Origin of the sequence: Pantoea dispersa, from assembly GCF_019890955.1 — a bacterium.
In the GTDB taxonomy this organism is placed as follows: Bacteria; Pseudomonadota; Gammaproteobacteria; order Enterobacterales; family Enterobacteriaceae; genus Pantoea; species Pantoea dispersa.
Window position 1 is genome coordinate 799,362 of the sequence record NZ_CP082346.1, and the last position, 57,671, is coordinate 857,032.

General features: G+C 60.0%; 39 protein-coding genes, 1 other RNA gene and 1 pseudogene (2 of these 41 cut by a window edge). 30 read left to right on the top strand and 11 right to left on the bottom strand.

Annotation, left to right across the window (positions count from 1 at the left end; genetic code table 11):
- The 6 genes from K7H94_RS03750 to speB form a co-directional block, all read left to right on the top strand.
- Positions 1-402, top strand: partial view of an EAL domain-containing protein gene (locus K7H94_RS03750; RefSeq protein ID WP_058757107.1) — the 3' portion only. The gene continues 294 nt to the left of window position 1, outside the view; 402 of the gene's 696 nt are visible here — the last part of the coding sequence; its start codon lies beyond the left edge, outside the window; the stop codon is at positions 400-402.
- A gap of 200 nt (positions 403-602) precedes the next feature.
- Entirely contained in the window at positions 603-13,586 is a 12,984-nt protein-coding gene (locus K7H94_RS03755) for an Ig-like domain-containing protein (protein ID WP_222951675.1), read from the top strand.
- Positions 13,587-13,657: 71 nt separating this feature from the next.
- A complete protein-coding gene (locus tag K7H94_RS03760) occupies positions 13,658-15,109 on the top strand; it encodes a TolC family outer membrane protein (protein WP_222951676.1) in 1,452 nt (483 codons plus the stop codon).
- Positions 15,106-17,289, top strand: a complete 2,184-nt coding sequence (locus K7H94_RS03765; protein WP_021506642.1) for a type I secretion system permease/ATPase — start codon at positions 15,106-15,108, stop codon at positions 17,287-17,289. The genes K7H94_RS03760 and K7H94_RS03765 overlap by 4 nt, the downstream gene beginning before the upstream one ends.
- Positions 17,289-18,512 (top strand): HlyD family type I secretion periplasmic adaptor subunit, encoded by a 1,224-nt coding sequence (locus K7H94_RS03770; protein ID WP_369974314.1) that lies wholly within the window; start codon positions 17,289-17,291, stop codon positions 18,510-18,512. Before K7H94_RS03765 ends, K7H94_RS03770 begins: the two co-directional genes overlap by 1 nt.
- Positions 18,513-18,645: 133 nt before the next feature.
- Positions 18,646-19,566 (top strand): agmatinase, encoded by a 921-nt coding sequence (gene speB, locus K7H94_RS03775; RefSeq protein WP_021506644.1) that lies wholly within the window; start codon positions 18,646-18,648, stop codon positions 19,564-19,566.
- A gap of 137 nt (positions 19,567-19,703) precedes the next feature.
- Here speB and loiP read toward each other — a convergent pair whose 3' ends face one another.
- Complete coding sequence (loiP, locus tag K7H94_RS03780) at positions 19,704-20,459, bottom strand: metalloprotease LoiP (RefSeq protein WP_021506645.1); 756 nt, start codon at positions 20,457-20,459, stop codon at positions 19,704-19,706.
- A 273-nt stretch (positions 20,460-20,732) separates the two neighbouring features.
- Between loiP and tkt the strand changes: the two genes are divergently transcribed.
- The 6 genes from tkt (at position 20,733) to argO (ending at position 28,358) form a co-directional block, all read left to right on the top strand.
- Complete coding sequence (gene tkt / locus K7H94_RS03785) at positions 20,733-22,724, top strand: transketolase (RefSeq protein WP_058757105.1); 1,992 nt, start codon at positions 20,733-20,735, stop codon at positions 22,722-22,724.
- 398 nt (positions 22,725-23,122) lie between these two features.
- On the top strand, positions 23,123-24,142 hold the full coding sequence (gene epd, locus K7H94_RS03790; RefSeq protein WP_058757104.1) for an erythrose-4-phosphate dehydrogenase: 1,020 nt from the start codon (positions 23,123-23,125) through the stop codon (positions 24,140-24,142).
- Positions 24,143-24,193: 51 nt separating this feature from the next.
- A complete protein-coding gene (gene pgk / locus K7H94_RS03795; protein ID WP_021506648.1) occupies positions 24,194-25,357 on the top strand; it encodes a phosphoglycerate kinase in 1,164 nt (387 codons plus the stop codon).
- Positions 25,358-25,461: 104 nt separating this feature from the next.
- Positions 25,462-26,541, top strand: coding sequence for a class II fructose-bisphosphate aldolase (gene fbaA / locus K7H94_RS03800; protein WP_058757103.1), 1,080 nt, complete (start codon positions 25,462-25,464; stop codon positions 26,539-26,541).
- 188 nt (positions 26,542-26,729) lie between these two features.
- On the top strand, positions 26,730-27,605 hold the full coding sequence (mscS, locus tag K7H94_RS03805; protein WP_021506650.1) for a small-conductance mechanosensitive channel MscS: 876 nt from the start codon (positions 26,730-26,732) through the stop codon (positions 27,603-27,605).
- 129 nt (positions 27,606-27,734) lie between these two features.
- A complete protein-coding gene (gene argO / locus K7H94_RS03810) occupies positions 27,735-28,358 on the top strand; it encodes an arginine exporter ArgO (RefSeq protein ID WP_021506651.1) in 624 nt (207 codons plus the stop codon).
- Here the strand turns inward: argO and K7H94_RS03815 are convergent.
- Positions 28,337-30,613, bottom strand: coding sequence for an FAD-dependent oxidoreductase (locus K7H94_RS03815; protein WP_420874724.1), 2,277 nt, complete (start codon positions 30,611-30,613; stop codon positions 28,337-28,339). The two genes, argO and K7H94_RS03815, sit on opposite strands and share 22 nt — an antisense overlap.
- A gap of 61 nt (positions 30,614-30,674) precedes the next feature.
- Between K7H94_RS03815 and K7H94_RS03820 the strand changes: the two genes are divergently transcribed.
- Entirely contained in the window at positions 30,675-31,373 is a 699-nt protein-coding gene (locus K7H94_RS03820; RefSeq protein WP_222951678.1) for an IclR family transcriptional regulator, read from the top strand.
- Here the strand turns inward: K7H94_RS03820 and K7H94_RS03825 are convergent.
- Positions 31,360-32,667 (bottom strand): MFS transporter, encoded by a 1,308-nt coding sequence (locus K7H94_RS03825; RefSeq protein WP_222951679.1) that lies wholly within the window; start codon positions 32,665-32,667, stop codon positions 31,360-31,362. The genes K7H94_RS03820 and K7H94_RS03825 overlap by 14 nt on opposite strands.
- Before the next feature lie 219 nt (positions 32,668-32,886).
- On the opposite strand from K7H94_RS03825, the gene K7H94_RS03830 reads away from it, so the two are divergent.
- Complete coding sequence (locus K7H94_RS03830) at positions 32,887-33,618, top strand: oxidative stress defense protein (protein WP_222951680.1); 732 nt, start codon at positions 32,887-32,889, stop codon at positions 33,616-33,618.
- Positions 33,619-33,733: 115 nt separating this feature from the next.
- On the opposite strand, the gene K7H94_RS03835 is transcribed toward K7H94_RS03830, so the two are convergent.
- On the bottom strand, positions 33,734-34,639 hold the full coding sequence (locus K7H94_RS03835) for a LysR family transcriptional regulator ArgP (protein WP_021506656.1): 906 nt from the start codon (positions 34,637-34,639) through the stop codon (positions 33,734-33,736).
- A 182-nt stretch (positions 34,640-34,821) separates the two neighbouring features.
- On the opposite strand from K7H94_RS03835, the gene rpiA reads away from it, so the two are divergent.
- On the top strand, positions 34,822-35,481 hold the full coding sequence (rpiA, locus tag K7H94_RS03840; RefSeq protein WP_058771548.1) for a ribose-5-phosphate isomerase RpiA: 660 nt from the start codon (positions 34,822-34,824) through the stop codon (positions 35,479-35,481).
- Positions 35,482-35,760: 279 nt separating this feature from the next.
- Positions 35,761-36,999 (top strand): phosphoglycerate dehydrogenase, encoded by a 1,239-nt coding sequence (gene serA, locus K7H94_RS03845; protein ID WP_058757100.1) that lies wholly within the window; start codon positions 35,761-35,763, stop codon positions 36,997-36,999.
- A 30-nt stretch (positions 37,000-37,029) separates the two neighbouring features.
- Here serA and K7H94_RS03850 read toward each other — a convergent pair whose 3' ends face one another.
- The 3 genes from K7H94_RS03850 to zapA all read right to left on the bottom strand — a co-directional run bounded on the left by K7H94_RS03850 (position 37,030) and on the right by zapA (position 38,258).
- Entirely contained in the window at positions 37,030-37,635 is a 606-nt protein-coding gene (locus tag K7H94_RS03850) for a 5-formyltetrahydrofolate cyclo-ligase (RefSeq protein ID WP_058757099.1), read from the bottom strand.
- Positions 37,636-37,705: 70 nt separating this feature from the next.
- Positions 37,706-37,889, bottom strand: a non-coding RNA gene (gene ssrS / locus K7H94_RS03855) — 6S RNA.
- Positions 37,890-37,928: 39 nt separating this feature from the next.
- Positions 37,929-38,258, bottom strand: coding sequence for a cell division protein ZapA (gene zapA / locus K7H94_RS03860; RefSeq protein ID WP_021506660.1), 330 nt, complete (start codon positions 38,256-38,258; stop codon positions 37,929-37,931).
- Positions 38,259-38,428: 170 nt separating this feature from the next.
- Between zapA and K7H94_RS03865 the strand changes: the two genes are divergently transcribed.
- The 8 genes from K7H94_RS03865 to K7H94_RS03900 all read left to right on the top strand — a co-directional run bounded on the left by K7H94_RS03865 (position 38,429) and on the right by K7H94_RS03900 (position 48,631).
- Entirely contained in the window at positions 38,429-39,010 is a 582-nt protein-coding gene (locus tag K7H94_RS03865; protein WP_058757098.1) for a YecA/YgfB family protein, read from the top strand.
- 50 nt (positions 39,011-39,060) lie between these two features.
- Positions 39,061-40,383, top strand: coding sequence for a Xaa-Pro aminopeptidase (gene pepP, locus K7H94_RS03870; protein ID WP_222951681.1), 1,323 nt, complete (start codon positions 39,061-39,063; stop codon positions 40,381-40,383).
- Positions 40,380-41,558, top strand: a complete 1,179-nt coding sequence (ubiH, locus tag K7H94_RS03875) for a 2-octaprenyl-6-methoxyphenyl hydroxylase (protein ID WP_150059331.1) — start codon at positions 40,380-40,382, stop codon at positions 41,556-41,558. The genes pepP and ubiH overlap by 4 nt, the downstream gene beginning before the upstream one ends.
- A gap of 20 nt (positions 41,559-41,578) precedes the next feature.
- Positions 41,579-42,781, top strand: coding sequence for an FAD-dependent 2-octaprenylphenol hydroxylase (gene ubiI, locus K7H94_RS03880; RefSeq protein WP_125309826.1), 1,203 nt, complete (start codon positions 41,579-41,581; stop codon positions 42,779-42,781).
- A gap of 555 nt (positions 42,782-43,336) precedes the next feature.
- Entirely contained in the window at positions 43,337-44,434 is a 1,098-nt protein-coding gene (gcvT, locus tag K7H94_RS03885; protein ID WP_150059330.1) for a glycine cleavage system aminomethyltransferase GcvT, read from the top strand.
- A gap of 21 nt (positions 44,435-44,455) precedes the next feature.
- A complete protein-coding gene (gene gcvH / locus K7H94_RS03890) occupies positions 44,456-44,842 on the top strand; it encodes a glycine cleavage system protein GcvH (RefSeq protein WP_058781308.1) in 387 nt (128 codons plus the stop codon).
- A 98-nt stretch (positions 44,843-44,940) separates the two neighbouring features.
- A complete protein-coding gene (gene gcvP, locus K7H94_RS03895; RefSeq protein WP_021506667.1) occupies positions 44,941-47,814 on the top strand; it encodes an aminomethyl-transferring glycine dehydrogenase in 2,874 nt (957 codons plus the stop codon).
- 73 nt (positions 47,815-47,887) lie between these two features.
- Positions 47,888-48,631, top strand: coding sequence for an SDR family oxidoreductase (locus K7H94_RS03900; protein ID WP_150059329.1), 744 nt, complete (start codon positions 47,888-47,890; stop codon positions 48,629-48,631).
- A 60-nt stretch (positions 48,632-48,691) separates the two neighbouring features.
- Here the strand turns inward: K7H94_RS03900 and K7H94_RS03905 are convergent.
- A pseudogene (locus K7H94_RS03905) lies at positions 48,692-50,131 on the bottom strand (6-phospho-beta-glucosidase).
- Between the two features lie 124 nt (positions 50,132-50,255).
- Positions 50,256-50,987, bottom strand: coding sequence for a MurR/RpiR family transcriptional regulator (locus tag K7H94_RS03910; protein ID WP_132464566.1), 732 nt, complete (start codon positions 50,985-50,987; stop codon positions 50,256-50,258).
- Between the two features lie 176 nt (positions 50,988-51,163).
- Here K7H94_RS03910 and trhA point away from each other — a divergent pair, with 176 nt between their 5' ends.
- Positions 51,164-51,817, top strand: a complete 654-nt coding sequence (gene trhA / locus K7H94_RS03915; protein WP_150059328.1) for a PAQR family membrane homeostasis protein TrhA — start codon at positions 51,164-51,166, stop codon at positions 51,815-51,817.
- Positions 51,818-51,869: 52 nt separating this feature from the next.
- On the opposite strand, the gene ygfZ is transcribed toward trhA, so the two are convergent.
- Positions 51,870-52,853: a tRNA-modifying protein YgfZ gene (gene ygfZ / locus K7H94_RS03920; RefSeq protein ID WP_215800695.1), complete on the bottom strand. Its 984-nt coding sequence runs from the start codon at positions 52,851-52,853 to the stop codon at positions 51,870-51,872.
- A gap of 228 nt (positions 52,854-53,081) precedes the next feature.
- Here ygfZ and sdhE point away from each other — a divergent pair, with 228 nt between their 5' ends.
- Positions 53,082-53,348, top strand: coding sequence for an FAD assembly factor SdhE (sdhE, locus tag K7H94_RS03925; protein ID WP_010616925.1), 267 nt, complete (start codon positions 53,082-53,084; stop codon positions 53,346-53,348).
- The gene (locus K7H94_RS03930) at positions 53,323-53,742 is read left to right on the top strand and encodes a protein YgfX (protein ID WP_215800696.1); all 420 of its coding nucleotides are present in this window, start codon (positions 53,323-53,325) and stop codon (positions 53,740-53,742) included. The genes sdhE and K7H94_RS03930 overlap by 26 nt, the downstream gene beginning before the upstream one ends.
- On the opposite strand, the gene fldB is transcribed toward K7H94_RS03930, so the two are convergent.
- Positions 53,739-54,257, bottom strand: a complete 519-nt coding sequence (gene fldB / locus K7H94_RS03935; RefSeq protein ID WP_021506675.1) for a flavodoxin FldB — start codon at positions 54,255-54,257, stop codon at positions 53,739-53,741. The two genes, K7H94_RS03930 and fldB, sit on opposite strands and share 4 nt — an antisense overlap.
- Positions 54,258-54,357: 100 nt before the next feature.
- On the opposite strand from fldB, the gene xerD reads away from it, so the two are divergent.
- The 3 genes in view from xerD to recJ are tightly spaced (at most 22 nt apart) and all read left to right on the top strand, a layout consistent with a single transcriptional unit that may run on beyond the window.
- Positions 54,358-55,251: a site-specific tyrosine recombinase XerD gene (xerD, locus tag K7H94_RS03940; RefSeq protein WP_058757089.1), complete on the top strand. Its 894-nt coding sequence runs from the start codon at positions 54,358-54,360 to the stop codon at positions 55,249-55,251.
- Positions 55,252-55,273: 22 nt separating this feature from the next.
- On the top strand, positions 55,274-55,987 hold the full coding sequence (gene dsbC, locus K7H94_RS03945) for a bifunctional protein-disulfide isomerase/oxidoreductase DsbC (protein ID WP_021506677.1): 714 nt from the start codon (positions 55,274-55,276) through the stop codon (positions 55,985-55,987).
- Positions 55,988-55,996: 9 nt separating this feature from the next.
- Positions 55,997-57,671, top strand: the 5' portion of a protein-coding gene (gene recJ, locus K7H94_RS03950; protein ID WP_211725015.1) for a single-stranded-DNA-specific exonuclease RecJ. It continues 53 nt past the right edge of the window; 1,675 of the gene's 1,728 nt are visible here — the first part of the coding sequence; its start codon is at positions 55,997-55,999; its stop codon lies beyond the right edge, outside the window.

Here is a 57,671-nt window from a genome sequence, read left to right on the forward strand (position 1 = left end):
CAAAGAAAACTGGCCGCGCTGACGCGATTACGGCTGGAAATCTCTGCCTTCTTCACCGCACGTTTTAATAGTGCCGACCTGCTGATCCTGAAAGGCGTAGCCAAAATCACGCCGGCCCCGTTATGGCTCGATGACTTTGGTCCGGGTTATTCCAACCTGACCATGCTCGATAGCGGAATATTCGACATCGTCAAGATTGATAAAAATTTTTTTTGGCAATTTGGCGAAGATCGCACTTTCGACATTCTGCTCGACCACCTCAATCAATTATGTCGCGGCGTGATTATTGAGGGCGTTGAACATCAACGTCAGGTTGATTTGCTGTCGCAAAAATCAATTTACGGCATGCAAGGCTACCACTGGAAGAGCGTCTATCTCACTGATTTGTTGGCGCAAGTCTGAAAAAAGTTCGACAGAGCTGTTTTTCGCACGGGCGGCAAATAACGACTCAGCGCGTTTTCACTGTGCCTCTGGCAGATGAAACCGGCCTGGAGAGGATGTGAGTAATTCATTGAATTATTCGCGAAGAATACCGGTGTCTGGCGATACCGGGCGTTTTTATGGATGCCATTAAGCTTATAACTGCGCGGGATATCGATAAAATGAACAATATCTCTGTAACGCCTAAAGGCGGAACGATTGCTACTGAAGTGAGCGGTAATCAGGTTAATTTGACTGCTCCCAGTGTGGTTAAGCTCAACCTTAATCAGGCTGATATTAAGTCTTTCACACGCAATGGTAGTGATTTAGTGGTCACCACTAAATCCGGTGAAGTCGTTGTTATTCATAAATTCTACGATGCTAACGGCGACAGCGATCTGGTGCTGCAGGACGACAAAGGCGCGCTGTGGTGGGTGGAAGATCCCGGCACAGAAGGCTTCCAGTTTGTCTCTATCGACAGCACGGAAGGGCTGTTAGCGGAAAACGTCACGGGTGACGGAACACTAACCGCCTTTGGTATCGCCGGCGCCGCGCTGGCCGGTATCGGTGCGCTGATCGCCGGTAACAACGGCGGTGGCGGCGGCGGCGGTGGGGATAACGGCGGCGGCGACAATGGCGGCGGCGGTGATACCACGGCACCAGCGGCGGTCAGCGATCTGCTGATCACGGATAACGCGGGCAGCGTGCAGGGCGCTATCACGGGCGGCACCAGCACCGATGACAACACGCCTACGCTGAGCGGCACGGCCGAAGCGGGGACCATTGTCAGTATTTACGACGGCACCACGCTGCTGGGAACGGTCACCGTCGGTGCCGATGGCCGCTGGAGCTTCACGACACCCGCCCTGGGTGAAGGGCAGCACAGCCTGACGGTTACCGTCACCGATGCTGCCGGCAACACCAGTCCGGCCACCAGCCCGGTTGATTTCACTGTCGATACGCAGCCACCGGCAGTGGCCACGGACGTGTCCCTGACCAACAACAGCGGCGGCAGCACCACGCCGGTACCAAACGGATCGAGCAGCGATGATAACACGCCGACCCTGAGCGGCCGTGGTGAAGCGGGCGCTGTCGTCAGCGTTTACGATGGTCAGACGCTGCTCGGCACGGCGCTGGTGGGCGCGAACGGCAACTGGAGTTTTACCACGCCAACGCTGAGCAATGGCAGCCACAGCCTGACCGTGACGCTGACGGACGCTGCCGGCAACGTCAGCGCTGCGTCCTCTCCGTTTGTGGTGACGATTCAGGCGGGCCTGCCGTCAACCAGCAGTTCGCTGCAAATTACCGACGATAGCGATGCCACGCTGCGCACGCTGAGCGATGGCGCCAGTACCAAAGACAGCACGCCGGTGCTGAGCGGCCTGGCGAGCGCTAACGCCGTCATCACGCTGTACAACGGCACCACGCTGCTGGGCAGTACTATTGCCGACGGCAGCGGTCAGTGGCGCTTCACTCCCGCCACGCTGGCAGATGGTACTTACGCGTTCCGCGCGGTTGCCACCGACGCCGCCGGTAACGTCACCACCTCCGTCACCCTGACGGTCACCATTGATACCGTGGCGCCCGGTGCGGCAGGCGATCTGCTGCTGACCGGCGACAGCAATGGCACGGTGACGCCGATTGCCGCCGGCGGCAGCAGCAATGACAACACGCTGGTGCTGAGCGGCACGGCAGAGGCCGGTAGCACCGTTACGGTACGCGATGGCAACGTCGTGCTCGGCACGGCTATCGTCGGCAGTAACGGCAGCTGGAGCTTCACCACGCCAGCGCTCAGCGACGGCAATCACAGCCTGACTACCACGGTAACCGACAGCGCCGGCAACACCGGTCCGGCGTCAACTGCTATTGTGGTCACTGTCGATACCACCGCACCGGCGGCGATCGGCGATCTGCAGGTGATCGACAACGTGGGTGCCAGCCAGGGCCCGCTGACGTCGGGCGCTACCACCGATGACAACACACCTACCCTGAGCGGCAGCGGCGAAGCCGGTGCGCTGATCAGCATTTACGACGGCAGCACGCTCCTGGGCAATACCCTTGTCGGGGCCAACGGCAGCTGGAGCTTTACCACGCCAGCGCTCAGCAACGGCAGCCACAGCCTGACCGTTACGCAAACTGATGCGGCGGGCAACGTCAGCAGCGCGACCGCGGAATTTGTGGTCAATGTGGACGCTGCGCTGCCGCCAGCCAGCGCCAGCATTGAGCTGGTGGGCGACAGCGGCAATACCCTTGTCTCACTGCAAAACGGCGCCGTCACCAATGACGACAGCCCGATCCTCGCCGGGCTGACCCGGGCGGGCAGCCTCGTTCGCATCTTTGACGGCGGCGATCTGCTCGGCAGCACCACCGCCGATGGCAATGGGCAGTGGAGCTTTGCCCTGAGCAACCTGAGTGAGGGCGGCCACGCGTTCAGCGCCACCATTACCGACGTTGACGGCAATGTGATTGACACCGTCACCCTGAACATTACGGTTGATACCACGCCACCGGCGGCAGCCAGCGATCTGGCACTGCTGAACGATGCCGGCAGTACCGCACAGCCGGTAACGGGCGGCAGCGCAATCAACGATGCGACACCGCTGCTGAGCGGCACGGCGGAAGCCGGCAGTATCGTCACGATTCGCGACGGCAACACCGTTCTCGGCAGCGTCAGCGTGGGCAGTAACGGCAGCTGGAGCTTCACCATGCCAGCGCTGGGCGAGGGCAATCACAGCCTGAGCACCACGGTGACCGATGCCGCCGGCAACGTCAGCCCGGCATCAACGCCGATCGCCTTTAGCGTTGACACCATTGCGCCTGCCGCCGTCAGCGGCCTGCAGGTGACGGATAACGCGGGCAGCGCCACCGGCGCGCTGGCTTCCGGCCAGACCACCGACGATCGCACGCCAACTCTGAGCGGTTCGGCAGAAGCGGGCGCGGTGGTGCGTATCTATGACGGTACCACGCTGCTCGGTAGCGTTACCGCCGGCAGCAACGGTAGCTGGAGCTTTACGCCAGATGCGCTCACCAACGGGCAGCACAGCCTGACCACCACGGTGACTGACGCGGCCGGCAATGTCAGCCCGGCATCGCCGGTGTTCACGGTCAACATTGAGGCGGGCGTGCCGGCCACCAGCAGCCTGCTGATTGTCACCGATGATAACGGCAGCACGCTGGTCGAACTGGCCAATAACGACAGCACCACCGACAGCACGCCGATTCTCAGCGGCCAGGCCGGGGCGGGCGATCTCGTCACCCTGTACAACGGCAGCACGGTTTTGGGCAGCGTTGTCGCGGGCAGCAACGGACAGTGGAGCTTCACGCCAGCGGCGCTGGCCGACGGCACCTACGCATTCCGCGCCAGCGCCGATAACGGCAGCGGCACGGTGACGGATTCGCCGGTAATCACCATCACCATCGACACCGTCGCGCCCGCGGCACCGACAGGCATCCAGCTGACCAACGATGACGGCGATCCGCTGGGCACAGGCAGCACTAACGTCTCTGCGCCAACCCTGAGCGGCAGCGGCGAAGCTGGCGGTGTAGTGATTATCTCCGATGGCGGTACGGTGATTGGCAGCACCACGGTGGGCAACGATGGCAACTGGAGCTTCACCACGCCGCCCCTCAGCGATGGCAGCCATAGCCTGACCAGCACCGTCACCGATGCGGCCGGCAACACCGGACCGGCGTCAACACCGGTAACCGTCATCGTCGATACGCAGGCACCGGCGGCGGCGGGCAATCTGCAGCTCAGCAATGGCGACGGCACACCGGTTGCCGCAGGCGGCAGCACCAATGACACCACGCCAACCCTGAGCGGTACCGCTGAACCCGGTAGCACGGTGACCGTCAGCGATGGCGATACGGTGCTGGGCACGGCGACGGCAGGCAGCGACGGCAGCTGGAGTTTCACCCCGACCGATCCGCTGAGCGAAGGGCAACATAACCTGACGTCCACCGTTACCGACACGGCGGGCAATACCGGGCCGGGCAGCACTGCGGTGATTGTCATCGTCGATACCAGCGCCCCTGCCGTGGCCAGCGAGCTGCTGCTCAGCAACGACCAGAGCGGCACACCGGTGCCGGTCAGCAATGGCCTCACCAATGACACCACGCCGGTGCTCAGTGGCCGCGCGGAACCGGGCAGCACCGTGACCATTTCCGATGGCGATACGGTACTGGGCACCGCCACCGTCGGCAACGACGGCAGCTGGAGCTTCACCGCACCGGTGCTGGCAGCGGGCGACCATAGCCTGACGGCGACGGTGACCGATACCGCTGGCAATACCAGTGAACCCTCGGCCGCCCTCAGCTTTACCATCGATACCACCACGCCAGCCGCGCCGGGCAATGTACAGCTCAGTGATGATCAGAGCGGCACGCCGGTGCTGATCACCAGCGGTGCCACTAACGACACCACGCCGGTCCTGAGCGGCAGCGGCACCGCCGGCAGCACCATCACCGTCTCGGATGGCAATACCGTGCTGGGCACCACCACCGTCAACGACGACGGCAGCTGGAGCTTCACGCCAGCCACCGCGCTGAGCGAGGGGCCGCACAGCCTGACGGCGACCGAAACCAGTCCGGCTGGCAATACCAGCGCACCTTCTGCTCCGCTGGAGGTGAACATCGATCTCACCGATCCGGCGCCCGCCGCAGACTTGCAACTGGTTAACGATCAGGGCGCAACGCCGCTGCCGATCGCGGCGGATGGCGTCACTAATGACACCACGCCGTTGTTCAGCGGTAGCGCGGAGCCGGGCAGCCTCGTCGCGATTTACGACAATGGCAGCGTGATTGGCTCGGCGCAGGCCGATGCAAACGGCAACTGGAGCTTTACGCCGGATCCGGCACTGGAGGCGGGCACGCATAGCCTGACCACCATTGTCACCGACACGGCGGGCAACAGCGGGCCGGCGTCTGATGCGTTTGATTTCACAATCGATCTCACCACGCCGTCTGCCGCCGTTGATGTCGTGCTGAACAACGATAACGGCGAGACGCCGCAGCCGATTAACAGTGGCACCGCGACCAACGACACCACGCCGCAGCTGAGCGGCACCGCCGATGCCGGCAGTACCGTCACCATCCTCGATGGCAACACGGTACTGGGCAGCGTGCTGGTGGGTGCCGGTGGCACATGGACCTATGCGGTACCGACGCTGAGCCAGGGCGAACATAGCCTGACCACGACGGTTACCAGCCCGGCGGGCAACGTTAGCGCACCGTCCGCGGCAATTGATTTTACCGTGGATACCACGGCACCGGCCGAGCCGACCGGCCTGCTGCTGGTGAACGATGAGGTTGATCCGGCCGTACCGGTGGCCTCTGGCGGGGCGACCAACGACACCACACCAGTGTTGAGCGGTAGCGCCGAGCCTGACAGCGTAGTGATCGTGCGCGACAACGGCGTGATCATCGGCTCGGCTACCGCCGGCAATGACGGCAGCTGGCGCTTCACGCCAGATACCGCCCTGGAAGCGGGCAGTCACAGCCTGACGGCCAGTGTCACCGATCCGGCAGGCAACGTCGGGCCGGAGTCCGCGCCGTACACCTTTACCGTCGATCTCACGCCACCGGCAGCGCCAGTGGATGTGGTGCTGAGCAATAACGATGGCAGCACGCTGGTGGCGATTGCCGCCAATGGCGCGACTAACGACACCACGCCGCAGCTCTCCGGCAGCGCCACGGCCGGCAGCATCATCACTGTCTACGATGGCGACAGCACGACGCCGATCGGTTCGGTGACCGTGGGCGCCGATGGCAGCTGGCAGTTTGTTACCGGTACGCTGGACGAGGGCGATCACAGCCTGACGGTAACGGTGACTGATGCGGCGGGTAACGTCAGCGATCCTTCCGCGCCAATTAGCTTTACCGTGGATACCACGGCGCCGGACGCGGTCGTCGATCTGCTGCTGGTGAACAACAATGTCGATCCGGCCACGCCAATCACCTCAGGCAGCAACACCAATGACAGCACGCCGCTGCTCAGCGGAACGGCGGAGCCGAACAGCACCATCATCGTCTATGACGGACAGACGCCGATTGGCACGGCGACGGCAGATAACGATGGCGCATGGACCTTCTCACCTGAACTGACCGACGGCTCGCACAGCCTCAGCGTGACGGTCACCGACGTCGCCGGCAATGTCAGCGCACCGAGCGCCAGCGTGGCGATCACCGTCGATACCGTAGCACCGTCGGCGGTTACCCAGTTGAGCGTCGCCAGCGACAATGGCAACGGCGATCCGGTCACCATCCCGAACGGCGGCTTAACCAGTGACAACACGCCGGTGCTGAGCGGCAGCGGCGATCCGGGCAGCCTGATTGTGATTACCTCGCAGGACGGTCCGGTGGGCAGCGTCACTGTGGGCAGCAGCGGCAGCTGGAGCTTCACGCCGGCCAGCGCGCTGAGTGACGGCAGCTACACCTTAACCGTTGTGGCGCGCGACGCGGCGGGCAATGTCAGCGCGCCGGTCACGGCACAGCTGGTGATTGACGCCACCGCACCGGATCAGGTGACGGAAATCAGTCTCTCCAATGACAACGGCAGTGCGCTGGTGGATATTCCGTCGGGATCGACCACCAGCGATACCACGCCGCTGCTGGCGGGCGTTGCTGAACCGGGTAGCACGGTGAATATTCTGGATAATGGCGCGCCGATTGGTACGGCGATTGCGGGCAGTGACGGCGCGTGGAGTTTCAACGTGCCAACCCTCACCAACGCGGCGCACAGCCTGACGGTGACGGTCACCGATGCGGCCGGTAACACCGGACCGGCGTCGGCACCGATTACCTTTACCGTGGATAGCCAGGCTCCGGCCCAGGCCACGCTGGAAGTGAATAACGACAACGGCACCGATCTGGTACTGGTGCCCGATGGCACCTTTACCAATGACAACACGCCACGCCTGAGCGGTACGGCGGAGGCTGGCAGCCTGGTGACCATTTACGATGGCAATGTGGTGCTGGGTTCGACCACCGCCAATGCGGACGGCGAATGGGTGTTCCTGTCGCCCGTGCTCACCGATGGTCAGCACACCCTGACGGCCACGGTGACGGACAGCCTCGGCAACGTCAGTGCGCCGTCTTCCAGCTTTACCGTTCAGGTTGATGCTACGCCGCCGCAGCCGGTCAGCGCCGTGCTGCTGCAGAATGACAACGATCCGGATAACCTTGTCACCATCGCCAACGGTGGCGCCACCAACGACAACACGCCGCTGCTGAGCGGCAGCGGTGAGCCAGGTGGTCTCGTCAACGTGTACAACGGCAACGTGCTGGTGGGGTCGGCGACGGTGGACAGCGAAGGCAACTGGAGCCTGAACACCTTGCCGCTGGATAACGGCAGCTACACGCTGACGGTCGTCGTCAGTGACAACGCGGGTAACGTCAGTGATCCGGTGAGCATTGGCGTGACGGTTAACACCGTCGGGCCGGATCCGGTGCTGTCGTTTGAGGTCAACGCCAATAACGGTCCGACCGCTCTGCCGCTGGTGGATGGCAGCTTTACCAACGATACCACGCCGGTACTGAGCGGAACGGCGCAGGCCGGTGCCATCATCAATCTGCTGCAGGACGATACGGTGATTGGCTCGGTGGTGGCCGATGCCAATGGCGTATGGCGCTTTGAAACCAGCGCGCTGCAGGATGGCAGCTACGCTTTCTCGGTGCAGGTGGTGGATGCCGCTGGCAACGTCAGCGAGCCGGTGGGTCCGGTGAATGTCACCGTCGATACGCTGGCGCCAGCAGCGGTTCCTGACCTGGTGGTCGCCGACAACGTGGGTGGCACGACGGGCCCGCTGGATGACGGCGCGTCGACTGATGACAACACGCCAACCCTGAGCGGCACGGCAGAAGCCGGCAGCACGGTGAGCATCTACGATGGCACCACGCTGCTGGGCACTGCACTGGCCGGCTCGGGCGGGGCCTGGAGCTTTACGACCGCGGCGCTCAACAACGGACCTCACAGCTTCACCGTGACCGTGACCGATGCGGCGGGCAACGTCAGCACGGCGACGCCGGCGTTCAGCCTTAACGTGCAGGCCGATCTGCCGCCAGCCACCTCGACGCTGCAAATCACTGACGACACGGGCACGACGCTGGTGACGCTGGCAGACGGCGCGGTAACCCGCGACACCACGCCAACGCTCAGCGGCTCTGCCGAAGCCGGTCAACTCATCCGTATCTATGATGATGCCACGGATACGGTGATCGGCAGCGTTACGGCGGGTGCTAACGGCCAGTGGAGCTATGAGCTCGACCTGGATGACGGCAGCTACGCTTACTACATCACCGCGCAAAACCCCGGCGGTGATGAGGGGGCGCCATCGGCGACCCTCGGCTTCACCGTGGATACCACCGAGCCGGCGGTGGCCGCTGATGTGGTGATCAGCAACGATCGCAGCGGCACGGCGGTGCCGATTAGCGACGGCAGCGTCATCAATGACAACACGCCGGTACTCAGCGGCAGCGCCGAAGTGGGCAGCCTGGTCACGGTGTACGATGGCAACACCGCCATCGCGTCGGTGGTGGTGGGCGCAGGGGGAAGCTGGACGCTGACCACGCCTGCATTGAGCGAAGGGACGCACGCGCTGAGCGTGGGCGTCAGCGATGCAGCAGGTAACAGCAGCGACCGCACCCCGGCGCTTAGCTTCACTGTGGACAGCATCGCACCGAACGCTTCGACGCTGGTCATCACCAACGATGATACCGCGCAGCCGGTGCTTAACGGCGGCTACAGCAGCGATGCCACGCCAACCCTGAGCGGCGTAGCGGAAGCGGGCAGCACGGTCACCATCCTCAACAATGGTGATGTGCTGACCACGCTGACCGTGCCGTCCGGCGGCAACTGGAGCTACACGCCAGCGACAGCGCTGATTGAAGGTTCGCACACTCTGAGCGTTTCGGTGACCGATGCGGCGGGCAACGTCAGCACCAGCACCAGCGCGACGGTGATCGTTGATACCCTGGCGCCGGACGATCTGACGCTCACGGCCAGCAACAACAACGGCAGCACGCCGGTGACGATTGCTGACGGCGATACCACTAATGACAACACGCCGCTGTTACGCGGTGTAGCTGAGGCAGGCAGCGTGGTAACCATTCGTCTGGATGGCGATGTGGTGGCCTCGCTGACGGTGGGCAGCAGCGGCAACTGGAGTTACACCTCTGCGGCACTGAGCGACGGCAGCCATACTTTCAGCGTCACGGAAACGGACGCGGCGGGTAACACCGGCGAGGCGCTCAGCGTGACGCTGATCGTTGATGCGACGCCACCGCTGGTGGCCACCAACCTGACCATCACTAACGATGTGACCGGCGTCAGCATACCGGCTGGCGGCGCGACTAACGACACCACGCCAACGCTGAGCGGCAGCGCCGAGGCCAACACCACGGTTAGCGTTTATGACGGCAATACGCTGCTGGGCACGGCGCTCGTGAACGGCAGCGGCGCATGGAGCTTTGTCTCACCGACGCTGGGTAACGGCGCGCATGCGCTGAGCGTGGCGGTCACCGATGCGGCGGGCAATACCGGCCCGCGCACCACGCCGGTGACTATCACCGTCGATACCGTTGCGCCGGGCGCGGCCACGCTGGTGGTCACCAACGACGTCAGCGGCAGCGTCATCCCGAATGGCGGCGTCACCAGCGATACCACGCCGGTGCTGAGCGGCCGGGCGGAGGCGGGCAGCATTGTCACCGTGCTGGATGGCACTACGCTGGTCGGCTCCGTGCAGGTGGGCAGTGACGGCAACTGGACGCTGACGCCAGCCACGGCGCTGAGCGAAACGCTTCATACGCTCAACGTCACGGTCACCGATGCGGCCGGTAACGTCAGTGCCACCACCAGCGCCACGCTGGTGATCGACACCACGCCGCCAGTGGCTATCACCGGGCTGGCAGCGGTGAACAACAACGGCAGCACGCCGGTGGCGATTGCGGCGGGTGGCGTCACTAATGACAGCACGCCACGCCTGAGCGGCACGGCGGAAGCCAACAGCATCGTGACCATCCGCGATGGTGATACGGTGCTGGGTTCGGTAACCGCCGCCAGCAACGGCAGCTGGAGCTTCGTCACTGGCACCTTGTCTGACGGTTTACACTCCTTCAGCGTGACGGCCACCGATGCGGCAGGCAATACCGGTCCCGCAGCGTCCCTTGCGCTGACCGTCGACACCGCACCGCCGCTGGCGGCAACCGGGCTGACGCTGACCAACGACGTCACCGGTGTGGCTATCGTCAATAACGGAGTCACCAACGACAGCACGCCGACGCTGCAGGGCACGGCGGAAGCGAACGCGATTGTAACGGTTTACGATGGCAACACGCTGCTCGGAACGGTGCAGGCTAACGCCAGCGGCAGCTGGAGCTTCGTCTCGCCGACGCTGAGCAATGCCGCCCACGCACTGAGCGTGACGGTGACCGACAGCGCGGGCAACGTCAGTCCCCGTTCCGAGGTGATTAACCTCACCGTGGATACGGTGGCGCCAGCGAACACCAGTCTCACCATTATTAATGATGCGACCGGTGCCACCATCGTCAACGGCGGCGCGACCAACGACACCACGCCAACGCTGCGCGGCAGCGTCAGCGCGGCGGAGGCCGGGGCACGCGTCACCATTCTGGACAACGGCCTGGCACTGGGCACGGCGATTGTGCAGGCGGACGGCAGCTGGAGCTTCACGCCTCTGGCGGCGCTGAGCGCCGGTCCGCACCCGATCACGGTGACGGTAACGGATGCCGCAGGTAACGTCAGCGGCACCACCGCGGCCACGGTGATCATCGATACCACGGCACCGGCGGCCATCACCAATCTGCTGGCGCTCAACAACAACGGCAGCACGGCGGTGACCATTCCGAATAATGGCGTCACCAACGACAGCACGCCGCTGCTGAGCGGCAACGGCGAGGCGGGCGCGCGCATCACGGTGTACGACGGCACTACATTGCTGGGCACCACCACGGTGGGCAGCAACGGCAGCTGGAGCTTCGTGGTGGGCAACGCGCTGAGCAACGGCAGCCACACGCTGAACGTGACGCAGACCGACCCGGCGGGCAACGTCAGCCCGCAGGTGTCGACCACGCTGATCGTCGATACCGTGGTGCCGGTCGCCAGTACGCTGACCATCATTGATGACATCAGCGGTACGCCGGTGACGCTGGCGAACGGCGCCTTTACGCGCGATACCACGCCAACGCTGCGCGGCACCACGGAAGCGGGTGCGGTGGTCACCATCTACGACGGTGCCAGCGCCATTGGTTCTGTGACCGCGGGGAGTGATGGCAGCTGGAGCTTCACCACCGCCACGCTGGCGAACGGCGCGCACACGCTGAGCACCACGGTGACCGATGCGGCGGGTAACGTCAGCACCGGCAACATCACGGCGACGGTGAATGTCGATACCCTGCCTCCGGCGGCGGTAAGCGGGCTGGCGATCAACAGCGCCGGTACCCTTGTCACCGGTAGCGGTGAAGTCGGAGCCACGGTGACGGTGCGCGATGCCAGCGGCAACGCGCTCGGCACCACCACGGTCGGCAGCGGCGGCAACTGGTCGGTGACGCTCACCACCGCGCAAATCACCGGTGCGCCGCTCTCGGTGATTCAGACGGATCGCGCCGGTAACGTCTCGCCGGGGGCCTCGCTGACCGGTGCGATTCGCATCGTGGCGACCAACGACAGCAACGAGGTGGATTACACCAGTACGCAGGCAACGGTGAACAACGGTACGGTCAACTCGTCGCACACCGCGCTGCTGACCGTGGGGCTGGGTACGGTGCTCAATGCCAGCGTACTGAACAACGGTAATGCTTACCTGTTCAGCGTGGGTAACGATGACAGCCGTACCGTGACGCTCAACGGTTCGGTGACCAGTCTCGGCGTGGCCGCCAACTATTCGTTAAACCTGTACGAACAGCAGGCGAACGGCTCGTGGCAGTTGATCAGTATTAAGACCAACTACATTAACGCGCTGCTGACGATCGGTACGCTGAAAGGGGCAAACGTCACCTACACCGGACTGGGGACCGGCAACTATGCGGTGGTGGTCGCAGCCACCACCAACATTAGCGTGTTGCCAACCACCACGGTAAGCACGGTGTCGGATTTCACCACGCTGGCGGTCACCACCGCCGCGACGGTCACCGGTAACCTGCTGACCAACGACACCAGCTCCATCGCCGGGACGATTCCGTCCGGCACGGCGGTGGCGTCCGTGGGCAGCAGCGCGGTGGCGTCCAGCGGCAATACGGTGATCAACACCACCTACGGTACGCTGACCATTGATGCGAAGGGTAACTACACCTACACGCTGAAGGCCGGGCTGGATATCGATACCCTGCCATCCGCAGACACCTTCACCTACTCGGTGCGGGATGCCAGCGGTGCAGTGACCTCGGCGACGCTGACGGTGACGTTGCATAACGGTGCGGCCACCGCGCTGTTCGCCACCACCAGTCTGGCGGCGGAAACCACCACCAGCAGCGAGCATGATGCCAGCGGCAGCATCTGGGGAGACAGCAATGTCAGCCACAGCGGCACGCTGAGCATCCTCAATGAGCACGGCGATCTCACCACCGTGAGCAGCGTGGGCAGCACGGCGGTGGCCGGGGACTTTGGTGTACTGACCATCGCCGCCAACGGTAGCTATACCTATACCCTGAACGCGGATGTGAATATCCAGAACATCACGCATAAGGAGGTGTTTACCTACACCCTTGCGTCGTCCGACGGCACCATCACCAGCAACACCTTTACCATTGAGCTTCACCCGACCATCACGGGCAGCGCCGCGGCTGACAGCCTCACCAGCAGCGCCTACGACGACACCATTACCAGCGGTGCCGGCGCAGATACGCTGGTTTACCACCTGCTGAGCAGCGCAGATGCCACCGGCGGCAACGGTCACGACACCTGGACCGACTTCAGCGTCGCGCAGGGTGACAAGATCGACGTCAGCAGTCTGCTGATCGGCTGGAATGATTCCACCAGTAATATCAATGATTTTGTGAAAGTGGATCATACCGCGGACGGCAATACGGTGTTGTCAATTGACCGTGACGGCAGCGGCACGGGGTACAGCAGTACGCAGCTGATTACCCTGGAAGGCGTAAACGTCTCACTGGAGGAGTTGCTGCAGCAACCGCATCAAAACCACACGGCTTAGTGGGTGTAACGCAGGGAAGCATAACGGGCACAGGGAGGTGCCCCTTTCTCTCTTTTACTGGTGAACAATCGATGGATCTGATGCAATCAGGCGCAACAACTCGCCGTACCTGTAAGCTCAGCGCCCTGTGTGCTGGCATTGTGTTTTTTCACAGTTCTCATCTTATGGCTGCCAGTGATGCCGTGACGCAGGCGGGGCGCATAACCTCAGCCGGTCTGGCGCAGCAGCAGGATCTTCCCTCCTTAACCGGTCAGGTGGCCGAACCCGCGCTGGCTAACGTGCCGGACACCTTAACCCTTAACCAGGCCGTACAGCGCGCCATCCAGTGGCATCCGGACATCGCCCAGGCAATTGGCAAAATGCTGGAGCAGGCCAGCCAGGTCGATGTGGCGCAGGCCAAATACTATCCGCAAATCAGCGCCGGCATGAACAACGGCTACAGCAACGCCTACAGCGAGAAAGGCTTCAGCCCGTCATTTGTGCTGTCGGTTTCGCAGATGCTGTATGACTTTGGTAAAGTCAGCAGTTCGGTGCGCTCCGCCGAAGCCGGAGTGGCGCAGGAGCAGGCCAGCGTGCTGGTGAGTATTGATACCGTCGCGCACGACACCGCCGCCGCGCTGGTACAGGTGCAGGGCTATCAGCAGCTGGTGAAGATCGCCCAGGATCAGCTGACGGCGCTGAGTAAGATTGGCGATCTGGCGCGTCAGCGCAATGAAGAGGGGGCGGCATCGCTCTCGGACGCCACCCAGACCGACGCGCGTATCGAAGGCGCGCGCACCACGCTGACCCAGTATCAGGCCAGCCTCAACCGCTGGCGTGCCACGCTGGCCAGCTATCTCGGCTGGCCACTGGTGAAAAAGGTCAGCGATGCGTTTCCGCCCAGCCTGACGCGCGCCTGCGCGGTGGGCAAAGCCGACGACAAATCCAATCCGGCGGTGCTGGCGGCATGGGCGCAGGCGCGGCAGGCGCAGGCTAAACTGGATAACGCCAACGCGCAGAATTTACCCACTATTTCGCTGGAACCGCAGGTCACGCATTACCTCAACAATCACTATTCCGGCAGCGAAACGCTCGACCGCACCCAGTATTCCGCGTTCGTCAAAGTTGAGATGCCGCTGTATCAGGGCGGCGGCATTACCGCGGCGCGCGATGCGGCGGCCAGCGCGCTGCAGGCGGCCAATGCGGCGTTGAACTCGGCGCGCCTCAAAGCGCAGCAGCAGCTCAGCGAATCGCAAACCGAAGCGCTGAGCCTGTCGCAGAGCCTGGCGATCATGTCGCGTCAGCAGACGCTGGGCGAGAAGACGCAGCAGCTGTATCAGGACCAGTATCTGCAGCTCGGCACCCGTCCGCTGCTGGACGTGCTCAACGCCGAACAGGAAGTGTTTCAGACGCGCTTCGCCATGCAGCAAACCATCAGTCAGTTACGTTCACTGCAGCTCGACTGCTTATACAGCACCGGGCAGATGCGGTCAGCGTTTGCGCTGAATAACCAGCGCATCCAGTCCGTGGAGATCCAGCCATGACGCAATTACAGATTCCGGACGCCCCCAATGGCAATCCCGCCAGCGCCGCCGGTGGCGAGGTGCCGCTGCACGGCTGGGCCACCGCCATTATTCTCATCGCGACCCATTATCGCCTGCCGTGCTCGCCGGGCATGATCATGGCTGCCAGCGAATGGCAGGGCAAACAGTCACGTGATAAAGCGCTGCGCCATCTGGCGCGTCAGGCCGGGCTGTCGCTGCAGCTGTATGAAGAGCATCAGTGGGAGATCAGCAGCTGGCGCTTGCCGCTGGCGGTGGAACTGAGCGACGGCCAGGTCGGCGTCATCACCAGCTTTGATGGCGATGACACGGTGCGCGTGCACCTGGCCGGCGATGAACAACCGGCGCCGATCGCGCTGAACACGCTGCTGCCGCAGATCCGCTACGCCGCGGCGCTGCGTCCGGTGACGGCCGCCAAAGATAGCCGTGTCGATCGCTATCTCGCCACGGTCAGGCCCGACTGGCTGCGTCGTCTGGTGCTGCACGACATGCGTCCTTACGGCTACGTGATGCTGGGATCGTTCCTGATCAACCTGCTGGCGCTGGTTGGCATCATCTTCTCGATGCAGGTGTACGATCGGGTGATCCCGGCGCAGTCGTACCCCACGCTGTACGTGCTGTATATCGGGGTGATCCTCTCGGTGGTGTTCACCTATATTCTGCGCGTCGGTCGCGATCACGTCACCGATCTGCTCGGCAAGCGCGCCGATATGCGCGTCTCCGATCGCGTGTTCGGCCACGCGCTGCGGCTGCGTAACAGTGCGGTGCCGCGATCGACCGGTACCTTTATCTCGCAGCTGCGCGAGCTGGAGGCGGTGCGCGAAATGGTGACGTCGACCACGGTGACGGCGATCGTCGATATGCCGTTCTTCCTGCTGTTTATGCTGGTGATGGCGATCATCGCGCCGCAGCTGGCGTGGATCGCGCCGGTGGCGGTGCTGCTGATGATCCTGCCCGGCGTGCTGAGCCAGAAAAAACTGGCGAAGCTGGCGCAGCAAAATCTGAAAGAGTCGACGCTGCGCAACGCGGTGCTGGTGGAGAGCGTGCAGGGGCTGGAAGATATTAAGCTGATGCAGGCGGAGGATCGCTTTCTGCAGCAGTGGAACAGCTATATCCGCATCACCGCGCAGTCGGGCGTCGAGATGCGCAAAGTGATGCATGCGCTGATCAGCTGGGGCGTCACCATTCAGGGACTGGTGTACGCCAGCGTGATCGTGGTCGGGGCGCCGATGGTGATCAACGGCGATATCACCACCGGGGCGATTGTCGCCGCGTCGCTGCTGTCTTCGCGCATGATTGCGCCGATGGCGACGCTGTGTGGCGTGCTGGCGCGCTGGCAGCAGGTAAAAGCGGCGAAGAGCAGCCTTGATGCGCTGATGAATCTGCCGGTGGAGAACAGTAAAGACGAAACGCGCATTCACTGTCCGGTGCTGTTTGGCCACTATCAGTTCACCGATGCCATGTTCCGCTACTACAGCGATTCGCTGACGGTGGCGCTGCGCATCAAGACGCTGACCATCAAGCCGGGTGAGCGCATCGCCGTGCTGGGGCGCAACGGCTCTGGCAAATCCACGCTGCTGCAGGCGATGGCCGGCGGCATGGATCTGGTGGGCGGCGAGCTGCGGCTGGACAACCTCAGCCTGCCGCATATTGATGTCGCGGACGTGCGGCGCAACGTCGGGCTGCTGACGCAAAACGCGCGGCTGTTCCACGGTACGCTGCGGGAAAACCTCACCATGGGCGCGGCGCACGCCACCGACGAAGCGATTTTTGCCGCGCTGACGGTCAGTGGCGGGGCCGATTTTATTCGCCGTCTGCCGCTCGGGCTTGATCATCCGGTAATGGAGGGCGGCGTCGGGCTGTCCGGCGGCCAGCGCCAGTCGCTGCTGCTGGCGCGCATGCTGCTGCGCGATCCTAATATCGTGTTGCTGGATGAGCCGACCGCTTCGCTCGACGATCATACTGAGAAGGATTTTATTGAGCGGCTGGGTGCCTGGCTGAATGGCCGCACGCTGATCGTGGCGACGCACCGCGCGGCGATTCTGTCGCTGGTGGATCGCATACTGGTGCTGAAAGAGGGGCAGCTGGTAATGGACAGCCCGAAAGAGAACGCGCTGCCGGCACCGCGCGCCAGCGGAGCAGCGGGGGAGGGACAGGCATGATGAAACAATTGCCGGCAAAACTGCGGCTGGTGACCGCCGCGGAGGTGGATTCGTCCGACGATCTGCTCGGTGAACTGAAATCGGAAAGCCACTACACCGGCGCAGTGCGGCTGATCGTCATCAGCACCGCGCTGATCGTGGTGGCGCTGGTGTGGGCGTGGTTTGGCATGCTGGATGAGGTCTCAACCGGCACCGGGAAGGTGATCCCCAGTTCGCGCGAGCAGGTGCTGCAGTCGCTGGAGGGCGGCATTCTCACGGAACTGTACGTGCATGAGGGCGATCGCGTGCAGGCCGGGCAGATCGTGGCGAAACTGGATGCCACACGCTCGCAGTCCAGCGTCGGCGAGAGCGCGGCGCGCTACCGGGCCGCGCTGGCAGCGGCCTCGCGCCTGCGTGCGGAAGTGAACGATGATCCGCTCACGTTTCCCGCCGAGCTGAAGGGCTACCCGGATCTTATCGCGGCGGAAACCCGGCTGTATAACACCAAACGCGCCCAGCTCAATGATGCAACCCGGCAGTTTAAGGAGTCGCTGGCGCTGGCTAATCGCGAACTGGCGATCACCCAGCGGCTGGCGAAAACCGGTGCCGCCAGCAGCGTGGAAGTGCTGCGCTTACAGCGCGATAAGTCCGACCTGGAGCTGAAGCTCACCGATATGCGCTCGCAGTATTACGTGCAGGCGCGCGAAGAGCTGGCGAAGGCCAGCGCCGAAGCCGACAGCCTGGCGCAGGTGATTAAAGGACGCGAAGATACCGTAACGCGTCTGACCATCCGCGCGCCGATGCGCGGCATCGTGAAAAACATCAAAGTCTCGACGGTGGGCGGGGTGATTCCGCCCAACGGTGAGTTGATGAACATCGTACCGATGAACGATCGGCTGCTGATTGAAGCGCGCCTGTCGCCGCGCGATATTGCTTTTATCCATCCCGGACAGCGCGCGGTGGTAAAAATCTCCGCTTACGATTACGCCATCTACGGCGGCCTGAACGGCGTGGTGGAAAGCATTTCGCCGGATACCATCCAGGACGAAGTCAAACCGGAGATTTACTACTACCGCGTGTTTATTCGTACTGATAACGACTATGTGCAGAACAAGGCTGGCCGGCGCTTTGCCATCAGCCCGGGCATGGTATCCACCGTGGATATCAAAACCGGCGAGAAGAGCATCATGGATTATCTGGTCAAACCGTTTAACAAGGCCAAAGAGGCGATGCGCGAGCGCTAATTGCGATGCGCGGCAATCTCGGCGATAATCACGCCCATCAATCCCTTCCTCGTCGGGCCTAACGACGCGGAGGGGATTTTTTTCATCTATACCTTAACTGGCTAACCGATTTAAGGATTTAAGAGGACTCGTTATGTACAACACGCTGGGCAATCAGTACGACAACTCCCTGGTTTCTAACGCCTTCGGTTTCATGCGCTTTCCGCTGAACTTCCAGCCTTACGACAGCGACGCCGAGTGGGTGATTACCGGTGTGCCGTTTGATGCCGCAACGTCAGGCCGGCCGGGCAGCCGTTTAGGGCCGGGTGCGATCCGTCAGATCTCCACTAACCTGGCGTGGGAAGGCTGCCGCTGGCCGTGGGATTTCGATCTGCGTCAGCGCCTCAACGTGGTGGACTGTGGCGATCTGGTGTACGCCTTCGGCGATTCACAGGATCTGTCCGATAAGCTGCAGGCGCACGCGGAGAAGCTGCTGGCGAACGGTAAGCGCATGCTGACTTTTGGCGGTGATCACTATGTCACACTGCCGCTGCTGCGCGCGCACGCCAAACACTTCGGCAAGATGGCGCTGGTGCACTTCGATGCGCATACCGATACCTACTCCAACGGCCCGACTTTTGACCACGGCACTATGTTCTACACTGCGCCGCAGGAAGGGCTGATCGATCCGCAGCATTCGGTGCAGATTGGTATCCGTACTGAGTTCGATAAGAGCCTGGGCTTCAACGTACTGGACGCCGCGCAGGTTAATGACCGCAGCGTGGACGACATTCTGGCCGAAGTGAAGCGCACCGTGGGCGATCTGCCGGTGTACCTGACATTTGATATCGACTGCCTCGATCCGGCCCACGCGCCAGGCACCGGTACGCCAGTGATTGGCGGCCTGACCAGCGATAAAGCCACCAAGCTGATTCGCGGCCTGCAGGGTATGAACATTGTGGGGATGGATCTGGTGGAAGTGGCACCGGGCTACGATCACGCCGACCTGACCTCACTGGCCGCTGCCACGCTGGCGCTGGATATGCTGCACGTGCAGGCGGCGAATAAAGGTTAAGCAGCAGTGCGGACGGCTGCCCTCACCCTGACCCTCTCCCCCAGGAGAGGGAACCGATCGAGCGGGCCGTGAGAACAGCACGGAGTGCTCCCTCTCCCGCGTGCGGGAGAGGGCTGGGGTGAGGGGAAGAGCGGCGACTACTTACCATCCGCCGCGATGCGGTCGCGAATATGCTGCGCGCGCGACTCAGAATCCGGATGCGAGTCAAACATTGAGCTCTGACGGCCCTGATCCAGCTTCGCCAGCTTCTCGAAGCTGGTCGCCAGACCAAGCGGATTAATGCCGCGCTTCTTCAGCAGATCGTACGAATAGTCATCCGCCTGCGACTCCTGGGTCTGTGAGAACTGCGCGTTAACCAACTTCTCGCCCATCTCGCCCAGCTGTGACTGCGACAGCGAACCGATCACGCCACCCACCGACGCCGCAGCGTTGCGTGCCGCCGTGGTCGCGAAAGCCACCTGCATCGCTTTGCGCGTATGGCCTAGCGCGACGTGGCCCATTTCATGGCCGAGCACGCCTTCCACTTCGTTGTCGCTCATCATATCCATCAGACCGCTATAAACGCGGATACAGCCATTGGCCATCGCCCAGGCGTTGACGTCTTTGGTCAGATACACCTTGTAGTTGGCCGGTACGCCGTTGATGTTATCGCCCAGCGCGGCGGCGATTTTGTTCAGCCGCTGCTGATAGCTGCTGTTGGCCGGCGCCAGCTGGTTCTCTTTATCCATCTGCGCACATGACTGATCGCTCAGCTCTTTAACCTGGGCATCATTCAGTGAGTAAGCCTGAAACGCCTGCGCGCCAGACTGCAACAGTGCGTTATTATCCATTCCTTCGCAGCCGCTCAGCAGCGAAACCATTCCCAGCGCGACAACCATGGCGCGAATTTTCATATCAGCATCCTTTGAGTAACAAGTAGAGAAAACAAACACCTGAAAAACCACGCAGGTGTTTAAACGCATTGGTTATAGCGTGCCAGGGGCGGATTGGCTAGCAGACAGGCCCCGAAATGCAACCCTGAACCGCAGATTTAGCATCCTGATACATGTACTTTTGCCCCGATTTTCATGTACATTGATGTGCGACTTTTTTCTCGCTTCGCCTTATAACTCATTAATTACAATCAGTTAAGCGTGGCGGAGCATTAATCCGACCTGGAGTAGAAGATGCCCTCTCGTAAAGAGCTTGCCAACGCCATTCGCGCGTTAAGTATGGATGCAGTACAGAAAGCGAAATCGGGACATCCGGGTGCCCCAATGGGCATGGCCGATATCGCTGAAGTGCTGTGGCGTGATTTCCTGAACCACAATCCAACTAACCCGCTGTGGGCAGATCGCGACCGTTTCGTGCTGTCCAACGGCCACGGCTCGATGCTGATTTACAGCCTGCTGCACCTCACCGGCTATGACCTGCCGATGAGCGAGCTGCAGAACTTCCGTCAGCTGCACTCTAAAACCCCAGGTCACCCGGAATACGGCTACACCGCAGGCGTAGAAACCACCACCGGCCCACTGGGTCAGGGCATCGCGAACGCCGTGGGCTTCGCCATTGCTGAGCGCACGCTGGCGGCGCAGTTCAACCGTCCGGGCCATGACATCGTAGACCATCACACTTACGTGTTCATGGGCGACGGCTGCATGATGGAAGGCATCTCACACGAAGTGTGCTCCATCGCCGGTACCCTGAAGCTCGGCAAGCTGGTAGCGTTCTATGACGACAACGGCATCTCTATCGACGGTCACGTGGATGGCTGGTTCACCGACGACACCGCCAAACGCTTCGAAGCCTACGGCTGGCACGTGGTGCGTGGCGTGGACGGTCATGACGCCGACGCGATCAAGAAAGCGGTGGAAGAAGCCAAAGCGGTCACCGACAAGCCATCGTTGCTGATGTGCAAAACCATCATCGGTTTCGGTTCCCCGAACAAAGCCGGTACGCACGATTCGCACGGTGCCCCGCTGGGTGACGACGAAATCGCGCTGACCCGTAAACAGCTGGGCTGGAACTACGCGCCATTTGAAATTCCTTCTGAAATCTACGCACAGTGGGATGCCAAAGAAGCCGGCCAGGCGAAAGAGAAAGCCTGGGACGAGAAGTTTGCTGCTTACGCCGCTGCGCATCCGGAACTGGCCACAGAGTTCAAACGCCGCGTGAACAATGAGCTGCCAGCCAACTGGCAGGCGGAATCGCAGAAGTTCATCGAGCAGCTGCAGGCTAATCCGGCAAAAATCGCCAGCCGTAAAGCGTCGCAGAATGCCATCGAAGCTTTCGGTAAGCTGCTGCCAGAATATCTGGGCGGCTCGGCTGACCTGGCGCCAAGCAACCTGACCATGTGGTCTGGCTCGAAGCCGATCAATGAAGATGCCGCAGGCAACTACATTCATTACGGCGTGCGTGAGTTTGGTATGACTGCCATCGCCAACGGTATTGCGCTGCACGGTGGCTTCCTGCCGTACACCGCAACTTTCCTGATGTTCGTCGAGTACGCGCGTAACGCGGCACGTATGGCGGCGCTGATGAAAATCCGTCAGGTGATGGTTTATACCCACGACTCTATCGGTCTGGGTGAAGATGGCCCGACGCACCAGCCGGTTGAGCAGATGGCCAGCCTGCGCACCACCCCGAACATGAGCCTGTGGCGTCCGTGTGACCAGGTGGAATCTGCGGTGGCGTGGAAATACGCTATCGAGCGCGTTGACGGCCCATCAGCCCTGATCTTCTCGCGTCAGAACCTGGCGCAGCAGGATCGTAGCGCTGAGCAGCTGGCTAACGTGGCGCGCGGTGGTTACGTGCTGAAAGATTGCGACGGCACGCCGGAGCTGATTCTGATCGCGACCGGTTCTGAAGTTGAGCTGGCGGTTGGCGCTTACGAGCAGCTGAGCGCGGAAGGTCGTAAGGTGCGCGTGGTGTCCATGCCGTCTACCGATGCGTTTGATAAGCAGGATGCGGCTTATCGTGAGTCGGTGCTGCCGAAAGCAGTTGGCGCACGCGTTGCTATCGAAGCCGGTATTGCGGATTACTGGTTCAAATACACCGGCCTGCACGGTGCCATCGTTGGCATGACCACCTTCGGTGAGTCAGCGCCAGCTGAGAAGCTGTTCGAAGAGTTCGGCTTCACTGTGGCCAACGTGGTGAAAACCGCGAAATCGATTCTGTAATTTCGCGTATTCCGTCGCGCCGCTGCGCGTTGTAGCGGCGCGATTCATCGCGCATTTCTGTTGCCATCCTCATGCTTAACCACGCGCAATAAATTGCGCCGCGACACCGATGTGCAGACCGACGGTCCTGTTATCGCCTGAACCTGAAACGGTTCAATTATTCCTGCAGTAATAATTGTCATTGCCTGAATTTGTGACGCAGATCGAATAATCAGCAGCACAGTTGATCGCAATCATTCCTGTTATTCCTTCCATGCTTTATTCTCGCTGAACCGTTTCAGTTGCAGCCGTGTGCTCTCCGTCAGCAACCGTAACCGGGCAAGAATTCCCTGTACAAAACGCAGCGAAACGCTCAAGGTATTTGGCACGTTTTTTCAGGTGTGGCTGCAGGAAGTGAGATGACCATTCGTATCGCAATAAATGGTTTTGGTCGTATCGGGCGCAACGTGTTGCGTGCGCTGTATGAAACCGGTCGCCGGGCGGAAATCACCGTAGTGGCGATTAACGAACTGGCGGAAGCAGCTGGCATGGCGCATCTGCTGAAGTACGACACCAGCCACGGCCGCTTTGCCTTTGACGTACGCCAGGAGCGCGAGCAGCTGTGGGTTGGTGACGATACCATCCGTATCCTGCATCAGGCGGAGATTGCCGCGTTGCCGTGGCGCGAGCTGAATGTCGATATCGTGCTGGACTGCACCGGCGTGTACGGCAGCCGCGACGATGGTGAAGCGCATCTGCAGGCTGGCGCGAAGAAAGTGTTGTTCTCGCATCCCGGCGGCAACGATTTGGATGCCACCGTAGTGTTCGGCGTTAACGAACAGGCTCTTAAACAAACTGACCGCATTGTCTCCAACGCATCCTGCACCACCAACTGCATTATTCCGGTGATCAAGCTGCTGGATGACGCCTTTGGCATTGAGTCGGGCACCGTGACCACCATTCACTCGGCGATGCACGATCAGCAGGTGATTGACGCGTATCACAGCGACCTGCGCCGTACCCGTGCCGCCAGTCAGTCGATCATTCCGGTCGATACGCGTCTTGCCGCTGGCATTACCCGTATTTTTCCGAAATTTAACGATCGCTTCGAGGCTATCGCGGTGCGCGTGCCGACAATCAACGTGACCGCCATTGATCTGAGCGTTTCGGTGCGCCAGGCGGTGAAGGCGTGTGAGGTCAACGCGTTGCTGCAAAACGCGTCAGAGGGGGCATTTCGTGGTATAGTTGACTATACGGAATTACCGTTAGTCTCAGTAGATTTTAACCACGATCCGCACAGTGCCATAGTGGACGGCACGCAAACGCGGGTCAGCGGTCACCACCTGATCAAAACCCTGGTCTGGTGTGACAACGAATGGGGCTTTGCTAACCGCATGATTGACACCACGTTAGCAATGGCCGCAAGCGGTTTCAGGTAAGACGCGGACTGCGTCTGGCAAAACTTATGAGAATCAACGAGAGGGTTCACCATGTCTGTAATTAAGATGACCGATCTGGATCTTGCTGGTAAACGCGTTCTGATCCGTGCCGATCTCAACGTACCAGTGAAAGAGGGGAAAGTGACGTCAGATGCACGTATTCGTGCTTCTCTGCCTACCATCGAAGCGGCGTTGAAACAGGGCGCGAAAGTGATGGTTACCTCTCACCTGGGGCGCCCGACCGAAGGTGAATACAACGAAGAGTTCTCCCTCCTGCCGGTTGTTAACTACCTGAAAGAAAAACTGAACGGCACTAACGTGACCCTGGCGAAAGACTACCTCGACGGCGTTGAAGTGGGCGCGGGTGAACTGGTGGTGCTGGAAAACGTTCGCTTCAACAAAGGCGAGAAAAAAGACGACGAAACCCTGTCGAAGAAATATGCCGCGCTGTGTGACGTGTTCGTCATGGATGCATTCGGCACCGCGCACCGCGCGCAGGCGTCCACTCACGGCGTGGGCAAATTCGCCCCTATCGCCTGTGCCGGCCCGCTGCTGTCTGCCGAACTGGAAGCGCTGGGCAAAGTGATGAGCAATCCACAGCGTCCACTGGTCGCCGTGGTAGGTGGTTCTAAAGTGTCGACCAAATTCGACGTGCTGCAGTCGCTGGTGAAAATCGCTGACACCGTGATTGTCGGTGGCGGTATCGCTAACACCTTCGTGGCGATCGACAACAACGTTGGCAAATCGCTGTACGAGCCAGACTTCGTTGAGGCCGCTAAAGGCCTGCGCGACCAGTACGGCATTCCGGTACCGACCGATTCACGCGTCGGCACGGAATTCTCCGAAACTGCCCCGGCAACCGTGAAAAAGGTTTCCGAAGTAGCGGATAACGAAGAAATTATGGACTTCGGTGACGAAACCGCACAGAACATGGCGAAACTGCTGAAAGACGCAAAAACCATTCTGTGGAACGGTCCGGTTGGCGTGTTTGAGTTCCCGAACTTCCGTAAGGGCACCGAAATCGTTGCCAACGCTATCGCAGACAGCGACGCGTTCTCTGTTGCCGGCGGCGGTGATACCCTGGCGGCTATCGACCTGTTCGGTATCGAGGACAAAATCTCCTACATCTCTACCGGTGGCGGTGCGTTCCTCGAGTTCGTGGAAGGCAAAAAACTGCCGGCAGTAGCCATGCTGGAAGAGCGCGCGAAGCAGTAATTTTTGGGGGCAGCGCTTCGGCGCTGTCTGAAGGCTTGCCCGCTGTGGGCGAACAGATCGCATTCCCATTGGGGAGTGGACGATAAACGAAACAGGACACAACCATGTCTAAAATTTTTGATTTCGTAAAACCCGGCGTTGTCACTGGTGATGACGTTCAGAAAATCTTCAAAGTAGCGAAAGAAAACAAATTCGCTCTGCCAGCCGTTAACTGCGTCGGCACGGATTCCATCAACGCGGTACTGGAAGCTGCGGCTAAAGTTAAAGCGCCGGTCATCGTTCAGTTCTCCAACGGTGGTGCTGCCTTCATCGCCGGTAAAGGTTTCAAAACCGACAAACCACAGGGCGCTGCGATTTTCGGCGCAATCGCTGGTGCACACCATGTGCATCTGATGGCTGAACAGTACGGCGTGCCAGTAATCCTGCACACCGACCACTGTGCGAAGAAACTGCTGCCGTGGATCGACGGCCTGCTGGATGCTGGCGAAGAGCACTTCAAAAAAACCGGTAAGCCTCTGTTCTCTTCACACATGATCGACCTGTCTGAAGAGTCACTGGAAGAGAACATCGAGATTTCTTCTAAATATCTGGCGCGCATGGCGAAACTGGATATGACGCTGGAAATCGAACTGGGCTGCACCGGTGGTGAAGAAGATGGCGTGGACAACAGCCACATGGACGCTTCTGCACTGTACACTCAGCCAGAAGACGTAGATTACGCTTACACCGAGCTGAGCAAAATCAGCCCGCGTTTCACCATCGCTGCGTCCTTCGGTAACGTGCACGGCGTGTACAAGCCAGGCAACGTGAAACTGACACCAACCATTCTGCGTGATTCGCAGAAATACGTTTCAGAGAAACACGGCCTGCCGCACAACGCGCTGGACTTCGTGTTCCACGGCGGTTCTGGTTCTTCTGCTGCAGAAATCGAAGAGTCTATCAGCTACGGCGTGATCAAGATGAACATCGATACCGATACCCAGTGGGCAACCTGGGACGGCATCCTGCAGTACTACAAAACCAACGAAGCGTACCTGCAGGGTCAGCTTGGCAACCCGAACGGTGCTGACAGCCCGAACAAAAAATACTACGACCCACGCGTCTGGCTGCGTGCGGCACAATCTTCCATGGTTGTGCGCTTAGAGCAGGCTTTCAAAGAGCTGAACGCTGTCGACGTACTGTAATTTTTGCTTACCGTACAAAAAAGGCCCGAAAGGGCCTTTTTTTATGCGTCCCGTCTGGAAATCCCGGTTTATACAGCACATTTTTGGCGCTTCGCCCCATTATTGTTTACCCTTGTACTCGGGAGTGTCGGATTGAATCTGGCAGTTTTTGTACTTTCCTGCGGGAAACTCAACAACAGGGCTAACAAATGGAAGATCTTAACGTCGTTGACGGCATTAACAATGCAGGGGGCTGGCTGGTGCGCAACCAGGCGCTGATCCTCAGCTATGCGGTGAACATCGTGGCGGCTATCGCCATCATTATTGTCGGGATGATTATCGCGCGCGTGGTATCGAACGGCGTCAATCGCCTGCTGGTCGCGCGTCATATTGATGCCACCGTGGCTGATTTCCTCTCGGCGCTGGTGCGCTACGGTATCATTGCCTTCACGATTATTGCCGCGCTGGGCCGTGTCGGCGTGCAGACTGCCTCGGTGATCGCCGTGCTCGGTGCTGCCGGTCTGGCCGTCGGTCTGGCACTGCAGGGGTCGCTCTCCAACCTGGCGGCAGGCGTACTGCTGGTGACCTTCCGTCCATTCCGCACCGGTGAGTTCGTCGATCTCGGTGGCGTGATGGGGACCGTACAGAATGTACAGATCTTCTCGACCACGCTGAAAACCGCTGACGGCAAAATCGTGGTGGTGCCAAACGGCAAAATCATCGCCGGCAACATCGTCAACTTTTCGCGCGAACCTATCCGCCGCAACGAGTTCATTATTGGCGTCGCCTACGATGCGGATGTCGATCAGGTGATCGATCTGCTGCGTGAAGTGGTGGAAGCGGACGAGCGCGTGCTGAAAGATCTGGGTATCCAGATTGGCCTGAACGAACTGGCGGCTTCGTCGCTGAACTTTGTGGTGCGCTGCTGGAGCAAAAGCGGTGATCTGCAAAACGTCTACTGGGATCTGATGAAGAACTTTAAGCGCACCCTGGATGCGCACGGTATCGGTATTCCTTATCCGCAGATGGACGTGCACCTGCATCAGGTGCAGAGCGAGGCGCAGCAGCCTGCGCGCAGCGAGTAAGTTATCAGGGCACCGGCGGGTGCCCTTGTTTTATCAGTTCCGCTAATGACCGATTAATTCTTTCCGTTTCCGCTAATATCCGCGCCTCACTATACTGCACAGCAACACCACTTTTTCAGGAACTCTTCTGTGTTATCTGTTTACTTACAAGGGCTTGCCCTTGGTGCTGCGCTGATCCTGCCGTTAGGCCCGCAGAACGCCTTCGTATTGAACCAGGGCATTAAGCGCCACTACCATTTGATGACCGCATCGTTGTGCACACTGAGCGATATTGCGCTGATCTGCGGTGGAATATTTGGCGGCAGCGCGCTGTTGCAGCAGTCACCGGTTCTGCTGATGCTGATCACCTGGGCTGGCGTGGCGTTTCTGCTGTGGTACGGCTGGGGCGCGCTGCGCAGTGCCTGGCAGGGCGATGTCACGCTGGCGTCAGAGGCGGCGCTGAAGCAGGGGCGCTGGCGCATTGTCGCCACTATGCTGGCGGTGACCTGGCTCAATCCGCATGTCTATCTCGACACCTTCGTGGTGCTCGGCAGCCTCGGCAGTCAGCTGCCGTCGGCGGAGGCGCGCCGCTGGTTCGCTTTCGGCACCGCCAGCGCCTCGCTGCTGTGGTTTTTCGGTCTGGCGCTGCTGGCCGCCTGGCTGTCGCCGCGCCTGCGCACCGTGCGCGCGCAGCGCATCATTAATCTGCTGGTGGGCGGCGTAATGTGGTTTATCGCCCTGCAGCTGGCGCGTCAGGGCATCGCCGGCTGGTGATGCACATGCAGGCCGTAAAGCGCGGGCAGGGCGCCTGCGCTGGCCAGCAGCTCCAGCCGAATCTGGCGGAACGTGGTATCCGGGGGCAGCGCATGATGGCACAGCGAGTGATGATTATCGCTGACCTCGGCCAGCAGCGTGTTATCCAGCCACAGGCGATAGTGGGTAGTGCAGTGCGGCGTCACCGCCTGCGCATGGCCCATCTGCACCGTTTCCATCGCATGATCGAAATCATTATCGAACAGCAACGTAATCTGGCTGGCGCGCTGCGCGTCCGGCCACTGCCAGCACACCCACGGCTGGCGATCGTCCGCCGCCGGCAGCCAGCCGTTGGTGTGGCTTTCCGGCCGCAGTTTACCGTTGAGCAAATAGTCGCAGTGCCACAGCCGCAGCGGCGTCGCCAGACTAAACGCGATCAGGATCTGATTGGGCGCGCGGCGCGGTAGCCAGAAATCAAACTCATCCACGCCGTAATCGCCGTCGTTTATCTGCCGGGTGCGTTTCGCGACGCGCGGATTGAGGCTGTTGAATACCATCATGATGCCCGGCAGGCGCTGGCGGGTGAGCGCCACTTCAACCGCCGGATTTTCTTCAAAGGCGATAAACAGGTAGCGATCGCACTCCGCACGGTAGTCAAACGGCAGCGAATACGCCTCTTCAGCGTCAATCTGCAGGCTGTGTGTGGCCAGCAGCCGATCGCCGCAGGTGTTGGCCGGATTGTCGCTGGTCAGCAGTGAAACCTGCAGCGTCTGCGTGGATGACGCCCGCAGCCGCACCGTCAGCGCCGGCAGGCGTTCTCCGGCTTTAAGCGGCAGCAGCAGGGCGCAGCGTGAGGTGAGGGCGTGCCAGCCGCCATCCGCGGGCAGGGCGTGCAGCGCGAAGGTGCTGCTGACGCTTACCTGAGCGGCACCGGCCGGATGCGCCAGCTGCTGACGCGGAATGAACGCACCGTGGCGCAGCAGCTGTTGCTGCAGCTGACCAATATGCTCCGGCTGCGCCAGCTGACGCGGTGTCTGGTTATGCTGCTGACACAGCGCCGCCGCGCGGCCCACCACTTCGCCCAGCACGCCACAGGTGCACATCACGCGCGCGCTGCCAAAGGCAACGTGCGTGGCAGAGATAAGCCGGCCGGTCAGCAGCAGATTATCCAGCGACTGGCTGTACAGCGCCCGAAACGGAATGGTGTAAGTGCCTTTGCTGTGGAACTGGCGGCAGCCGTCGTGAGCGCTGTACACGCCGTCGGCCGGATGCAGGTCAATCGACCAGCCGCCGTAGGCCACCGCATCGTAGTGGTCGCGCTGCGCGATGATATCCTGCTGACACAGCAGAGTATCGCCGAGAAAGCGTCGGCTCTCGCGCTTGCCGGGAATCAGCCCAACCCATTCAATGGTCAGCGTGTCGGCATCGGCAAACTCGCCGGAGTTTTTGATGTAATCCCACACGCCCCAGACAATCTTCCACAGCTCCCACTTGATGGTTTCGCTTTCATGCACGGTATCCAGCCGGCCGCCCCACTCAAGCCACCACAGATCGCAGCCGTTGAGTTCGGAGCTCAGGCGTTTATAGCGCGGAATAGCGGTGATCTCTTTCAGCGCAAAGGAGGGCGGTACAAAACGCACCGGCTGCGCGCTGCGTTTGGTATAAAAATAAATCGAGTGGCCGAGTTTGTGACCAAACTGCTCGCCCGGCGCCATTTTTTCGCCAAACTCCTGCGGTGATTCCGCGCCCACACGGTGCGCTGCCCCGGCCAGATAGCCGAGCACGCCGTCGCCGCTGGCATCAATAAACTGGTCGGCCGTCACGCGATAGCGGGTCTGATTGATGGCGTTGAAAGCCTGAACCGCCTGCAGGCGCTGCGCGGATTTTTCGATGTCGCTGACCACGGTGTTGAGCAGCAGCGTCAGGCGCGACTGCGCCTGCACGATGTCCAGCAGCACCATGTCGAACAGCACCGGGTTGCCCTCTTTGTTGCGCCACAGGTTCTCCTCCATGATTTCGCCCATAATGCCGCCTTCACGCGCCCAGCGGTTGTTATTACCCATATGCGACGTCGCGCCGTTGGCCCACAGCCGCACTTCGCTGGAGGCGTTGCCGCCGAGGACCGGGCGATCCTGAATCAGCACCACCTGCTGGCCCGCGCGTGCCGCAGCCAGCGCGGCGCACACGCCCGCCAGACCGCCACCGGCGACCAGCACATCGGCGTGTAACGACTGCAACGGAAAGGCACGCGTGGCCTGAGAAGAGAAAGTTTGCATCATAAGGTTACTCCCGCCTGAAGGCTGCTAAGATTGAATTTTTACCGTCACAAGGTGATTTATGTCTTCGCAACCCAACCAGAGCCTGATTGACGGAATTCGCTGCCTGCAATATCTGGTATCCAGTGACAAAGCGGTCGGCGGCCGTGAACTGGCGCGCCAGATGGGGATGAACAGCACGCGGGTAAACCGTCTGCTGATGACCATGGCGTCCATCGGCCTGACGATTCAGGATGAACACCGGCGCTATCTGCCGGGCCCGGGCATTCATGCGCTGGCGGCGCAGGCCATTCGTGGATCGTCGCTGTTTGCTTCGGCACTGCCGCAGCTGGAGGCGCACGCGCCGCGCGATATCGTGGTGGCGCTTGGTGTACTGTGGGAGGATCAGGTCATCTACATCTGGCACTCGGAGCCCGGCGAGCGCACCAGTACCAGCCAGGCGCTGGCCGGATTCCGCATGCTGCCAGCGTGGCAGTCGGTGATTGGCGTCGCGCTGCTGGCGGCGGAGAGTGACGAGGTGCTGCGGCCACGCTTCAGTGACGAACAGTGGGCGCAGATTGCGCCGCTGCTGGCGCGCAAACGTACCAGCGATTATCTGGTGTGGCATCGCGAGGACGGCGAAATCAGTATGGCGCAGCCGATCAATAATAACCGCGCGGCGCTGGCCTTCGCCAAAATCTGGCAGGCCGATGAAGCCCAGCTGGCGCAGCGTCTGCAACAGCTGCACGCGCTGGCGAAACGGCTCATCAGCGCGCGCTGACATGGTCAATTTTTCCTACCACAAACAGATAACTGCAGATGCCAATAGCGGCCAGCACGGCGATAAAGGCCAGCGCCGGCGCGAAGTTGCTGCCGTCAATCAGGGCGCCGATGGCGATCGGCACCACGATCGATGACAGCGCGCCGGTAAAGTTAAACACGCCGCCGGCCAGACCGATCAGATGGCGCGGCGCCAGCGCGGTAACAAACACCCAGGTGATTGTCGCCAGGCCATTACCAAAAAACGCCAGCGACATAAACAGGATGATCAGCCGCGAATCTTCGGTGTAGTTAGCACCCAGAATGAACAGCGTGAGGAACAAGCCGAGGATCACCGGCAGCTTGCGCGCCACGCTGGCTGACACGCCGCGCCGGATCATGCGGTCTGAGGCAAAGCCAGCCAGCAGTACGCCACAAAACGCCGCGAAGTAGGGCAGCGACGCCACATAGCCGCTCTTGATAAAGTCCATGTGGCGATACTCCACCAGATAGGTGGGAAACCAGGTGAGGAAAAACCAGAAGGTGGCGGAGATGGTGAACTGGCCAATATAGATGCCGACCAGCTTGCGGCTGCGAAACATCTGCGCCAGATCGGCCCAGCGTGCACGCGGCGGCTGGCTGCCCTGGAGATTTTCCAGCAGTGCGCCGTTGTCACGCAGATAGTTAAGTTCAGCCTCTGATACGCCTTTATGCTGGTGCGGCTCGCGATACAGCAGATACCACACCAGCGCCCAAATCATGCCCGCAACGCCGGTAATCAGAAACAGCCCGCGCCAGCCAAACGCAGCCTGCACATGAAACAGCAGCGGCGTCATACAGGCGAGGCCAACAAACTGTGCGGACGAGTAGATGCCAATTGCACTGGCGCGCTCCTGCTCGGGGAACCAGCTGGAAATCACCCGATTGTTAGCGGGCATCACCGGCGCCTCGAAGGCGCCGACGCCGAGGCGCAGACCGAACAGCGCGCCAAAGCTGCTGGCAAAAGCGTGCAGTGCGGTGATCAGCGACCAGGCAAACAGACCCGCGCCGTATACCAGCCGCGCGCCGAGACGATCGATCAGGAATCCGCCGGGAATTTGCAGCGCCGCATAGATCCAGCCGAACGCCGAGAAGATCAGCCCCATCTCCAGCGGCGTGAAGCGCAGTTCACCGGCCATCTGCGTGGCGGCCACCGACAGGTTGGTGCGATCCATGTAGTTAATGATGATGTTGATAAACACCAGGGCCAGCATCATAAAGCGTGTGCGTCCGGCTCGCACGCTGACCGCGCTTTGGCTAAGTGGCTGTTCTGTCATAATACAACTCTCCCGAGGGGCAGAAGTGTTTCTTTAATAGAAACGCAGGCGGCGCTTTTCAGCGAATCTGTAGCGATAAATTTGCGATCGCGGATACGTTAAACCTGAGCAAAGCCGAACTTTTTGCTAATTTCAAACTCAGACCATCACGCATAGTAATGTGTTTTGGGTTTCGCCATAGTGGCGACCTGCAAATTGAACCCTTCAAGGAGGACTTTCGTGAAACTGAAAGCACTGGCGCTGGCCGCCGTAATGAGCACGGGCGCACTGTCCGGTCTGGTCCATGCGGGAGAAGTGCCGAACGGACCGCACGTGGTGACATCAGGACAGGCCAGCGTGGATGCCCGTCCGGATATGGCGACGCTCTCCATCGTGGTGAATGTTTCGTCGAAAGACGCGGCGGATGCAAAAAAACAGGCTGACGACCGCGTGGCGCAATATTTTGATTTCCTGCAAAAGAACGGCATCGAGAAGAAAGATATTGATGCGGCTAATCTCAGCACCCAGCCGGAGTATGACTACACCAAAGAGGGCAAGTCGGTGCTGAAAGGCTACCGTGCGGTGCGTCAGGTGGAAGTCACGCTGCGCCAGCTGGATAAGCTGAATGAGCTGCTGGACGGCGCGCTGAAGTCGGGCCTGAATGAGATTCGTTCTGTTGAGCTGGGCGTGGCTAACGCGGACAGCTACAAAGATCAGGCGCGTAAAGCGGCGATTGCCAATGCCACACAGCAAGCGAGCGCCCTGGCGGAAGGCTTCAATGCTAAGCTGGGCTCGGTGTACAGCATTCGCTATCACGTGGCTAACTACCAGCCGATGCCGATGGCGCGCATGTACAAAGCGGCCGGTGCCGCAGCGGACACCACCGCGCAGCAGACCTACGAGCAGCAGAGCATCCATTTTGACGATCAGGTGGATGTGGTATTCGAAATCAAACCGAATACGGCGCAGTAAGTTAGCCTGTAAAATTGTAGCGGCGCGATTCATCGCGCTTTCCAGCAGCAGAACCGCTGTTAAAACGCGCGATGAATCGCGCCGCTACGACTGTTGTGCGCTAATCTGAACGGCGCTAAGCCGCAACTTCATCCTGGCGCAATACGCGGTGGCCGTGGGCAATCAGTGCATCGGTCACGCTGCGCATCAGGCGGCTTTCCGGCGCGAAACGGTGCCAGTACAGCATCCGGCGCTGATACAGACCCGGCGTCAAATCGACCAGCTCTCCCTGCGCCAGCTCGCGCTCAATCTGCAGGTGCGGAATCATACAGCACACCGATCCCTGACGAGCCAGCTGCACAAAAGCCTCTGATGAGTTCACGATGTGGCACGGCACGCTGCCCGGCGATAAATCAAAGTTCTGCTGCAAAAAGGCCTGATGCATGTCGTCGAGGTGATCAAACGCCACCGCCGGGGCTTTCAGCAGCGCCGAGCGCGTCACGCCATTGGGGAAATAGCGCGCGGCAAACTCCGGCGAGGCGCAGAACAGATAGTCCAGCGCACCCAGCTGATCCACCAGGCAACTTGGCAACGGCTGCGGCTGGATACTCACCGCGCCGACCACTTCACCGCGCCGTAAACGCTCCTGCGTGCGGGTTTCATCTTCCACCTGCAGATTCAGGCGCACCGGCGAGTCGGCCAGTACATCTTTCAGCGCCGGCAGCAGCCAGGTAGCAAGACTGTCGGCGTTCACCGCCAGCGACAGCAGCAGCGGCGTGGTGCCACCGTTATCATCGCCCAGCCACTCCTCTTCCAGCAGCTCCACCTGATGCAGCAGCGCCAGCAATTTTTGTCCCTGCTCGGTCGGGCGCGGCGGCACGGTACGCACCAGCAGTGGCTGACCAAATAAATTTTCCAGCTGTTTAATGCGCTGCGACACCGCAGACTGCGTGATGCACAGCTTCTGGGCGGCACGCTCAAAGCCGCGTTCGCGAATCACAGCATCCAGCGCCTGAAGCGTTCGATAATCCGGGCGTTTCATTGTTGTTCTCTCTCGTTCAGGGTGGAAACTACTATGCCATAAAACGGCGAAGCTGTGCGGCCGACGCGTTTTTGCGGGCTGGCTTCCAAAGGCTTACATCCAACGTCGTTCAGCCGCGCTTTTTGACAGCGCCTTGTTTTATACTACGCGCACTTCGATGTCGCACAGGTTTTAAACATACCATGACCCAGGATGAACTGAAAAAAGCGGTAGGTTGGGCAGCGCTGCAGTACGTGCAGCCAGGCACCATTGTTGGCGTAGGCACCGGTTCAACGGCGGCGCACTTTATTGACGCGCTTGGTACCATCAGGAATCAGATCGAGGGCGCGGTTTCCAGTTCGGAAGCCTCCACCGAAAAGCTCAAATCGCTGGGCATTCCGGTGTTCGATCTCAACAACGTGGATGCGCTGTCGGTGTATGTCGACGGGGCTGATGAGATCAATCCACAGATGCAGATGATCAAGGGCGGTGGCGCGGCGCTGACGCGCGAGAAAATTGTTGCGGCGGTGGCGCAGAAATTTATCTGCATCGCGGATGCGTCCAAGCAGGTCGATGTGCTGGGCAACTTCCCGCTTCCGGTGGAGGTGATTCCGATGGCGCGCGCTTATGTGGCGCGGGAGCTGGTGAAGCTGGGCGGCCTGCCAGAGTATCGTCAGCATGTGGTTACGGATAACGGCAACATTATTCTCGACGTACATAATCTGCGCATTCTTGACCCGATTGCGCTGGAAAAAACCATCAATGCGCTGCCGGGCGTCGTCACCGTGGGGCTGTTTGCTGCACGCGGAGCGGATATTGCGCTGATTGGCACGCCGGACGGTGTGAAAACCATCACCAATTGATCTCACCGGCGCGCTGCCAGCGCCGGTTATTTCCATTCGCAAAACATCTTTTCTTGCTGCAGTGAAATTTGGTGACTTATGTCACAAATGATTCATCAACAGCAGGTTCGTACTTTGCGCTCTCGTCATCTCACGATTTTGTGTGGATTTGTGTTGTCTGCACGTGGGCGCGTGCTGGCGTGCAGGCAATCGTTTGTATTGCCGCGCCGGAAAATTTTGATATTTTGACAGAAGGCTACCTTATGGTAGTCCTCGTTGAATTCTGAATAGGGTCGGGAAATGGCAAAGGTATCACTGGAAAAAGACAAGATTAAGTTCCTGCTGGTGGAAGGCGTTCACCAGAGTGCGCTGGATAATCTGCGCGCCGCAGGTTACACCAACATCGAGTTCCACAAAGGCGCACTGGATGCTGAGACGCTGAAGTCCTCCATCCGCGATGCCCACTTCATTGGTATCCGTTCCCGTACCCAACTGACTGAAGAGATCTTCGCGGCGGCTGAAAAGCTGGTGGCGGTGGGCTGCTTCTGTATTGGTACTAACCAGGTTGATCTCAGCGCGGCAGCGAAACGCGGCGTGCCGGTGTTCAACGCCCCGTTCTCCAATACCCGTTCGGTCGCGGAACTGGTAATCGGCGAAATGCTGCTGATGCTGCGCGGCATTCCGGAAGCCAACGCCAAAGCCCACCGCGGCATCTGGAATAAAATCGCTACCGGCTCGTACGAAGCGCGTGGTAAGAAGCTGGGTATCATTGGCTACGGCCATATCGGGATGCAGCTCGGCGTGCTGGCGGAAAGCCTCGGCATGCACGTATTTTTCTACGATATCGAAAACAAGCTGCCGCTGGGCAATGCCACCCAGGTGCGCCATCTCTCTGACCTGCTGAACATGAGTGATGTGGTCAGCCTGCACGTGCCGGAAACGCCATCTACTCAGAACATGATTGGCAGCGAAGAGCTGGCACTGATGAAGCCCGGCGCGCTGTTGATCAACGCCGCGCGCGGCACCGTGATTGACATCCCGGCGCTGTGTAATGCGCTGGCCAGCAAGCACCTCGCCGGTGCCGCCATCGACGTCTTCCCGGTTGAACCTGCAACCAACAGCGATCCGTTTAACTCGCCGCTGTGCGAATTCGACAACGTGATCCTGACGCCGCACATCGGCGGATCAACGCAGGAAGCGCAGGAGAACATCGGTCTGGAAGTGTCTGGCAAGCTGGCCAAGTACTCTGATAACGGCTCGACGCTCTCCGCAGTAAACTTCCCGGAAGTCTCGCTGCCGATGCACGCCGCCAGCGCCAGCCGCCTGCTGCACATCCATGAAAACCGTCCGGGCGTGCTGACCGCCATCAACCAGATCTTTGCCGAGCAGGGCATCAACATTGCCGCTCAGTATCTGCAAACCTCGCCAGTGATGGGTTATGTGGTTATCGATATTGATGCCGAAGAAGATGTAGCGGAGAAAGCGCTGCAGCTGATGAAGGCGATTCCGGGCACTATTCGCGCCCGTCTGCTGTACTGACAGTGCAGGGCGCCGCTGGGCGCCCTGTCTTTATCCCGCCAGCGTTTCCCACTGCCAAAGCTTTGACGGCGTGAGAATCGCCGGCAATGGCACATCCCAGGCCGCCACCGGCAGCGCATCCACGCGCTGGCAGTCGTGCGCAATACCCAGCGGTAAAAAGCCATGCTGTTGCCAGTGCTGTAGCGTGCGATCGTAAAAACCCCCGCCCATGCCTAAGCGTTGTCCCTGCGCGTCAAACGCCACCAGCGGTACCAGCATCACATCCAGCTGATCGAGTGTCGCCAGCTGCGTAATATCCAGCGGCGGCTCAGGGATGCGCAGCTTGTTAGGTCGCAGCGGGGTTTCTGGCGTGTAACGCAAAAAAAGGAGGTGACCGGGCGCAAACGGGTGCAGCACCGGCAGAAAGACCTGCTTCTTTTGCTGCCACAGTTTGGCAATCAGCGGTCGGGTATTGATTTCTCCATCGACGGAGAGAAACAGCGCGATGCGTTGTGCGCTGGCCAGCGGGGCAAAATTGATGGCATGTTCAGCCAGCAGATCGGCGGCCTCAACCTGTTGCTCAGGCGTAAGATTGCGGCGCAGATGGCGCACATGCTGACGAATATCCTGTCGGTCGAGAAGAGAGAGTGCTGGCATGATGTCCCCGGCTGATAAGGCTGTTGATAGCCACATTATCACACCGGGAATAACAGGGTGGAACTAAGAGGAGATCTCCGAGATGCCGCCGCAGGCTGTAACCCTTGAACCCTTGGTTCAAGGTGAGTATGCCGTCGTAACCATCAGGCTTCTCGGACGGACCGAGCATGCTCACAGGTTACAGAGCGTCACACTCTGTTGGTATGAAATATCGGCTCAGGGGACTGGCCCGCTTGCAAACATCTCAGAGAAAATTGACTTCACCGTTACTCTAACACGAGTACCATGAAGTGTTATTCGAATTTAGGGCCCTGACGTTCAGTTATGCGACCTTGCTCAACTAATGCCTGCTCAATGGTCTGCTGCAGCATACGGATGCGTTGTTCCATATTGGCTGCGTAATCGCGCGTTTTACCTTTCTCTTGTGCCAGCTCGTGGCAAATGTTTAACGCGGCGATGAACACCAGCTGCTCTGTATTTGTGACTCTAGTGCGAACTTTTAAATCTTGCAACCGTTGATTGAGATCCTCTGCGGCCAGATTCAGCGCATCTTGCTGTTCAGGCGGACAATTCACTCTCAATGAACGACCAAAAATCTGAATATCTACCGGTTGTGCAGACATGCCACCATCCTGACTGATTACTTCGTTCGCATCTCCCTTACCTGTCAATGGGTTGGGAGGTGCGCAACTATATAGACCCGCGTGATAAGTTACAACCCCTTTTCTGGAAACCCTGAGGCACCTGGTGGTAGCATAACACGAACTTATTCTGCCAACGACGACCAAAGCTTATGTCTTTACAGAACGCAACACCCACTTACAACGCGCTGGCCGCGGCACTTTCCCAGCAGGGCGTAGGCATGACGCCCGCCGAGATGCACGGATTGCTGTGTGGCATTCTGTGCGGCGGCAATCAGGACAGCAGCTGGAAAACCCTGGTGCACGACCTGACTAACGAGGGCATGGCGTTCTCGCAAAGCCTGTCGCAGCCGCTGCAGGCGCTGCATGAAAACCTGGCCAACACGCTGGATGAAGAGGGTTTCCTGTTCCAGCTGATGCTGCCGGATGAGGAGGACATCACGGTGTTCGATCGTGCTGACGCGCTGGCCGGCTGGGTCAATCACTTCCTGCTGGGCCTGGGCGTGACGCAGCCGAAGCTGGACAAAGTGACCGGTGAGACCGGCGAAGCGATTGACGATCTGCGCACCATTGCGCAACTTGGCTACGATGAAGATGAAGATCAGGAAGAGCTCGAACAGTCGCTGGAAGAGGTGATTGAGTACGTGCGCGTTGCCGCGCTGCTGTGCCATGACACCTTCACCCGGCCACGCACGCCGACCGCACCGGAAGTGCAAAAACCTACGCTACACTAAGCGCGTCATCGTGGGCAGGTCGCTGCCCGTTTTCTACAGGGAGTGCAAATATGATTACACTGGAATCCTTCCGGCAACGTCGTCAGGCGCTGATCGCCCGCATGGCGCCCGGCAGCGCGGCTTTGATTTTTGCTGCACCTGAAGTGACGCGCAGCAACGACACCGAATATCCCTTTCGCCAGAACAGCGATTTCTGGTACTTCACCGGCTTCAACGAGCCGCAGGCGCTGCTGGTATTAATCAAGAGCGATGACAATCATAACCACAGCGTGCTGTTTAACCGCGTACGCGACCTGACGGCCGAGATCTGGTTCGGGCGTCGGCTTGGTCAGGAAGCCGCACCGGCGAAGCTGGGCGTTGACCGCGCGCTGCCGTGGGATGCGATTGACGAGCAGCTGCACCAGCTGCTCAACGGACTTGATGTGGTCTATCACGCACAGGGTGAATACGCGGAAGCGGATACGCTGGTGTTCAGCGCGCTGGAGAAACTGCGCCGCGGTTTCCGGCAAAACCTCAGCGCGCCGGCGACGCTGACCGACTGGCGTCCCTGGGTGCATGAGATGCGCCTGTTTAAAAGCGAAGACGAGATCGCCATTCTGCGCCGCGCAGGAAAAATCAGCGCGCTGGCACATACCCGCGCGATGCAGGCGTGCCGTCCCGGCATGTTTGAATATCAGCTGGAGGGCGAAATCCATCACGAATTCACCCGCCACGGCGCGCGCTTTCCGTCTTACAACACCATCGTGGGCTCCGGTGAGAACGGCTGCATTTTGCACTACACCGAAAACGAAAGCGAAATGCGCGACGGCGATCTGGTGCTGATTGATGCCGGTTGCGAATTCCATGGCTACGCCGGCGATATCACCCGCACTTTCCCGGTAAACGGTAAATTCAGCCAGCCGCAGCGCGAGATCTACGACATCGTGCTCGCCTCGCTGTATAAGGCGCTGTCGATGTTCCGCCCGGGCATCAGCATCCATGAAGTCAACGACGAAGTGGTGCGCATCATGATCACCGGTCTGGTCGATCTGGGAATACTGGAAGGCAATATCGATACGCTGTTTGAAGAGCAGGCGCACCGTCCGTTCTTTATGCACGGTCTTGGGCACTGGCTGGGGCTGGACGTGCATGACGTCGGCCACTACGGCACGCCCAGCCGCGACCGCCTGCTTGAACCCGGCATGGTGCTCACCGTTGAACCGGGCCTGTATATCGCGCCGGATGCCAAAGTGCCGGCGCAGTTTCGCGGCATCGGTATCCGTATCGAAGACGACATCGTCATCACCGCCGACGGTAATGAAAACCTGACCGACAGCGTGGTAAAAGACGCTGAGGCGATCGAAGCACTGATGGCGGCGGCGCGCGGCGTATGAATATCCTGATTGCAGGCGGCGGCATGACCGGCGCCACGCTGGCACTGGCGATTTCGCATCTGACACAGGGCCAGTTGCCGGTTACGCTGATTGAACGTCATCAGCCGGACAGCCGCGCGCACCCGGGCTTTGACGGGCGCGCCATCGCGCTGGCGGCGGGCACCTGTCAGCAGCTGGCGGAAATTGACCTGTGGCGTTCGCTGGCGGATTGCGCCACGCCCATTACCCACATCCACGTTTCCGATCGCGGGCACAGCGGGTTTGTTCAGCTGCAGGCTGAGGATTATCAGCTGTCGGCGTTGGGCAACGTGGTCGAGCTGTATGACGTGGGACAGCGCCTGTTTACACGTCTGCGTGAGGCACCCGGCGTGACACTATGCTGCCCGGATCACGTGACCTCAGTAACCCGCAGCGCCGATAGCGTGCAGGCGACGCTCAGCAGCGGCGCAACGTTACAGGGCGCGCTGCTGGTGGCCGCTGACGGCGCACGCTCGCCGCTGGCGGCATCCTGCGGCATTCGCTGGCAGCGCGACGACTACCAGCAGCTGGCGGTGATTGCTAACGTCGCGACGCAGTTGCCGCATCAGGGTCGCGCGTTTGAGCGCTTCACCCGGCATGGCCCGCTGGCGCTGCTGCCGATGTCCGGCAACCGTCTGTCGCTGGTGTGGTGCCATCCGGCGGCGGCCGAAGCCACGGTTAAGCAGTGGGACGATGCCACCTTCCTGCATGAATTACAGCGCGCCTTTGGCTGGCGGCTGGGGCGCTTTACTCACGCCGGCCAGCGCGAAATCTATCCGCTGGCGCTGCAGACCGCAGAGCGTCAGGTGACGCACCGGCTGGCACTGGTCGGCAATGCGGCGCAGACGCTGCATCCGATCGCCGGGCAGGGCTTTAACCTCGGTTTGCGCGATGTGATGTCGCTGGCGGAAACCCTTGCGGCGGCGCATCGTCACCAGCAGGATCCGGGCAGCCACGCGGTGTTGCACCATTTTGCTGCGCGCCGCCAGCCGGATCGCGCGGCGACCATTGGCGTCACCGACGGTCTGGTGCGGCTGTTCGCCAACCGTTATGCCCCGCTGGTGGCAGGACGAAATCTTGGGCTGGTGGCAATGGACCACCTGCCATGGCTGCGAAACCCACTTGCCGTGCGCACGCTCGGCTGGGTTAAGCGTTAAGCATGAATTAAGGGGCAGCAATGCAAACATTTGATGTGGCGATTGCCGGTGGCGGCATGGTCGGTCTGGCGGTGGCCTGTGGCTTACAGGGCAGCGGCCTGCGCGTTGCGGTGCTGGAAAAAGCGCCTGAGCCACAATTTGATGCGGCGGCGCCAGCGTCGGTTCGCGTCTCGGCCATCAACGCCGCCAGCGAGCGTCTGCTGCAAAAACTTGATGTCTGGTCCACCATTCTCGCGCTGCGCGCCAGCGCGTATCACGGCATGGAAGTGTGGGATCAGGACAGCTTTGGCTCGATCAGCTTTGATGACGAGCAGCAGGGGCTGTCGCACCTCGGACATATCATTGAAAACGAGGTGATTCACAGTGCGCTGTGGCAGCGCGCCAGCCAGTGCAACGACGTGACGCTGATTGCACCGGCTCAGCTGCAGCAGGTGGCGTTTGGCGATAACGAAGCCTTTATTACCCTGCAGGACGGCAGCATGATGAGCGCGCGCTTGCTGATTGCTGCGGACGGGGCCAACTCGTGGCTGCGTGACAAAGCGGATATCCCGATTACCTTCTGGGATTACGAACATCACGCGCTGGTGGCCAATGTACGCACCGATATGCCGCACGATGCCATCGCGCGCCAGGTGTTCCACGGCGACGGCATTCTGGCCTTCCTGCCGATGCAGGATCCGCACCTGTGCTCCATCGTCTGGTCGCTGTCACCGCAGGAAGCGGCGCGACTGCAATCCATGCCGGAAGCGCTGTTTAACCAGCAGCTGTCGGTGGCATTCGATATGCGCCTTGGTCTGTGCCAGGTGGAAAGCGAACGTAAAACCTTTCCGCTGACGGCGCGTTACGCCCGCAACTTTGCTGCGCACCGGCTGGCGCTGGTGGGCGATGCGGCGCATACCATCCATCCGCTGGCCGGGCAGGGGGTTAACCTCGGCTTTATGGATGCTGCCGAGCTGATTGGCGAAATCCGTCGTCTGCATCAGCAGGGCAAAGATATCGGCCAGCATCTCTATTTGCGGCGTTATGAACGCAGCCGCAAGCACAGCGCAGCGCTGATGCTGGCTGGAATGCAGGGTTTCCGTGAGCTGTTTGCCGGGCACCATCCGGCGAAAAAACTGCTGCGCGACGTCGGGCTGAAGCTGGCCGACACGCTGCCTGGCGTGAAGCCGTTACTGCTGAAGCAGGCCATGGGCCTCAACGACCTGCCCGGCTGGATCCGCTAACCCTCCTTATTACGGCACCCTTTCAGGTGCCGTTTTTCCTGCACTGACGTTACGCGATCGCCCTCAAGGGTGGGCGTGGCAGTCGGCTGCCGCTCATGAATCACCGAACTGCACAGCGTTGTCGCCATCCATCGCGACCCTGTGCGCACCCGGTAACGCCACTGCAAAACCCGCCCCGGCACCATTATTGTGCATCGCTGCACCCAAATTGCCCGTCATTTGATTTATTCTAATTTCAGGTCTCAATTCGCATTACTTTAACTAATCCTAAATGCTTTTTGATCCCGAACCATTTCCCTTGTCTGCGGCACAGGTTCCATTATTCGGCTGAATTACTGCGCAACAGGTGAATTATATGCGCGGTAAATCACATAAATGCAGTGAGATGTGCTGGCGTGGCTGCAGGGGCAGCACAAAGGATGATAAGGTTTCACCCTCGTTTTCCTTATGGTTAATTGCCGTATTCGGTGGTAACTTCAGCGTAAAGAGAACGTTTGCGTCGCTCAAAACTGACGGCGCAGGCGCGTCACACTCACTTGTCTTCACAGGATGGTTATGACTCAGCAAACGCCTCTATTCGAACAGCATCAGGCCTGCGGTGCCCGCATGGTGGACTTCCACGGCTGGATGATGCCGCTGCACTACGGCTCGCAAATGGATGAGCACCATGCGGTGCGCAACGATGCCGGAATGTTTGACGTTTCCCACATGACCATTGTCGATCTGCACGGCGCGCGCACCCGTGAATTTCTGCGTTACCTGCTGGCCAACGACGTCGCCAAACTGACCCAGCCCGGCAAAGCCCTTTATACCGGCATGCTGAATGCTTCAGCTGGCGTCATTGATGATTTAATTGTTTACTTTATGAGCGAAGATTTCTTCCGCCTGGTGGTCAACTCCGCCACGCGCGAGAAGGATCTGGCGTGGATCGCTGAGCATGCGCAGCCGTTTGGGGTTGAACTGACCGAGCGTGACGATCTGGCGCTGATCGCCGTACAGGGGCCGAACGCGCAGCAAAAAGCACAGAGCCTGTTAAGCGCGGCACAGCGTGACGCGGTGGCAGGCATGAAGCCGTTCTTTGGCGTACAGGCGGGCGATCTGTTTATCGCCACGACCGGTTATACCGGTGAAGCCGGTTATGAAATCGCCCTGCCTGCCGCTCAGGCCGCAGATTTCTGGCAACAGCTGCTGGCCGCAGGCGTGAAACCAGCCGGACTGGGCGCACGCGATACGCTGCGTCTCGAAGCTGGCATGAATCTGTATGGGCAGGAGATGGATGAAGGAGTTTCGCCGCTGGCTGCCAACATGGGCTGGACCATCAGCTGGGAGCCCGCCGACCGTGATTTCATTGGCCGTGAGGCGCTGGTAGCACAGCGCGAGAACGGCACGGAAAAGCTGGTCGGGCTGGTGCTGACCGAAAAAGGCGTGCTGCGTAACGGTCTGACGGTGCGCTTTACCGATGCGCAGGGACAGCCGCAGCAGGGCATCATTACCAGCGGCTCCTTCTCGCCAACGCTGGGCTACAGCATTGCGCTGGCGCGCGTGCCGGCCAGTATCTGTGAGCAGGCGATTGTTGAAATCCGCAATCGTGAAATGCCGGTGAAAGTGACTAAACCTATTTTTGTTCGCGCCGGCAAGCCGGTCGCTCAGTAATTTTTTTCAGGAGAAATGGCGATGAGCAATGTGCCAAATGAATTGAAGTACCGTGATAGCCACGAGTGGGTGCGTAAAGAAGCTGACGGTACGTTTACCGTGGGCATCACCGAACACGCGCAGGAACTGCTGGGCGACATGGTGTTTGTCGACCTGCCTGACGTGGGCGCCAGCTTTGCCGCCGGTGACGACTGTGCGGTAGCCGAATCCGTGAAAGCGGCATCGGATATCTATGCCCCGCTGAGCGGCGAAATTGTGGCGGTTAACGAAGCGCTGGGCGATGCCCCGGAGCTGGTGAACAGCGAACCGTACGCCGCCGGCTGGCTGTTCCGCATCAAAGCCAGCGACGAGTCCGAGCTCGACGCGATGCTCGATGCCGCCGCCTACAAAGCGTCCATCGACGAGTAACCGGTAGTCTCTGAAGGTGCCGCACTGCGGCGCCTTCTTTTTTATCTGCCTGATTTAATGCCATTTTGTCACCCAGCCCGATTCAGGATGTACTGTAAATGACCCAGACTCTCAGCCAGCTCGAACATAACGGTGCTTTTATTGAGCGCCATATCGGTCCTGATGCCGCGCAGCAGGCCACCATGCTGGAAGCGATTGGTGCCAGCTCGCTGGCTTCGCTGATCGCTTCAATTGTGCCTGCTGATATCCAGCTGCCAGGCCCGCCGGCGGTAGGCGATGCCGCGACTGAACAGCAGGCGCTGGCAGAGCTGAAAGCCATTGCCAGCCAGAATCAGCGTTACAAATCCTGGATTGGAATGGGTTACAGCGCCGTGATCACCCCGCCGGTGATTCTGCGCAACATGCTGGAAAATCCGGGCTGGTACACGGCGTACACGCCGTATCAGCCGGAAGTGTCGCAGGGCCGTCTGGAAGCGCTGCTCAATTTTCAGACCCTGACGCTCGATCTCACCGGGCTGGATATCGCTTCAGCTTCGCTGCTGGATGAAGCCACCGCGGCCGCCGAAGCGATGGCGATGGCTAAACGCGTCAGCAAGCTGAAAAACGCGACCAAATTCTTTATCGCCGATGACATCCATCCGCAAACGCTGGATGTGGTGCGCACCCGCGCTGAAACCTTTGGCTTTGAGCTGATTATTGATCGCGCCGAAAAAGCCCGCGAGCACGACGATCTGTTTGGCGTGCTGCTGCAGCAGGTCGGTACCAGCGGAGAAGTGCACGACTACCGTGAACTGATTGCTGAGCTGAAAAGCCGCAAAGTGGTGGTGAGCGTGGCGGCGGATTTCATGGCGCTGGTGCAGCTGGAAGCGCCGGGCAAACAGGGTGCTGATATCGTCTTCGGTTCCGCCCAGCGCTTTGGCGTACCGATGGGTTACGGCGGTCCGCACGCGGCCTTCTTTGCCAGCCGTGATGAGCACAAGCGCTCCATGCCGGGCCGTATCATCGGTGTGTCACGCGATGCCGCCGGTAACACCGCGCTGCGCATGGCGATGCAGACGCGCGAACAACACATCCGCCGTGAGAAAGCCAACTCCAACATCTGTACTTCACAGGTGCTGCTGGCGAATATCGCCGGCCTGTACGCGGTTTACCATGGCCCGGCCGGACTGAAGCGCATCGCCTCGCGCATTCACCGTCTGACCTCGATTCTGGCAGCAGGCCTGCAAAACGGCGGCCTGAAGCTGCGCCATCACAGCTGGTTCGATACGCTGACCGTTGAAGTCGCGGACAAAGCGGCGGTGCTGAACCGTGCGCTGAGCTTCGGCGTCAACCTGCGCAGCGATATCCTCAATGCGGTCGGTATCACGCTGGATGAAACCACCACGCGTGAAGACGTGCTGGCGCTGTTTGCCATTCTGCTGGGCGACGCGCACGGCCAGGATATCGAGGCGCTGGACGCCGCGGTGGCGGCGGAAAACAGCGCCATTCCGGCAGGCCAGCAACGTACCAGCGAATTCCTTACCCATCCGGTGTTCAACCGTCATCACAGCGAAACTGAGATGATGCGCTACATGCACAGCCTGGAGAAAAAGGATCTGGCGCTGAATCAGGCGATGATCCCGCTCGGCTCATGCACCATGAAACTGAATGCCGCCGCCGAAATGATTCCGATCACCTGGCCGGAATTCGCTGAACTGCACCCGTTCTGCCCGGCAGAGCAGGCGAGCGGTTATCTGCAGATGATCGGCCAGCTGTCCCAGTGGCTGGTTCAGCTCACCGGGTACGATGCGCTGTGCATGCAGCCGAACTCTGGTGCGCAGGGCGAATACGCCGGTCTGCTGGCCATCCGTCGCTATCATGAGAGCCGTAATGAAGCGGGCCGCACGATCTGTCTGATCCCGAGCTCGGCGCACGGCACCAACCCGGCGTCCGCGCAGATGGCGGGCATGGCGGTGGTGGTGGTGGCCTGTGATAAGCAGGGCAACATCGATCTCGGCGATCTGCGTGAAAAAGCAGCGCAGGCCGGTGATGCGCTGTCGTGCATCATGGTGACCTATCCGTCGACGCACGGCGTCTACGAAGAGACCATTCGCGAAGTGTGCCAGATCGTGCATCAGTACGGCGGCCAGGTGTACCTCGACGGCGCAAACATGAACGCGCAGGTCGGGATCACCACGCCTGGCTACATTGGCGCTGACGTGTCGCATCTCAACCTGCACAAAACCTTCTGCATTCCGCACGGCGGTGGCGGTCCGGGCATGGGGCCCATCGGGGTAAAAGCGCATCTGGCACCATTCGTACCGGGCCATAGCGTGGTGCAGATTGACGGCGTGCTGACCCAGCAGGGCGCGGTTTCTGCGGCGCCGTTCGGCAGCGCATCTATTCTGCCCATTAGCTGGATGTACATTCGCATGATGGGCGCAGAAGGGCTGAAGCAGGCCAGCTCGGTGGCGATTCTCAACGCCAACTACATCGCCAGCCGGCTGCAGTCAGCGTACCCGATTCTGTACGCCGGCCGCGACGGCCGCGTGGCGCATGAGTGCATTCTCGACATTCGTCCGCTGAAAGAGCAGACCGGCATCAGCGAGCTGGATATCGCGAAACGCCTGATCGACTACGGCTTCCATGCGCCGACAATGTCGTTCCCGGTCGCCGGCACGCTGATGGTCGAGCCGACCGAATCCGAGAGCAAAATCGAGCTGGACCGCTTTATTGACGCGATGCTGGCGATCCGCATGGAAATCGATCGCGTGGCCGACGGTGAATGGCCGGCTGACGACAACCCGCTGGTGAATGCACCGCATACCCAGATGGAAATCGTCGGCGACTGGACTCATCCGTACAGCCGCGAGCTGGCGGTCTTCCCGGCCGGCAGCGCCAACAAATACTGGCCGACCGTTAAGCGTCTCGACGATGTGTTTGGCGATCGCAATGTGTTCTGTTCATGCGTTCCGATGAGCGAATACCAGTAATCAGCAGGCGTAATTCAAACCCTTCAGTAATACTAAAGGCCGATTTGTCGGCCTTTTTTTATGGGAGAAGCATATGGATCTGGCACTGGTCACCGGCGGTAGCCGCGGAATTGGACGGGCAACATCGCTGCTGCTGGCGCAGGCAGGTTATCGCGTGGCAATCAATTTCCGGCAGCGCGCAGCAGAAGCGTTGCAGGTGGTAGCAGATATCGAAGCGCAGGGCGGCAGCGCGTTTGCCTTACAGGCGGATATTGCCGATGAAGCGCAGGTGGTGCGCATGTTCCGCCAGCTGGATCAGCAGCCATGCGCGCTGCGCGTGCTGGTGAATAACGCCGGTATTCTCCTCTCCCAGTGCCGGGTTGAGGATCTGGATGCTGCGCGCATTCAGCGCGTGCTGGCAACCAACGTCACCGGCACGTTTATCTGCTGTCGCGAAGCGGTAAAACGCATGAGCACCGCACACGGCGGTCAGGGCGGCGCCATTGTTAACGTCTCGTCAGCGGCCGCGCGTACCGGCTCGCCCAATGAGTATGTCGATTACGCGGCGTCGAAAGGCGCGATGGATACGCTGACCAGAGGATTGTCACTGGAAGTGGCGGCGCAGGGGATTCGCGTCAATAGCGTGCGGCCAGGGCTGATCTACACCGATATGCATGCCGACGGCGGCGAGCCGGGGCGCGTTGATCGTCTCGCGGCATCGCTGCCGATGCAGCGCGGCGGCCAGGCGGAGGAGATCGCTGCCGCCATCGTCTGGCTGGCCAGTGACGCCGCTTCATACGTCACCGGCAGCTTTATTGATGCATCAGGCGGCCGTTGAGCCGCACTTCACAGCCTGTCTGCGCGCGGCGCACATTTATACGTCGCGCGCCATTAGCGGTTACAACACTTCACCATTGCTGGCAATTACCTGCTGATACCAGGCGAAACTCTTCTTCTTCGAACGGGCAAAGCTGCCGCTGCCGTCATCGTTTTTATCAACGTGGATAAAGCCGTAGCGCTTGCTGTACTGGCCGGTGGTAAAGGAGACGCAGTCGATGCAGCCCCACGGCGTATAGCCCAGCAGATCGACACCATCCAGCGCCACCGCTTTTTTCATCTCTTCGATGTGCGCGCGCAGATAATCAATGCGGTAGTCATCTTCGATTACGCCCTCAGCATTGGCTTTATCAATGGCACCAAAGCCGTTCTCAACGATAAACAGCGGCTTCTGATAGCGCTCATACAGCGCATTCAGCACGTAGCGCAGGCCGACCGGATCAATCTGCCAGCCCCAGTCGGACGCTTTCACATGCGGGTTAGGCACTACGCCGTCGAAGCCGGTGATCGGGTCGTCGACGCCGCTGGCTTTGGTGTCCACCGCATTGCTCATGTAGTAGCTGAAACCGATGTAGTCGCAGCAGCCCTGACGCAGCGTTTCGGCGTCATCGGCTTCCATCTCAATGTGATAGCCCTTGCGCGCCCACTCTTTAAGCGTATAAGCCGGGTACGCGCCGCGCATCTGCACGTCGCTGAACACGTAGCGCTGATGCATCGACTCCTGTGCGCGCATCACGTCATCCGGATGGCAGGAGAACGGATAGACCGGTACCATGGCGATCATGCAGCCAATCTGGAAATCCGGGTTGATTTCGTGGCCGCGCTTCACCACTTTGGCACTGGCAACGAACTGGTGATGCATCACCTGATACATCGTCTGCTCCGGCTTTTCATGCTCTGTGAACACGACGCCGGAGCAGCAGTAGCCGAACAGTGGATACTGCCAGTTGCGCTGGTTATTGATTTCATTGAAGGTCATCCAGTACTTCACTTTGTGGCGATAGCGCGTCATCACCACGTCACTGAAGCGCACAAAGAAATCGACCACTTTGCGATTAGCCCAGCCGCCCTACTCTTTAACCAGATGATATGGCATCTCAAAGTGCGACAGGGTAATCACCGGTTCGATGCCATATTTCAGCAGTTCATCAAACAGGTCATCGTAAAATTGCAGGCCGGCTTCATTGGGCTGCAGTTCATCGCCGTTGGGGAAAATGCGCGTCCAGGCAATCGAGGTGCGGAAGCATTTGAAACCCATCTCAGCAAACAGCGCCACGTCCTGTTTGTAGTGCGAATAGAATTCCACCGCCTGATGGTTGGGATAGTGCTGGCCGGGCTGAACGCCGGGCGTGATGACGCGATCTACGCCGTGTGCGCCGCCGGTGAGAACATCGGCGATACTGACGCCTTTGCCGCCCTGATCCCAGCCGCCCTCAACCTGATGGGCTGCCACCGCGCCGCCCCAGAGAAATCCGCTGGGTAACTGCAATCCTTCACTCATTTCAATACCTCGTCACGCTGTTGGCGAAAATAATACTGCCCGCAGTGTAACAACTGAAATAGCAAAGTCACGCTATAACACCGGCGCGGAAATGTGACTTGTTACCGCCGAAAAACAGGCTGTTTTATACCTGCGTGAGGCGGGCAATATAACGGCCCAGCGTCTCCAGAATATAAATGACCGGTACCTGGGTGGTAATATCGAAGCGGTCAGGCAGTTTCTCCTGCGGCACATGATAGGAGAGATTGAAATCCGCCATTTTCGCCAGCGAGCAGTTGTCGTGATTGGTGATGGAGATGATTTTACAGTGATGCAGGCTGAACTGACTGGCAAAGCGCAGGATCTCTTCGGTTTCGCCAGAGACGGATAAAATAATCGCCAGCGCATTTTCCCAGGCGCTCTTACTCACCGGGTAATAAGGATCATCGATGTGATGGCTGAATTTGCCAATATTAGAAAAATAGCGCGCACCATATTTGCCAAGGCTGCCTGAAGTACCAGCACCAATAAAGAAAATGTGCTCAGCCTCAATGATCATTTGCGCCGCGGTGGCAATTTGCTGATCAAATTCTGCGTTATTGATGCTTTTAAAAAAGCTCAGCATTTCTCCGACGCCGGAGGGCAGCAGCACCGGCGCGCTTTGCTCCTGCGCCAGGCGAAAACGGATGCGGAATTCTGACCAGCCGTCACAGTGCATTTTGCGGCAGAAGCGCAGCACCGTGGTGGTCGAGACGCCCGCCTGCGCCGCCAGTTCACGGATGGTCATATAACTGACACTTTCCCGGTGTTTGATGATGAAGTGATAAACCTGCATCTCAAGGTCATTCAAACGGGACAGGTCGCTGTGTGAAAACATTCGGGCGGCGCTCACGGCAAAAAGAAGCCTCAGTGTAACAGATTGGTTTGCCGCTGGGTTGTCACACCTCTTCACAGAATAATTTTAGCGTACATGTGTACTCTGAAATTGTTCTTCGCTACTCTGGTGCACAGAAAAAGCACAACTTTCGTTACGATGTTCAGGAATCCGATGCCATGGTACAGAACCGACTTATTGCCCAGGGCTATTCACTGGCCGAAGAGATCGCCAACAGCATCAGCCACGGCCTGGGCTGTGTGTTTGGCATCGTGGGGCTGGTGTTGCTGTTGACCCAGGCCGTTGAAATGCAGGCGAATATCACCGCCATTACCAGCTATAGCCTGTACGGCGGCAGCATGATTTTGCTGTTCCTCGCCTCGACGCTGTATCACGCCATTCCGCACCAGCGCGCCAAATACTGGCTGAAGAAATTTGACCACTGCGCCATCTATTTGCTGATCGCCGGGACTTACACGCCGTTTCTGCTGGTCGGGCTGCAATCGCCGCTGGCGCAGGGATTGATGGTGGTGATCTGGAGTCTGGCGCTGGCGGGCATCATATTTAAGCTGACCATTGCGCATCGCTTTAAAGTGCTGTCGCTGGTGACCTATCTCGGCATGGGCTGGCTGTCGCTGGTGGTGATTTATCAGCTGGCAACCAAACTGTCGGCCGGCGGCGTCTGGCTGCTGGCGGCGGGCGGGATTGTCTATTCACTCGGGGTGATTTTCTATGTGTCGCGCCGCATCCCGTACAATCATGCCATCTGGCACGGTTTCGTGCTGGGCGGCAGCGTGCTGCACTTTTGCGCCATCTATTTTTACGTAATGTAACAAGGCAAGGGTCGCCACTGATGGCGACCCTGCGCCGTACCAGCCGTAACCGTTACTCTTCCAGCGAATAGGGCAGCGGCTGAATGGTCAGCTTCCCGCTTTCATCGCCTTCAACGCGCAGCACGCTGTCCGGCTCCAGATCGTTGTTCAGCACCGCCTGCACCCACACGCTGCCATCATCCAGCTGTACGCCGCTCAGCACCGTGCCGGTGCGACGCCATTTGTCGCCCATCTGCAACTCCAGCGAACTGGCCGCGTCCGGTACTTTGCTGGCGCTGCCCGCCAGCCAGTAGAGCGCACGTTTGTTGGCGCCGCGGAATTTGGCGCGCGCCACCATCTCCTGGCCGGTATAACAGCCTTTTTTGAAGCTGATGGCATCCAGCGCCTGCAGGTTGGTGGCCTGCGGAATCAGCTGCGCCGTGGTGGCGCTGTCGATCACCGGCACGCCCGCCGCAATATCCAGCGCCAGCCACTGCGTGCTGTCATTCAGCTGCGCTTCCCCGGCCAGCTTCTGCTGCAGCACTTCGGCCTGCGCCGGCGTGGTGACCAGCAGAAAACGCTCGGCTGGTTCGGCGAACCACAGCAGGGTGGTGTCATCCTGCTGCACCACTGGGGTTGTGGCATCCGGCAGCGTGGCGAAAACGTTAGCCAGCGCGGCGCGCGCCTGAAAACCGGCAACGCCGAGCAGGACTGCGTCATCATCGGCCGCAATGGTCACTTTGGCGAACACCGCATATTTCTTCAGCTCGGTCACCTGCTGCTCGCGCAGATTGCGGCGCACAACATAGGCATAACCTTCTCCACGATGGAACAAACGCAGATTGCTCCACATTTTGCCTTTGGCATCACAGTGCGCTGCCGGGCGATGCTGCGCTGCGTCCAGCGCCGCCACGTCCAGCGTCAGCTGACCCTGCAGATAAGAGGTGCTGTCTTTGCCCTGCACCGATACCAGCGCCCACTCGTCGAGCGACATCAGCGTTAAAGGCAGGCGCGACGCCGCAGCGGGCTGGCGAGGCGGAAGGGTGAAAATCGGCATGAGTCCGTCCTGATCAATAAGGTTTATCCAGTAATATGCTTACCAATGTTAAAAGAGCAGTGCGCCATTGCAACCTGTTTGCGGAATCTGGCGCACAAATCGCGTGATAACCCTGTAACCGGTGGCATTGCTGTGCGTCATCGCGCGCAGCGTCTGGTTGCACGCCTGCAGCGCGGCGAAAAAGCAGGTACACTGAGCGCCACTGTTATCAGCTGTGGAAGAAGACACATGGATATTCATGACAAAGCGCGCGTCCAGTGGGCATGCCGTCGCGGCATGCTGGAGCTGGATGTCTCGATCATGCCGTTCTTTAAATATGAGTATGATTCGCTGAGCGACAGCGACAAGCAGGTGTTTGTCGCGCTGCTGAAGAGCGACGATCCGGACCTGTTTAACTGGATGATGAACCACGGCGAACCGGCCGATCCCGAGTTCAAACGCATGGTGAAACTGATTCAGCAGCGCAACCGTGAACGCGGGCCGGTGGCAATGTAATCTGCGCGCGTCACGCAGCGCGCGGGCGCTGAATGTGACGCTGTTCGGGCTGTGTGGCGCGCTGTTGCTAAGCTGTCGCTGGCCGGCGGGCTGGGCCTGGGTTCAGATCGCGGTAGTGATCCTGCTGACACTGCAGTGCTGGCGTAACGCGTGTCGCCTGCAGCAGCGCTGCGGAGCGCTCATGCTGGATGACAAGGGTGACTGGTACTGGCGCGGTGAGCGCTGGCAGGCGCAACGGCAGCCAGACTGGCTACCGTGGGGCGTGTTGCTGGTGCTGCGTAACCGTCGCGGGCAGCGCTGGCGGCTGTGGCTGCTGCACGACAGTATGCCGCCCGACGCGTGGCGCGCGTTACGCGCCCGCTGTTTTTTGCTGGATGGCGCGACGCCGCATTAAAGCAGCGCGGCGGTTTCGGTCAGAATCTGTTCGCACCACTGCTCGACGCGCGCTTCGCTCAGCTCAAACTGATTAACGTCGTCGAGCGCCAGACCGACAAACTGCTGACCATCGGCGGTCAGCGGTTTTTTACTGGTGAACTGGTAGCCGTCGAGCGGCCAGTAACCGACAAACTGCACGCCCATCGGCAGCAGCAGTTCGTGCAACATACCCAGCGCATCAAGGAACCATTCGCTGTACTCGACCTGGTCGCCCATGCCGTACAGCGCCACAATTTTGCCCTGCAGGTTGAGCGCCGGCAGCTGTTGCCACACCGCTTCCCAGTCCTCCTGCAGTTCGCCGAAATCCCAGGTCGGAATACCGAGAATCAGTAAATCGTACTGCTCCATCAGCGACGGATCGTCATCTTTCAGGTTATGCAGCGTGACTAATTCTTCACCGATAAAGTCGCGGATTTTCTCCGCCGTCATCTCGGTGTAACAGGTACTGGAACCGTAAAACAGACCGATATTCATGCAATTAATGCTCTGACTGAAACTCACTCTGGCGCAATTGTACCAGAAGCAGGCCAGTTTCAGGCATAATGAGCACGATTTCACACGGCGAGGGGCAACAGTGCAGGACAGCGATCTGATAGAACAGTTTCTCGACGCGCTCTGGATTGAGCGCAATCTGGCGCAGAACACGCTGGCGTCCTATCGTCAGGATTTGCAGACGCTCACTGCCTGGCTGCACCACCATGAGCGCACGCTGCTGACGCTGGAAGCCGCTGATTTGCAGCAGTTTCTGGCTGAGCGGATTGAGGGCGGTTACAAAGCCACCAGCTCAGCGCGTACCCTGAGCGCGATGCGCCGTCTGTTTCAGTATCTGTACCGCGAAAAGCTGCGCAGTGACGATCCCAGCGCGCTGTTATCAGCGCCGAAATTGCCGCAGCGCCTGCCAAAAGACCTGTCAGAAAATCAGGTCGAGCGCCTGTTACAGGCCCCGGCAACGGACATACCGCTCGAACTGCGTGACAAAGCGATGCTGGAGCTGCTGTACGCTACCGGGCTGCGCGTCTCTGAGCTGGTCGGTCTGACGTTGAGTGATGTCAGCCTGCGTCAGGGCGTGGTGCGCGTCATCGGTAAAGGCAATAAAGAGCGGCTGGTGCCATTAGGTGAAGAAGCCATTTACTGGCTGGAGCACTATATGGAACACGGGCGGCCGTGGCTGCTGAACGGGCAGACCATTGATGTGCTGTTCCCCAGCAACCGCGCGCAGCAGATGACACGCCAGACCTTCTGGCATCGCATCAAACACTATGCCACCCTTGCCGGCATCGACAGCGAAAAGCTGTCACCGCACGTGCTGCGCCACGCATTTGCCACACATTTACTGAACCATGGTGCCGATTTACGCGTCGTACAGATGTTGCTGGGGCACAGCGACCTGTCGACCACCCAGATTTACACGCACGTGGCGACTGAGCGCCTGCGTCAGTTACATCAACAGCATCATCCGCGCGCCTGAGCAGCGGCAACAAGGATTTGAGATGAAAAAAACCGTTACGACGCTGGCTCTGCTGGTCAGCGCCTTTTCTGCGCTGGCCCATGCCGATGACAGCGCGATTCAGCAATCACTGAAAAAACTGGGTATGCAGCAGGCGGAAATCCAGCCGTCGCCGCTGCCGGGTATCAAAACGGTGATGACCGAAAGTGGCGTGCTGTACGTCACCGAAGACGGCAAGCACATGATTCAGGGCCCGCTGTACGATGTCAGCGGCGCGCAGCCGGTGAATGTCACCAATCAGCTGCTGGAGAAAAAAGTCGCCGCGCTGGCACCGGAAATGATTGTCTACAAAGCGCCGAAAGAGCAGCACGTGATCACCGTGTTCACTGACATCACTTGCGGCTACTGCCGCAAGTTGCACGAACAGATGGCTGACTACAACGCGCTGGGCATCACCGTGCGCTATCTGGCGTTCCCGCGTGAAGGCCTGCACGGCCAGGTGGAGAAAGCCATGACCGCCATCTGGTGCAGCGCCGATCGCAACAAGGCATTTGATGCCGCAATGAAAGGCGACGCACCGCAAATGGATGCGCCGGCGAGCTGCAAAATCAATCTCGACCAGCACTACAAGCTGGGCATTCTGTTTGGTATTCAGGGCACGCCAGCCATCCTCACCGACAGCGGCATGATGATCCCTGGCTACCAGGGACCGCAGGAGCTGAAGCAGGTGCTGGACGGCCAGAAGCGTGGTGGTTAAGACACAGTGATGCACTCTGTAGAATTACGTCGGCGTGAAGCCCAGGCCGACGCGCAGTTACCCGATGATTTACCGCCGCTGCTGCGTCGTCTCTACCTGCAGCGCGGTGTCAAAGACGCCGCCGAACTGGAACGCGGCGCGAAATTCCTGCTGCCGTGGCAAAGCCTTGGCGGCATTGAGCGCGCCGTGACGCTGCTGCATGAGATGCTGCAGCAGCAACGCCGCATCGTGGTGGTAGGTGATTTCGATGCCGATGGTGCCACCAGCACCGCGCTCACCGTACTGGCGCTGCGCAGCATGGGCGGCAACGTTGATTATCTGGTGCCGAACCGCTTTGAAGACGGCTATGGCCTGAGCCCGGAAGTGGTGGAGCAGGCGCGCGCGCGTGGCGCCGAGCTGATCCTCACCGTGGATAACGGCATTTCGTCGCACGCGGGCGTCGACACCGCACACCAGCACGGCATTCCGGTACTGATCACCGATCATCACCTGCCGGGCGAAACGCTGCCGGCGGCCGAGGCCATCGTTAACCCTAACCTGAGCGACAGCGCATTCCCGTCGCGTTCGCTGGCCGGCGTGGGTGTGGCGTTTTATCTGATGCTGGCGCTGCGTGCCCATCTGCGTCAGCAGAGCTGGTTCAGCGACGGGCGCAGTGAACCCAATCTGGCCGAACTGCTGGATCTGGTGGCGCTCGGTACCGTGGCCGACGTGGTGCCGCTGGATGCCAACAACCGCATTCTGGTGTGGCAGGGGCTGAGCCGCATCCGCGCCGGCAAATGCCGTGCCGGCATCCGCGCGCTGCTGGAGATTGCTAACCGCGATGCGCGTCAGCTGGCGGCCAGCGATCTCGGTTTTGCCGTCGGGCCGCGCCTCAATGCTGCCGGCCGGCTTGACGATATGTCGGTTGGTGTTGCGCTGCTGCTGACGGAAGATATTGCCCAGGCGCGCATGCTGGCCAGCGAACTTGATGCGCTTAATCAGACGCGCAAAGAGATTGAGCAGGGCATGAAGAGCGAGGCGCTGGCGCTGTGCGATGAGCTGGAGCGCCAGCATCGCGATCTGCCGCTCGGGCTGGCGTTTTATCACCCGGAGTGGCATCAGGGCGTGGTTGGCATCCTCGCGTCACGCCTGAAAGAGCGCTTCCACCGCCCGGTGATCGCCTTCGCACCCGCCGGTGACGGCACGCTGAAAGGCTCTGGCCGTTCGATTGCCGGACTGCACCTGCGCGACGCGCTGGAACGCATCGACACGCTCTATCCCGGCCTGATCATCAAATTTGGCGGACACGCCATGGCGGCGGGGCTGTCGCTGGAAGAGGCGAAGTACGATGAGTTCCGCCAGCGCTTTGCCGCGCTGATCGACGAATGGCTGGAAGGCGAGGCGCTGCAGGGCGTGATGTGGTCCGATGGCGAACTGCATGCGCAGGAGTTTACCCTGCACACTGCGGAAATGTTGCGGGAAGCCGGCCCCTGGGGCCAGGCGTTTCCGGAGCCGGTGTTCGACGGTCAGTTTAAGCTGTTGCAGCAGCGTCTGGTGGGCGAGCGTCACCTTAAGGTGATGGTCGAGCCGCTGGGCGGCGGCCCGTTACTGGATGGTATCGCTTTTAACGTCGACACCAGCCTGTGGCCAGACAGCAGCGTGCGTCAGGTGCAGCTGGCCTACAAGCTGGATATCAACGAATACC

Coding starts and splice junctions, on each gene's coding strand:
- K7H94_RS03755 (WP_222951675.1), top strand. CDS start 603: ATGAACAATATCTCTGTAACGCCTAAAGGCGGAACGATTGCTACTGAA.
- K7H94_RS03760 (WP_222951676.1), top strand. CDS start 13,658: ATGGATCTGATGCAATCAGGCGCAACAACTCGCCGTACCTGTAAGCTC.
- K7H94_RS03765 (WP_021506642.1), top strand. CDS start 15,106: ATGACGCAATTACAGATTCCGGACGCCCCCAATGGCAATCCCGCCAGC.
- K7H94_RS03770 (WP_369974314.1), top strand. CDS start 17,289: ATGAAACAATTGCCGGCAAAACTGCGGCTGGTGACCGCCGCGGAGGTG.
- speB (WP_021506644.1), top strand. CDS start 18,646: ATGTACAACACGCTGGGCAATCAGTACGACAACTCCCTGGTTTCTAAC.
- loiP (WP_021506645.1), bottom strand. CDS start 20,459: ATGAAAATTCGCGCCATGGTTGTCGCGCTGGGAATGGTTTCGCTGCTG.
- tkt (WP_058757105.1), top strand. CDS start 20,733: ATGCCCTCTCGTAAAGAGCTTGCCAACGCCATTCGCGCGTTAAGTATG.
- epd (WP_058757104.1), top strand. CDS start 23,123: ATGACCATTCGTATCGCAATAAATGGTTTTGGTCGTATCGGGCGCAAC.
- pgk (WP_021506648.1), top strand. CDS start 24,194: ATGTCTGTAATTAAGATGACCGATCTGGATCTTGCTGGTAAACGCGTT.
- fbaA (WP_058757103.1), top strand. CDS start 25,462: ATGTCTAAAATTTTTGATTTCGTAAAACCCGGCGTTGTCACTGGTGAT.
- mscS (WP_021506650.1), top strand. CDS start 26,730: ATGGAAGATCTTAACGTCGTTGACGGCATTAACAATGCAGGGGGCTGG.
- K7H94_RS03815 (WP_420874724.1), bottom strand. CDS start 30,613: ATGCAAACTTTCTCTTCTCAGGCCACGCGTGCCTTTCCGTTGCAGTCG.
- K7H94_RS03820 (WP_222951678.1), top strand. CDS start 30,675: ATGTCTTCGCAACCCAACCAGAGCCTGATTGACGGAATTCGCTGCCTG.
- K7H94_RS03825 (WP_222951679.1), bottom strand. CDS start 32,667: ATGACAGAACAGCCACTTAGCCAAAGCGCGGTCAGCGTGCGAGCCGGA.
- K7H94_RS03835 (WP_021506656.1), bottom strand. CDS start 34,639: ATGAAACGCCCGGATTATCGAACGCTTCAGGCGCTGGATGCTGTGATT.
- rpiA (WP_058771548.1), top strand. CDS start 34,822: ATGACCCAGGATGAACTGAAAAAAGCGGTAGGTTGGGCAGCGCTGCAG.
- serA (WP_058757100.1), top strand. CDS start 35,761: ATGGCAAAGGTATCACTGGAAAAAGACAAGATTAAGTTCCTGCTGGTG.
- K7H94_RS03850 (WP_058757099.1), bottom strand. CDS start 37,635: ATGCCAGCACTCTCTCTTCTCGACCGACAGGATATTCGTCAGCATGTG.
- zapA (WP_021506660.1), bottom strand. CDS start 38,258: ATGTCTGCACAACCGGTAGATATTCAGATTTTTGGTCGTTCATTGAGA.
- K7H94_RS03865 (WP_058757098.1), top strand. CDS start 38,429: ATGTCTTTACAGAACGCAACACCCACTTACAACGCGCTGGCCGCGGCA.
- pepP (WP_222951681.1), top strand. CDS start 39,061: ATGATTACACTGGAATCCTTCCGGCAACGTCGTCAGGCGCTGATCGCC.
- ubiH (WP_150059331.1), top strand. CDS start 40,380: ATGAATATCCTGATTGCAGGCGGCGGCATGACCGGCGCCACGCTGGCA.
- ubiI (WP_125309826.1), top strand. CDS start 41,579: ATGCAAACATTTGATGTGGCGATTGCCGGTGGCGGCATGGTCGGTCTG.
- gcvT (WP_150059330.1), top strand. CDS start 43,337: ATGACTCAGCAAACGCCTCTATTCGAACAGCATCAGGCCTGCGGTGCC.
- gcvH (WP_058781308.1), top strand. CDS start 44,456: ATGAGCAATGTGCCAAATGAATTGAAGTACCGTGATAGCCACGAGTGG.
- gcvP (WP_021506667.1), top strand. CDS start 44,941: ATGACCCAGACTCTCAGCCAGCTCGAACATAACGGTGCTTTTATTGAG.
- K7H94_RS03900 (WP_150059329.1), top strand. CDS start 47,888: ATGGATCTGGCACTGGTCACCGGCGGTAGCCGCGGAATTGGACGGGCA.
- K7H94_RS03910 (WP_132464566.1), bottom strand. CDS start 50,987: ATGTTTTCACACAGCGACCTGTCCCGTTTGAATGACCTTGAGATGCAG.
- trhA (WP_150059328.1), top strand. CDS start 51,164: ATGGTACAGAACCGACTTATTGCCCAGGGCTATTCACTGGCCGAAGAG.
- ygfZ (WP_215800695.1), bottom strand. CDS start 52,853: ATGCCGATTTTCACCCTTCCGCCTCGCCAGCCCGCTGCGGCGTCGCGC.
- sdhE (WP_010616925.1), top strand. CDS start 53,082: ATGGATATTCATGACAAAGCGCGCGTCCAGTGGGCATGCCGTCGCGGC.
- fldB (WP_021506675.1), bottom strand. CDS start 54,257: ATGAATATCGGTCTGTTTTACGGTTCCAGTACCTGTTACACCGAGATG.
- dsbC (WP_021506677.1), top strand. CDS start 55,274: ATGAAAAAAACCGTTACGACGCTGGCTCTGCTGGTCAGCGCCTTTTCT.